50 protein-coding genes, 1 tRNA gene and 1 pseudogene (1 of these 52 running past the window's edge) are annotated in these 56,384 nt (G+C 69.0%); 19 read left to right on the top strand and 33 right to left on the bottom strand.

Annotated elements, in window-relative coordinates:
* Positions 1–787 carry the 5' portion of a LysR family transcriptional regulator gene (locus ACILRB_RS04105; RefSeq protein ID WP_395665023.1) on the bottom strand. Its footprint begins 107 nt before the window's first position, so only the first 787 of its 894 coding nucleotides appear in the window; the start codon lies at positions 785–787; its stop codon lies off the left edge, out of view.
* Between the two features lie 109 nt (positions 788–896).
* Between ACILRB_RS04105 and ACILRB_RS04100 the strand changes: the two genes are divergently transcribed.
* A complete protein-coding gene (locus ACILRB_RS04100) occupies positions 897–2,051 on the top strand; it encodes a TDT family transporter (protein ID WP_395665022.1) in 1,155 nt (384 codons plus the stop codon).
* 246 nt (positions 2,052–2,297) lie between these two features.
* A complete protein-coding gene (locus tag ACILRB_RS04095; RefSeq protein ID WP_395665021.1) occupies positions 2,298–2,930 on the top strand; it encodes a DsbA family protein in 633 nt (210 codons plus the stop codon).
* A gap of 33 nt (positions 2,931–2,963) precedes the next feature.
* Here the strand turns inward: ACILRB_RS04095 and ACILRB_RS04090 are convergent, their stop codons facing one another.
* The 8 genes from ACILRB_RS04090 to ACILRB_RS04055 all read right to left on the bottom strand — a co-directional run bounded on the left by ACILRB_RS04090 (position 2,964) and on the right by ACILRB_RS04055 (position 11,920).
* On the bottom strand, positions 2,964–4,097 hold the full coding sequence (locus tag ACILRB_RS04090) for a cupin domain-containing protein (RefSeq protein WP_395665020.1): 1,134 nt from the start codon (positions 4,095–4,097) through the stop codon (positions 2,964–2,966).
* A gap of 38 nt (positions 4,098–4,135) precedes the next feature.
* Positions 4,136–4,876: a YoaK family protein gene (locus ACILRB_RS04085; RefSeq protein ID WP_395665019.1), complete on the bottom strand. Its 741-nt coding sequence runs from the start codon at positions 4,874–4,876 to the stop codon at positions 4,136–4,138.
* A gap of 201 nt (positions 4,877–5,077) precedes the next feature.
* Positions 5,078–6,427, bottom strand: a complete 1,350-nt coding sequence (clcA, locus tag ACILRB_RS04080) for a H(+)/Cl(-) exchange transporter ClcA (RefSeq protein WP_395665018.1) — start codon at positions 6,425–6,427, stop codon at positions 5,078–5,080.
* A gap of 137 nt (positions 6,428–6,564) precedes the next feature.
* Positions 6,565–6,768 (bottom strand): hypothetical protein, encoded by a 204-nt coding sequence (locus ACILRB_RS04075; protein WP_395665017.1) that lies wholly within the window; start codon positions 6,766–6,768, stop codon positions 6,565–6,567.
* 434 nt (positions 6,769–7,202) lie between these two features.
* Positions 7,203–7,793, bottom strand: a complete 591-nt coding sequence (locus ACILRB_RS04070) for a transglycosylase SLT domain-containing protein (RefSeq protein WP_395665016.1) — start codon at positions 7,791–7,793, stop codon at positions 7,203–7,205.
* Positions 7,741–9,567, bottom strand: a complete 1,827-nt coding sequence (locus ACILRB_RS04065) for a flagellar hook-length control protein FliK (RefSeq protein ID WP_395665015.1) — start codon at positions 9,565–9,567, stop codon at positions 7,741–7,743. The genes ACILRB_RS04070 and ACILRB_RS04065 overlap by 53 nt, the downstream gene beginning before the upstream one ends.
* A complete protein-coding gene (locus tag ACILRB_RS04060) occupies positions 9,564–10,745 on the bottom strand; it encodes a hypothetical protein (protein WP_395665014.1) in 1,182 nt (393 codons plus the stop codon). Before ACILRB_RS04060 ends, ACILRB_RS04065 begins: the two co-directional genes overlap by 4 nt.
* The gene (locus ACILRB_RS04055; RefSeq protein WP_395665013.1) at positions 10,742–11,920 is read right to left on the bottom strand and encodes a MotB family protein; all 1,179 of its coding nucleotides are present in this window, start codon (positions 11,918–11,920) and stop codon (positions 10,742–10,744) included. Before ACILRB_RS04055 ends, ACILRB_RS04060 begins: the two co-directional genes overlap by 4 nt.
* A gap of 66 nt (positions 11,921–11,986) precedes the next feature.
* On the opposite strand from ACILRB_RS04055, the gene ACILRB_RS04050 reads away from it, so the two are divergent.
* A complete protein-coding gene (locus ACILRB_RS04050; protein WP_395665012.1) occupies positions 11,987–12,292 on the top strand; it encodes a hypothetical protein in 306 nt (101 codons plus the stop codon).
* A 257-nt stretch (positions 12,293–12,549) separates the two neighbouring features.
* Here the strand turns inward: ACILRB_RS04050 and fliF are convergent, their stop codons facing one another.
* From fliF to ACILRB_RS04035, 3 genes are all read right to left on the bottom strand, one after another.
* Positions 12,550–14,193, bottom strand: a complete 1,644-nt coding sequence (gene fliF, locus ACILRB_RS04045) for a flagellar basal-body MS-ring/collar protein FliF (protein WP_395665011.1) — start codon at positions 14,191–14,193, stop codon at positions 12,550–12,552.
* A 123-nt stretch (positions 14,194–14,316) separates the two neighbouring features.
* Positions 14,317–15,195, bottom strand: coding sequence for a flagellin (locus ACILRB_RS04040; RefSeq protein ID WP_395665010.1), 879 nt, complete (start codon positions 15,193–15,195; stop codon positions 14,317–14,319).
* 207 nt (positions 15,196–15,402) lie between these two features.
* Positions 15,403–17,469: an AI-2E family transporter gene (locus ACILRB_RS04035; protein ID WP_395665009.1), complete on the bottom strand. Its 2,067-nt coding sequence runs from the start codon at positions 17,467–17,469 to the stop codon at positions 15,403–15,405.
* A gap of 282 nt (positions 17,470–17,751) precedes the next feature.
* On the opposite strand from ACILRB_RS04035, the gene ACILRB_RS04030 reads away from it, so the two are divergent.
* Together ACILRB_RS04030 and ACILRB_RS04025 are read left to right on the top strand one after the other, a co-directional pair.
* Positions 17,752–18,765, top strand: coding sequence for a flagellar motor protein MotA (locus ACILRB_RS04030; protein WP_395665096.1), 1,014 nt, complete (start codon positions 17,752–17,754; stop codon positions 18,763–18,765).
* A 31-nt stretch (positions 18,766–18,796) separates the two neighbouring features.
* Positions 18,797–19,801 carry a peptidoglycan -binding protein gene (locus ACILRB_RS04025; protein ID WP_395665008.1) on the top strand — a complete coding sequence of 335 codons (1,005 nt, stop codon included), beginning with the start codon at positions 18,797–18,799 and terminating at the stop codon, positions 19,799–19,801.
* Positions 19,802–19,853: 52 nt separating this feature from the next.
* Here ACILRB_RS04025 and ACILRB_RS04020 read toward each other — a convergent pair whose 3' ends face one another.
* From ACILRB_RS04020 to ACILRB_RS04000, 5 genes are all read right to left on the bottom strand, one after another.
* Complete coding sequence (locus tag ACILRB_RS04020) at positions 19,854–21,158, bottom strand: TAXI family TRAP transporter solute-binding subunit (protein ID WP_395665007.1); 1,305 nt, start codon at positions 21,156–21,158, stop codon at positions 19,854–19,856.
* 428 nt (positions 21,159–21,586) lie between these two features.
* Positions 21,587–21,661: transfer RNA gene (locus ACILRB_RS04015), tRNA-Val, on the bottom strand.
* Positions 21,662–21,901: 240 nt separating this feature from the next.
* Positions 21,902–22,138: a hypothetical protein gene (locus tag ACILRB_RS04010; RefSeq protein WP_395665006.1), complete on the bottom strand. Its 237-nt coding sequence runs from the start codon at positions 22,136–22,138 to the stop codon at positions 21,902–21,904.
* A gap of 164 nt (positions 22,139–22,302) precedes the next feature.
* Entirely contained in the window at positions 22,303–22,707 is a 405-nt protein-coding gene (gene mce, locus ACILRB_RS04005) for a methylmalonyl-CoA epimerase (RefSeq protein ID WP_395665005.1), read from the bottom strand.
* Positions 22,708–22,926: 219 nt separating this feature from the next.
* Entirely contained in the window at positions 22,927–23,586 is a 660-nt protein-coding gene (locus ACILRB_RS04000; RefSeq protein ID WP_395665004.1) for a TetR/AcrR family transcriptional regulator, read from the bottom strand.
* An 85-nt stretch (positions 23,587–23,671) separates the two neighbouring features.
* Between ACILRB_RS04000 and ACILRB_RS03995 the strand changes: the two genes are divergently transcribed.
* The 7 genes and pseudogenes from ACILRB_RS03995 (at position 23,672) to ACILRB_RS03965 (ending at position 28,625) form a co-directional block, all read left to right on the top strand.
* Positions 23,672–24,004 (top strand): carboxymuconolactone decarboxylase family protein, encoded by a 333-nt coding sequence (locus tag ACILRB_RS03995; RefSeq protein ID WP_395665003.1) that lies wholly within the window; start codon positions 23,672–23,674, stop codon positions 24,002–24,004.
* A 143-nt stretch (positions 24,005–24,147) separates the two neighbouring features.
* Positions 24,148–24,462, top strand: coding sequence for a cation:proton antiporter (locus tag ACILRB_RS03990; RefSeq protein WP_395665002.1), 315 nt, complete (start codon positions 24,148–24,150; stop codon positions 24,460–24,462).
* A complete protein-coding gene (locus tag ACILRB_RS03985) occupies positions 24,390–24,992 on the top strand; it encodes a cation:proton antiporter (RefSeq protein ID WP_395665001.1) in 603 nt (200 codons plus the stop codon). The genes ACILRB_RS03990 and ACILRB_RS03985 overlap by 73 nt, the downstream gene beginning before the upstream one ends.
* Positions 24,993–25,101: 109 nt before the next feature.
* The gene (locus tag ACILRB_RS03980) at positions 25,102–25,515 is read left to right on the top strand and encodes a hypothetical protein (protein WP_395665000.1); all 414 of its coding nucleotides are present in this window, start codon (positions 25,102–25,104) and stop codon (positions 25,513–25,515) included.
* A gap of 92 nt (positions 25,516–25,607) precedes the next feature.
* Positions 25,608–25,775 (top strand): hypothetical protein, encoded by a 168-nt coding sequence (locus tag ACILRB_RS03975; protein WP_395664999.1) that lies wholly within the window; start codon positions 25,608–25,610, stop codon positions 25,773–25,775.
* A pseudogene (locus ACILRB_RS03970) lies at positions 25,745–27,528 on the top strand (DUF3141 domain-containing protein). The gene ACILRB_RS03975 and the pseudogene ACILRB_RS03970 overlap by 31 nt, the downstream one beginning before the upstream one ends.
* 614 nt (positions 27,529–28,142) lie before the next feature.
* Positions 28,143–28,625: an efflux RND transporter periplasmic adaptor subunit gene (locus tag ACILRB_RS03965; RefSeq protein WP_395664998.1), complete on the top strand. Its 483-nt coding sequence runs from the start codon at positions 28,143–28,145 to the stop codon at positions 28,623–28,625.
* A gap of 49 nt (positions 28,626–28,674) precedes the next feature.
* Here the strand turns inward: ACILRB_RS03965 and acpA are convergent, their stop codons facing one another.
* A complete protein-coding gene (gene acpA / locus ACILRB_RS03960) occupies positions 28,675–30,225 on the bottom strand; it encodes an acid phosphatase (protein ID WP_395664997.1) in 1,551 nt (516 codons plus the stop codon).
* A 261-nt stretch (positions 30,226–30,486) separates the two neighbouring features.
* Here acpA and ACILRB_RS03955 point away from each other — a divergent pair, with 261 nt between their 5' ends.
* The 7 genes from ACILRB_RS03955 (at position 30,487) to cydC (ending at position 39,058) form a co-directional block, all read left to right on the top strand.
* Positions 30,487–31,782, top strand: a complete 1,296-nt coding sequence (locus ACILRB_RS03955; protein WP_395664996.1) for a cytochrome-c peroxidase — start codon at positions 30,487–30,489, stop codon at positions 31,780–31,782.
* A 120-nt stretch (positions 31,783–31,902) separates the two neighbouring features.
* Positions 31,903–32,385 (top strand): Rrf2 family transcriptional regulator, encoded by a 483-nt coding sequence (locus ACILRB_RS03950; protein WP_395664995.1) that lies wholly within the window; start codon positions 31,903–31,905, stop codon positions 32,383–32,385.
* A gap of 246 nt (positions 32,386–32,631) precedes the next feature.
* A complete protein-coding gene (locus ACILRB_RS03945) occupies positions 32,632–34,209 on the top strand; it encodes a cytochrome ubiquinol oxidase subunit I (RefSeq protein ID WP_395664994.1) in 1,578 nt (525 codons plus the stop codon).
* Between the two features lie 19 nt (positions 34,210–34,228).
* Positions 34,229–35,380, top strand: a complete 1,152-nt coding sequence (gene cydB, locus ACILRB_RS03940) for a cytochrome d ubiquinol oxidase subunit II (protein WP_395664993.1) — start codon at positions 34,229–34,231, stop codon at positions 35,378–35,380.
* Positions 35,381–35,395: 15 nt separating this feature from the next.
* The gene (gene cydX, locus ACILRB_RS03935) at positions 35,396–35,524 is read left to right on the top strand and encodes a cytochrome bd-I oxidase subunit CydX (protein ID WP_395664992.1); all 129 of its coding nucleotides are present in this window, start codon (positions 35,396–35,398) and stop codon (positions 35,522–35,524) included.
* Between the two features lie 10 nt (positions 35,525–35,534).
* The gene (gene cydD, locus ACILRB_RS03930; RefSeq protein WP_395664991.1) at positions 35,535–37,334 is read left to right on the top strand and encodes a thiol reductant ABC exporter subunit CydD; all 1,800 of its coding nucleotides are present in this window, start codon (positions 35,535–35,537) and stop codon (positions 37,332–37,334) included.
* Entirely contained in the window at positions 37,331–39,058 is a 1,728-nt protein-coding gene (cydC, locus tag ACILRB_RS03925) for a thiol reductant ABC exporter subunit CydC (RefSeq protein WP_395664990.1), read from the top strand. Before cydD ends, cydC begins: the two co-directional genes overlap by 4 nt.
* Before the next feature lie 419 nt (positions 39,059–39,477).
* Here the strand turns inward: cydC and ACILRB_RS03920 are convergent, their stop codons facing one another.
* The 15 genes from ACILRB_RS03920 to nuoB all read right to left on the bottom strand — a co-directional run.
* Positions 39,478–41,148, bottom strand: coding sequence for a ribonuclease J (locus tag ACILRB_RS03920; RefSeq protein WP_395664989.1), 1,671 nt, complete (start codon positions 41,146–41,148; stop codon positions 39,478–39,480).
* A gap of 42 nt (positions 41,149–41,190) precedes the next feature.
* Positions 41,191–41,940: a biotin--[acetyl-CoA-carboxylase] ligase gene (locus ACILRB_RS03915; protein WP_395665095.1), complete on the bottom strand. Its 750-nt coding sequence runs from the start codon at positions 41,938–41,940 to the stop codon at positions 41,191–41,193.
* 159 nt (positions 41,941–42,099) lie between these two features.
* Entirely contained in the window at positions 42,100–43,533 is a 1,434-nt protein-coding gene (gene nuoN, locus ACILRB_RS03910) for an NADH-quinone oxidoreductase subunit NuoN (RefSeq protein WP_395664988.1), read from the bottom strand.
* A 24-nt stretch (positions 43,534–43,557) separates the two neighbouring features.
* Entirely contained in the window at positions 43,558–45,105 is a 1,548-nt protein-coding gene (locus tag ACILRB_RS03905) for an NADH-quinone oxidoreductase subunit M (protein ID WP_395664987.1), read from the bottom strand.
* Positions 45,105–47,189, bottom strand: coding sequence for an NADH-quinone oxidoreductase subunit L (gene nuoL / locus ACILRB_RS03900; protein WP_395664986.1), 2,085 nt, complete (start codon positions 47,187–47,189; stop codon positions 45,105–45,107). The genes ACILRB_RS03905 and nuoL overlap by 1 nt, the downstream gene beginning before the upstream one ends.
* A gap of 4 nt (positions 47,190–47,193) precedes the next feature.
* Positions 47,194–47,502: an NADH-quinone oxidoreductase subunit NuoK gene (gene nuoK / locus ACILRB_RS03895; protein WP_395664985.1), complete on the bottom strand. Its 309-nt coding sequence runs from the start codon at positions 47,500–47,502 to the stop codon at positions 47,194–47,196.
* Between the two features lie 43 nt (positions 47,503–47,545).
* On the bottom strand, positions 47,546–48,151 hold the full coding sequence (locus ACILRB_RS03890) for an NADH-quinone oxidoreductase subunit J (protein ID WP_395664984.1): 606 nt from the start codon (positions 48,149–48,151) through the stop codon (positions 47,546–47,548).
* Between the two features lie 59 nt (positions 48,152–48,210).
* On the bottom strand, positions 48,211–48,699 hold the full coding sequence (gene nuoI / locus ACILRB_RS03885) for an NADH-quinone oxidoreductase subunit NuoI (protein ID WP_395664983.1): 489 nt from the start codon (positions 48,697–48,699) through the stop codon (positions 48,211–48,213).
* A 56-nt stretch (positions 48,700–48,755) separates the two neighbouring features.
* Positions 48,756–49,784, bottom strand: a complete 1,029-nt coding sequence (gene nuoH / locus ACILRB_RS03880) for an NADH-quinone oxidoreductase subunit NuoH (RefSeq protein WP_395664982.1) — start codon at positions 49,782–49,784, stop codon at positions 48,756–48,758.
* A gap of 4 nt (positions 49,785–49,788) precedes the next feature.
* Positions 49,789–51,852, bottom strand: coding sequence for an NADH-quinone oxidoreductase subunit NuoG (gene nuoG, locus ACILRB_RS03875; RefSeq protein ID WP_395664981.1), 2,064 nt, complete (start codon positions 51,850–51,852; stop codon positions 49,789–49,791).
* Between the two features lie 60 nt (positions 51,853–51,912).
* Positions 51,913–53,223, bottom strand: coding sequence for an NADH-quinone oxidoreductase subunit NuoF (gene nuoF / locus ACILRB_RS03870; RefSeq protein WP_395664980.1), 1,311 nt, complete (start codon positions 53,221–53,223; stop codon positions 51,913–51,915).
* A gap of 11 nt (positions 53,224–53,234) precedes the next feature.
* Positions 53,235–54,083: an NADH-quinone oxidoreductase subunit NuoE gene (gene nuoE, locus ACILRB_RS03865; RefSeq protein WP_395664979.1), complete on the bottom strand. Its 849-nt coding sequence runs from the start codon at positions 54,081–54,083 to the stop codon at positions 53,235–53,237.
* 70 nt (positions 54,084–54,153) lie between these two features.
* Positions 54,154–55,338: an NADH-quinone oxidoreductase subunit D gene (locus tag ACILRB_RS03860; protein WP_395664978.1), complete on the bottom strand. Its 1,185-nt coding sequence runs from the start codon at positions 55,336–55,338 to the stop codon at positions 54,154–54,156.
* A 41-nt stretch (positions 55,339–55,379) separates the two neighbouring features.
* Entirely contained in the window at positions 55,380–55,994 is a 615-nt protein-coding gene (locus ACILRB_RS03855; RefSeq protein WP_395664977.1) for an NADH-quinone oxidoreductase subunit C, read from the bottom strand.
* Between the two features lie 57 nt (positions 55,995–56,051).
* Positions 56,052–56,384 (bottom strand): NADH-quinone oxidoreductase subunit NuoB (gene nuoB, locus ACILRB_RS03850; protein WP_395664976.1); only part of this gene is annotated, 333 nt, incomplete at its 5' end.

Below are 56,384 nucleotides of genomic sequence, written 5' to 3'. Positions count from 1 at the left end.
GCAGCGGCGCGAGGCGCAACAGGCCAGCCTCAAGGCTCGGCGCGACGACCGAGGCCGAAAGCGCGCTGACGCCGAAACCCGCCTCGACCGCCGCCCGCGCCGCTTCGTTCGACGGCATTTCGATGGCGACGTCAAGCGACGCCGCGGCGATCCCGAGCCTTTTGAGCGCCGCCTCAAAAGCCGAGCGCGTGCCCGAGCCGCGCTCGCGCATGACCCATTTCTGGCCGGCGAGATCGCCCGGCGAGAGACTGTCGCGGCCGGCCCATTCATGCTGCGGCGGCGCGACCAGCACGAGCCGGTCCTTCGCCACCGGACGAAGCTCGACGCCCGCGCTCTCGATCATTCCCTCGATGAAGCCGATGTCGGCCTCTCCGGCCTCGACCGCCGCGGCCGCCTGCGCGCTGTTGCCGACCGTCATCCTGATCTCGACGTCGGGATAGGCGCGATGAAACGCCGCGAGATGGCGCGGCAGCCAGTAGCTGGCGATGGTCTGGCTGGCCACGACCCTGAACGTCCCCCGCCGCAATCCGCCGATCTCGGCCAGCGCGCGCTCGGCCGCCGCGGCGCGCGCGAGCACGGCGCGCGCTTCGTCGAGAAAGAGCCGTCCCGCCGGCGTCAGCTCGATGCGCCGGCCGACGCGCTCGAACAGCGCCGTCGCATAGCGCCGCTCGAGCGCCGCGATCGCCGCGCTCGCCGCCGACTGGGTGAGGTTCAGCGCCCGCGCGGCCTGCGTCATGTGCTGGCGTTCGGCGACCGCGACGAAGATCCTGAGCTGTTCGAGCGTCATGGCGGGCCATTCAATCAATTCAAACGATCATAATAAGCATAATAATCAATTATATTGTTTGATTGATCCGCGCCATATCAGTCTGCGACGCCACAGAGGAGACGCAGCCATGCTTCACGACAGCTTCACGCGGCGCGCCGGCGACGGGCTTCCAGCCTGGCTCGCCGTCCGCATCCGCCATTTCACGCCGAACTGGTTCGCGGCGACGATGGGCACGGGCGTCCTCGCCCTCGCCCTGCGCCAGCTGCCGTTCGAGGCGCCCGGCGCGCGCGAGGCGGCGCTGGCGCTGTTCTTCCTGAACATCGCGCTGTTCGGCCTGTTCACGCTGCTCTACGGGCTGCGCTGGCTCCTGTTCTTTCATGAGGCGCGGCAAATTTTCCTGCATCCCGTCGCCTCGATGTTCTTCGGGACCATTCCGATGGGGCTCGCGACCCTCGTCAACGGGCTCGTCGTGTTCGGCGTCCCGCTGTGGGGCGAGGCGGCGCTTTCGGCCGCGCGCGGCCTGTGGCTCGCCGACGTCGCGCTCTCCGTCGCCTGCGGCCTTGGCGTTCCGTTCCTGATGTTCACGCGCCAGCCGCATGAGCTTGAGAAGATGACGGCTGTCTGGCTGCTGCCGATCGTCGCGGCGGAGGTCGCCGCCGCGAGCGGCGCGCTGCTCGCCGCCCAGGGCGGGCCCGACGCCTTCCCGCTCGTCGTCGCGGGCTATGCGCTCTGGGCCTTCTCGGTCCCGCTCGCCATGAGCTTTCTCGTGATCCTGCTGCTGCGTCTGATCCTGCACAAGCTGCCCGAGCGCGAGATGGCGGCGACCGGCTTTCTCGCGCTCGGGCCGATCGGCACCGGCGCGCTCGGCCTGCTGCTGCTCGGCGCCGCCGCCCCGCGCGCCTTCGCCCAGGCCGGGCTCGCCGGCGCGGGCGACGTCGCCTTCGGGCTTGGCGTGGTCGGCGGCGCGGTCCTCTGGGGCTACGGCCTGTGGTGGCTCGCGCTCGCGCTGATGAAGACCGCCGTCTATCTGCGCCGCGGCCTGCCGTTCAACATGGGCTGGTGGGGCTACACCTTCCCGCTCGGCGTCTACGCCCTGGCCACGCTCTCGCTCGGCCGCACGACGGGCCTTGGCGCGCTCACGGGTTTCGGCGGCCTGCTCGTCGTCTGCCTCGCCGCGATGTGGCTCGTCGTCGCCGCCCGCACCCTCGCCGGCGCATGGCGCGGCTCGCTGTTCGTCTCGCCCTGCCTCCTCGCCATGCGGAGCGGGCGCGCCCCGGCGTGACGCCGGCGCGGGGCTCCGGCGGGCCGCCGGCCGCTCGACAGCCGCGGCGAACGCCGTCATGATGGCGCGGCGCCGGCCTGCGGGCCGCGGCTCCGTCCTGAACCCGCGGCGCTTTTCACGCGGCCTCCGTTTCGCCCGGCCGCCCAGTCGCCTGGCTCTGGGCCACGAAAGCGTCGGCCGGCGTGCCGAAGCCTTTCGCGGCCGCCGCCGTGGCGGGCCCGACTCCTGATCCTGTGAGGCCTGATCTTGAAACGCAGAGATTTTCTCGCCCTGTCGGCGGGCGCGGCCCTTGCCTGCGCGCTCGCCTCGCAAGCGGGGCGCGCCGCGGCGCAGGGCGTCGACGTCGACGCCATCCTGCACGATCCCGACGCGCCCACCGGCGGGAACCCGCAAGGCGACGTGACCATCGTCGCGTTCTTCGACTACAATTGCCCCTACTGCAAGAAATCAGCCCCGGACCTTCAGCGCGCCGTGAAGGAGGACGGCAGGACGCGCCTCGTCTACAAGGACTGGCCGATTCTCACGACCGCCTCCTTCTATGGCGCGCAGCTCGCGCTCGCGGCCAAATATCAGGGCAAATATGAAACGGCCCACCACGCGCTGATGGGCATTTCCGGCCGGCGCGTGTCGGAGGAGTCGATGCGCGACGCGGTCAAGCGTTCCGGCGTCGACATGGCCCGCCTGCAGGCCGACCTCGACGCCCATGGCGCGGAGATCGGCGCGCTGCTCAAGCGCAATCTGGCGCAGGCGGATTCGCTCGGGCTCGAAGGCACGCCGGTCTATCTCGTCGGCCCGTTCAAGACCTCGACGCTCGATTATGACGGCTTCAAACAGGCGCTCGCCGAGGCGCGCCGGCGCCAGGCCGACGCCCGGCGGTGAGCGCGCGCGGGCCGGCCGAGCCCGCGCCAGAATTCAGCCCTTGACGACCGGGCTGTAGCTCTGGCGCAGCGCCTTCATCAGCGTGTCGCCGACGTCGAGATGGCCCTGGACGAGGCCCGGAGGGGTGAGCGCCATCCACTGGTTCAGCGACACGTCCTTGTATTCGCCCTTGCTGAAGACGTTGATGACCTTGGTCGCCCCGCCGCTGGTGTTCTCGATGTAGTGGGGAAGCGTCTTCGGCACATAGCCGACGTCGCCCGCGACGAAATCGAAGGTGCGGGCGTTGTTGACCGCGTCGAACACCGTCATGCGCGCGCTGCCGCTGATGTAATATTGCAGTTCGTCGGCGTCCGGATGCCAGTGGATTTCGCGCATGCCGCCGGGCTCGAGGTCGATGATCAGCGCCGCCATGTTGGTGACCGCGAAGCTCTTCGAGTCGATGATGTTGGTCGCGCCTCCGGGAAATGTGTTGGGCGCCTTCTTCGAGGCCCTGAACACATATTTGTCGGTCATCGTCGCCGCGCCGAGTTGCTTGCGAACGTCCTCGATCGGCCCCGGGACCGGCAGGCGGAAGATGTATTTTTCGGACGCCGGCAGCCCATCGAAGGCGCTTTCCGGCACGCCGAAATTCTTGGCGAGCACGCTGCGCGGCGTGTGCGCCATCAGCTCGGTGATCAACAGCGTCTGGTTCTCGGAGAAATTGCCGTCGTTGAAGACGAGCACGAATTCCGTGCCCTCCTCGAGGCCCTGGATCGCATGCGGAAAGCCCGCCGGCGCGAGCCACAGATCGCCGGGCTCGAGGTCCTCGACGAGCGTCTGGCGCTTTTCATCGACGAGATAGAAGCGCACGCGGCCGGCGAGCACATAGGCCCATTCGGCCTCCTTGTGCCAATGCAGTTCGCGAGTCACCCCGGGTCCGAGCCGCATGTCGACGATGGCGAGCTCCTTCAGCGACGGATTTTCGCGGATCGTCACCTCGCGCGCCCAGCCGCCGTCCTCGAGGCGGTTGTGCGCCATGGCGAAGGGGAATTTCAGATTGGGGATGCCGCCCTTGTCCGTCGCGGGCGGAATAAGCACGTCCGGATTTTGCGCCTCGACCGCCGGGTTGCGCGGTCCGGCGATGTCAGCGCCAAGATGGCCGACAATGGGCTGCGGCAGATCGTTCATTGGACGGTCCTTCGGATTCGGAGACGTTTCGATGGAGTTCAACCGATCAGGCCGCCCTGGGTCGGATCAGCCGTCTTGGGATTTCTCAGCGCCATCGCGGTGAGGATGAGCGCGAGCGCCGCCGAAATAAAGAGCGACGCATGGTTGAGAACATTGAGATCGACATAGAAGCCGAGGCCGCCGCCGGCCGCGAAGCCGAGCAGCACGGAAAAGAAGACGCCAGCCCACATCAGATTGGGCTCGCTGTTGATCCCGTTCTTCTTGAACAGGCCCTGAACCAGGAAATTGAACGCCATCTGCACCACGAAAGTCACGGCGACGTTGCCGTAGAGCATGCCGTGATTCTTGTGGAAGGCGTTGCCCTGCGCGCCGGCGACGAAGCTCACGGCGTAGGCGACGACATGCGGGTCGATCACGCCGAGCCTGGAGGCGACGCCGAGGCCGGCGAGCGCGACGCATTCGAAGCCGAGCACCACTGGCGTGAACACGCGGCCGCCGCGCAGCATGGTCGTCATCAACATGCCGCACAGGCCGGAGCCCAAGCCGAAGGCGAGGACCGAGCCGAGGGAGAAGACGAAGGCCGGCCAGTCGCCCTGGACGAGGCGATAGCCGCTCTGCACGACGTTGCCCGACTGGACCGTCGCGAAAGTTTGCGCATGGGCGAGCGTCCATGCGTTCAGGAGCCCGGCCATGAATGCAAGGATGAACCCGACGGTCCGGTCCTCCATCAGCGGAAACCGAATTTTCTCCGGGTGCTCCTGGATGACTATTGTAGTCATGGGACCCTCCTTGCGACCGATTTCGCCGGCCTTGACGGCATCGGATGGCGGTCGATTCGGCCACAGACCTCGACGCGCTATCTTGGCCGACTGATGGTCACCTTCAACTCAACTTTGTTTAACCGGACGAACAAGCGTGTCGCGCCGCGCCCGTCTTGCCGGCGGCGGCCCGCGCGGCGGCGTCGGAAGGCTCGACAGGCTTCATGCGAGGCCCTTCGGCGCGGCGCGGTCGGCCGGCCGCTTCACTCCCGCTTCCGCGAGCGTGCGCTCGAGCAACTGGGCGTAGAGCGGCCGGCCGCCGCTCCACTGGGCGACGAGATTGGCGGCGACGCAGGTGGCCATCAGCGGCATGGCGAGCGCATAGGAGCCGGTGAGCTCCATCGTCAGCGCGACGCCGACGATCGGCGCGCGCACGGACGCCGTGAACAGGCCGCCCATGGCGGCGATGGCGAAGGCCGTGGAGACGATTGCGGCGTCAGGCGCGGCCAGCCGCGCCATGCCGGCGAAGGCGAGGCCGACGCAGGCCGCAAGCGCGAGGATCGGCGCGAAGACGCCGCCCGGAACCCCGCTCGAATAGCTGCCGACGAGGGACAGGAAGCGCAGCGCCGCGACGACGAGCAGCGCGCCGACGCCAAGATCCATCGGCGCGATCTCGAGAATCACGCTTTCGCCGCCGGTCACGGCCCAGGGGAGCAGGATGAACAGCGCGCCGACGGCGAGCCCGACCGCCGCCGTGTAGAGATAGGGCGCGCGCCGCTGGCAGCGCGCGCCGAGCGCCGTCGCCCACATGATGCTGGCGTTCAGACCGGCTCCCACGACGCCGAGGACGGCGCCGAGGGCGAAAAAGAGGGGAAGCTGGCCGAGCGGCGCCTGCGCGGCGGACAGCGGCAGGTCTGGCCCTGTCCCGCCGATCAGCTGCGTGACGAAGGTCGAGGCGAGGGCCGCGACGATGACGCCCATGTAGGTGCGAAACGTGTAGGGAAATTCGTCATGGGTTTCTTCGATGATGAAGAGAACCGCGGCCACCGGCGCGTTGAAGGCGCAGGCGAGCCCCGCCGCCGCGCCCGCAGCCAGGAGGCCGCGGCGCTCAAGCTCGGTCCCGCCGAAGATCTCCGCCGACGCCGCGGAGATCGAGGCGCCGATATGGATCGTCGGCCCCTCGCGGCCAAGCGCGAGGCCCGAGCCGATCGCCACGACCCCGCCGACGAATTTGGTCGGCAGGACGCGCCGCCAGCGCACTTCGCGAAGGCCCTCCATCGCGCCTTCGATTTCCTGAACGCCGCTGCCGGCCGCCTCGGGCGCGACGCGGCGCACGAGAAAGGCCGACAGCACGGCGCAGACGAGGGTGACGCCCGCCGCCGCGCCGACCAGCGCCCAGCCTTCGACGACTTCGCCGAGCCAGCGCGGCCAGACGATCAGCCTGTCGATGAGAAGATGGAATATCGAACCGACAAGGCCCGTGCAGGCGCCGGCGAGGGCCGCGAGGGTCGCAAACCGCAGTTCGCCCGGCGCGTCTCCGGGAAATCCTCCGGCGAGTTGATCTGCGTCCATAAGCCTCGTGCCGGATCAGGCGCCGCAGCGCGGCCAGACATGCCGGACAGGTCTCGCGCAAGCCCGTCAGCGTGGCGTCAGGCGCCTCGCCGCCGGCTCCGCCCGAGCGGCCGGAGCCCAGACGTTCTCAGACGCTTTCAGGCGCTCTTGGCCAGAAGGTCGGCTTCGACGCCATCGAGCGCCTTGCGAATTTCGGCCAGAATCAGCCGGTCCGCAGCCCCCTGATCGACGTCCGGCACATCCCAGTCAAAGATGGCGCGATATTTTTCCACAAGCGCCTTGACGTCGCCGCCAAGCTGCTTGCGGCGGCGATCCATTTCCACCTGCTCAATTTCGGCCATGGCTTTGTCCTCGATTAAGTCGGCCCGATGTTAGCGGGCCGAAGCGCCAAGACCAAGCCCGATGCGCGCGGCGAGGCCGTGTCCGCCGCGCCGCGCAGGAGCTGGAGGCCGCGGGCGCCGCGCGCGGACGCAAAAACATTGACCCACGCCCCGGCCGCGCGGCGCCGGCGAAAGCGCCGTCTGCGAACCTCAGGTCGAGCGGCCGGTCGAACATCGCGAGGGCGGCGGTCCCGACCCGGGCCGCGGCCGGCGCGGCCGCCCCTTCCCGTTTTGCGCGAACGCGCGCGAATTTAAACGCCGGGGATGCGAAGTCGGCGCCTTCGACGTCGCCCTCCAGATTCAGTTCCGCGCGGCAGAGCGCGACGCCCGCCGTCGCCCGGCGCTTCACATGACGCAGGCAATCCATGCGCCGCGCAAAGCCGCGCGCCCGCGCCTCATTGCGAAGCTCCACAAAAGCTTTTCGCGTTGGCCGTCCATGCGCCAAAGCCGCTGCGGACCAGATTGGAGATGACCCGACACACATAGGTCTTCTGCGCGACGACGTTGCCGGGGCCGGCGTGATATCGCGCCGCCGCCAGCGTCCAGTCGCCTTCCCTGTCCTTGAGCGCGCGCAGAAAACGCGCGGCGTAGTCGACGTTCCGTCGAGGATCGAACATCATCGCCACGGATTCAAATTTGTCGCCATGAAAATGATGATTGATCTGCATGCAGCCGACGTCGATCAGCTTCGCGCCGTTTTGTCGCGCGGCTTCAAAACGCGTCATGGCCTCCGCGACGGTGGCGGACGAAACCGACGCGCCTTCTATATTCAGGGCGTAGGGGCCAAGCTCGCCGCCGCGCCCTGTCTCGGTCAGGCCGACGGCGTAGAGAATCGCCAGCGGCACGTTGTGCCGGCGCGCCGCGCGCTCCATTTCGCGCTCGCACAGGCCGCCTTCATGCGCCTGTGAAACAGAGACGGAGCCAAGCGTGAGACTACAGATAAAGACCGTCAGCGCGGCCCGATTCGAATGAAGGCTTCTCCACATCGTCATTGCCGTTCCGGCTTTGGCCCTGCGAAAAATGATCGCGCCGCTCGAAGGCGTTCGAGCCGCCCGAAGACGCAAAGGCGGCGCCCCGCTCCTGCGGCGCGGCGACAGGGCTCGCCGGGCCGGCGCCGAGAACGTTCGCCGCGCCGGCGCCGTCGTCCACGCCATGCTTGACGTCGAGATGGCCGATCGCATAGCCCGCGGCCCGCAATCTGTGCGCAAGACGGGCTTCATCGTCTCGGATGAGGTTCGCCGCCTCAGGCTGCGTCGCGTCGATTTGCACGTCGAGCCGTTCTCCCGACAGGCGAAGGCGGATCGTCACGCGGCCGAGATTTTCCGGCTCCAGTTGCAAATCAAGGCTTCGGATCGCCGTGTAGACGCCGGCGCCTTTCGCGTTCGCCAGATCGGGCGCCGGCGCATCCACGGCGTTCGGGGACGCCGCGCCCGACATGTCGTGAACGCCCGCGACGATGGCGTCGCCAAGTTGAATGATCGGCGGATAATGTACGCCGGTCGGCGGCAGATGCGTCTGGCGATCGAGGATCGTCAGGTTGAGGCGGTTGGCCCCGTCGGCGTTCGCACCCTCGGCCGTCGTTGCGGCGAGGCTTGCGAACGGCGCCTTCGCAGGCGTGAAGCTTGCGCCGCCGCGCGCCGCGACGGCAAAATTCGCCAGTTGGGGGATAGGTTTCGGACCCGCGCCGTCTCGCACGGACGCGCCGTCCTGTCCCGGCCGCAGAAATGAACCGGGAGGCGCGGCGGCGAGAACGGCGTTCGGGAGAGCGGCGTCCGCCCTCGCTGCGCCCGTTGCGCCGTCGACCGCGCCGACCCTCGTGCTTGCGCCGTCACGATAGGCCGCATTCGCGCCGGGCGCGAACGGGGGCACGGCCGGCCAGGGGACGTCCGCATCGCCAGATCTGGCCCCGCGTAAAAAATTTTGCGTCTTGGCCGCCGCGCCATTCGCCTTCGACGCGCTGGCGTCGTCAGCGGGCGGAGTCGCGCGAGACGCGTCTCGTCGCCGGCTATTCGCAATGTCGACGTCGCGAGGAGCGCCGGCGATCGACGGCGCAGGCGCGCCACACCATCGTTCCGGCGGCGCCGACGTAGCCCTCACCATGTCGGCCGCGTTCGTCGTGGTCAGGTCCTGCGGATCTGCCGCCAGCGACCATATCGGCCGCGGCGAAGCGCCTGCGTCATCGCCGACGGTCCCGTTTGACGGACCGGCGTCGCTCAGCGGGCCCGTCGACCGGCGCGGAGATCGCCGACAAGCTTCGCCTTCCGGCTCATCGCCCCGTCTCCCGATCGGCGCCAAATCCTGCGCGTCTGCGGCCGGCTCATGCGCATGTGGCGTGTTCGCGCCGACCTGTTCGGGGGCGCTTTCGGCGTCGTCGCAAAATTGCGCCAGGAGGCCGTCGCCAAAACGGCCTGCGACGTCGCCTCCCGCATTGGCGCGCCGGCCCTCGGGCGCATTTGCGTCTCCGTCGCCTCCCGATTTGCCGACATCCCGTTCGTGTGCGGCGTCTGTCGTCATAAGCCGCCCGTCAAGCGTCCGCTTCAAGCTGGCCGCCTCGGCGAGGCCTCCTCGCCGCTCGGGCGCCGTCTCGCCGCCCGCGGCGTCCGGGGCCTGTTGAGCTTTCGACCGCAACCTGCCCAGGACCTCGCCAAAGGCTTGCTGCGAGTCGAAGTCCGTAGATTTGCCCAAACGCCGCTCTGGCGCCGCGGAGGCGAGCGACGCCTGTTGCGTTGACGCGTTCACGGGCGATCCGAGCGTCGTCACTTTATGCTCCTTCGCAGAAGATCGTCTGTTTGCGCCAACGCAAGCTCGGCCCGCCGATCGAGCGGCGTCGCTTCGGCGTTCGATCCGGCTTGCGCCTTCGCCTGCAATTCGGCGTCGGAAATCGGCGGATCGGAAACCAACTGTCCGGCGATCCTGACGACGGCGCTCTTGAGAACACGATCCTTGTTTGGCAGCGCCGCATCGTCGCTTCGCGACAAATCGTCCATTCCGCGCTCGACGTCGCCGGAAAGTATTTTCGCCGCTCCCACGTAAAGGCTGGCGCGCGACGCCGCTGCGGCCGACTGGGCCGCCAGAGCCTTTTCGGCCGCTGAGCGCGCCGTGTCGAGCCTGCCCAGATAAAGCGCGTACTGGGCCATGCTTAAATAGAGCTCGACGCGATAGGGGCCTTCGATTTCGAGCAACAGCTGCGAAAGCCGCCGTTTCTGCTCCGGCTCTTCGCTCAGGCCAAAACGGCCGATCGACTCTCCAAATCGCCGGCGAAACTCCTCCGCGTAGAACGATTTGCCAAAACGGCGGAAATATCTGCTCGACGTCGTGACGAAGCGGTTGAAGTCAAGCGTCTCATACGCGAGCAACACAGATCGGCGCAAGGCCGCCTCCTCAACCAGGCTTCCTGGCGCATATACGCCCGCCTTGTCGAGAAGAACGGCCGCGGCTTTCGGATCCTCCTTCGCGATCAGAGCAGCCTGCGCGAGCGAGAGCAGGCCGGCTACGGCCGCCGAGGTTTGACCTGCGTCGATGGGGCCAAGAAGCGCCTTCGCCTTGTCCTGACGTCCTTCAGCATAGGCGAGCGCGCCCTCCGCCAGAGACGCGCTTTCCGCCGGAATGACGCCCGCCTGAACAATCGAGCGCAACACGCGCGGCTGACCGCCGCTCAGCGTATAGGCGACCACAGCCTGAACATTCCAGGGGCGCCTCCACACATTGACGTCAAAGGCCCGAAATTTCCGCGCCAGCTCCTCGCTCAGCTCGACGACACGCGCTTTCGCCGCCGCATCGCCGGTCGTGAGCCGGTCTTGCGCGTCCATCAGCGCATGGGCCAGCGCAGCCGGACGACCGCCGTCTTCATGGGGCGCCTCCGGACGCTCCTGTCCACAGGCCACATGCGCCGACAACAGCGACAGGATCACGGCGAGCGCTTTCCGACACATCGTCATTTCTCCTTTCGCAGCAGAATTTCAATCCGTCGATTGACCGGAGCGAAAGGATCGTTCGGCGCTTTCAGATGTCGATCCGCATAGCTTTCAATTCGTTCAAGGCGCTTTTCGTCGAGCCCTCCACGCGCGAGCATGTAGGCCGCCATCTGCGCTCGCGCGGCGGACAGACGCCAGTTGTCATAATCCGCCGACCGGAACGGACGCCCGTCCGTGTGGCCGCGAACGACAATCTTGCCCGGACGGGCCTTGAGCATCTCGCCGATCACGCCCATGATCTTGACAGTTTCAGGCTCGGGCCTCGCCGAACCTACCCGAAACATCGCAAAATCAGGATCATCGGTCAGACTGATGAGGACGCCTTCCGGCGTCGAAGCCACCTCGACGCCCGGACCGTGGCCAGGCGTCTGCGCTCTGATCTTTTTGTCGACGTCGGCTTTCATTTGCTCGGCCTCACGCTCATATGTCGCCGTCCGATCGTTCGCGTCCGTCTTGGCGGGAACGGCGCCCGGCCGTGCGACATGCGCGCTTCGCGTTTCGGATTTTGGCGCCGCTTGCGCCGCTTCTCCACCGACCGCATTGACGCCGTCCGTCGACCGGGGCGCGTTACGACGATCTGGCGCGTCATGCGCGTCGAGCGATTTCGCCACACGGGGAACGGTGGTGAATGGATCCGAAAAGACGTCCGAAGCGTCGGCTGAGCCGGCGTCAGAACGTTCGTTGTCGTCGCCCGCCGCGCGCGGCGTCCCTTCTTTCCCGCTTGCGGCGATTTCGGCGAGCGCCGAATAGGGATCCTTGAACATCGCCGCGTCCGTCGGTGTGCGCGATTTCGCGTCCGACCGCTCGGCGGCGGCGGTCTCCACCGGCTCGTGGTCGCCGTCGCCGTTCGTCTTCGGCTCGGCATGGCTGGCGCCTGCGCCAAGCTCGGTCTTTTTCGGATCACGAAATCCCTTCTTGAGCGTCGTGACGTCGACCAGCTTCACAGGGTTGAAATACTGCGCGACGGCCTGTTTGGTCTTGTCGCTGGTCGAGCTGATGAGCCAAAGCACGAGAAACAGCGCCATCATCGCCGTCATGAAATCCGCGAATGCGATCTTCCACGCGCCGCCATGATGTTCGTCGTCATGCGATCCGTGCCGTTTGATGACGACGATTTCGTGCTGTTCGGTCTCGGCCACGGTCTACTCCGACGCACGTTTGAATGAGTCCCGCCAGGCGGACAGCCGCGTTTCGATCTCGGTCTTATGCGCGACGACGCGCACGCCGGGCTCTCCGTCGTCGATGAATTCGACCGGCGTCGCAATCATGTCGAGACGGCTTCGCGCCGATCGGAGAAGGTCGGCGCTGCCGTGAACGGCGAGTCGCGGCGCGCCGCCTCGGACAATCGCCCTGACGGTCGACGCCAGTTCGTCGAATGCGCGTTCACGCGCCGTCGCCTCAAGAAACGCCTGCATGAAATTCGACAGGCATTCGGCGACGCTTTCTTCGAGCAGAAGAAATCCCGCCCGCAAGTCCTCGGCCAGACGCGACCCTTCTTCCTGCGCCCATGAGTCTCGCGCAAGGGCGCGCGCGCTCAACGCGTCCTGACGCTCCTCCTGCAGCCTGCGTTCATAGACGCGCGCCGCTTCGTTCGCGCCCTCCGCCCGCGCGTCTGACAGCGCGGCCTCAAACGCCGCGTCCTCCGGCGCCGCCGGATCCGCGTCGCGCGCCGGGTTTGCGTCGATTTCGGCGTCCCGAGCCGGCGCGACGGCGGGCGTCGGCGTCATGGCGCCAAATCTCGCAAGAACATGGGCGACGGGACGCGGCTTCACGCATACTCTCCCTGGCGTAGCCACTGCTTGAGAATCGCCGCCGCCTGCTCTTCGTTGAAGTCGACGATCTGTTCGAGCCGCTTCTGCGACGAGCGCCGCGGCGCGTTCGTCAGATCCTCGATCAGATTGACTTCAGGCTCGGGCGCCCACTCGCCGAGCTGGAGGCCGGGGTCGCCCATGGCGTCGGGCACCGAGAAATTCTCGAGGGCTTCGAGCTCGGCGATCTCCTTGGGGGCGGACTGGGCGACGATGGCGCGGGCCGCAGGCCTCAGGCCGAACCAGATCAGGAGCAGCGCGACGATCAGGATCGTCGCCGCATTCAGCACATTGCCCGACTGCCGCACGAGCATTTCGGCGATCGACGGCGGCGGCTGCGGCTCAAGGTTTCGGTCAGCGTCGATGAAGTCGACCGCCGTGATCTTGACCACGTCGCCGCGCGCCATGTTGGCCCCGGCGGCCGACGCGATGAGCTGGCGCAATTCGTCGAGCTGGCGCTCCTGCGCCTCCGCCGCAGGCGCTCCGCCGCCGGGCGCGGCCAGGGCCGCCTTGTTGATGAGCACGGCCACGGAAATGTTCTCGACGGCGTATCCTCCGCTTACGGTGTTGACCGTCTTCGACGACACTTCGTAATTGGTCAGCTCCTCGCTCTTTTTCGTTTCCTCGCTCGAACGCTTGCCGTCGTCGGCCTTCACCTGCTCCTGCGGAAGATTGCGCTCGACCGTCGTCGGCGACTGGCTGACGCTGTTCTGAGTCGTCTGATTCTGGCGCGTGACCTTGACCGAGCGTTCTACGCGCGAATCCGGATTGTAGATCGTCTCATTGGTCTGTCTTTTGTCCGTGTTGAGCCGCGCGGCGACGCTGACCTGAAAATTGCGCAATCCGAGATAGGGCGTCAGCGTCTTTCTGATGTTGCCGAGGATCTCCTGCGAGACCGTGCGCTCAAGCGTGAACATGCCGCCGGGCGCGGCGTCGGCGAGATCGGACCCCGAGGCCAGCAGCACGCCTTCGGTGTTGAGGACCGTGACCTGCTCCATCGGCATGCCCGGCACGGCGGAGGCCACGAGATGGCGGATCGACTTCGCCGCGCTCACGTCGTCCGCCATTTCGGTGCGGATCACCACAGACGCGGACGGCGGCTCCCGCGAGCGGCGGAAGGAGCCTTCGTCGGGCATCACGACATGCACGCGCGCCGCCTTGACGCCGCGCATCAGCTGAATGGTGCGGGCGAGTTCGCCTTCGAGCGCGCGCACGCGCGTCACTTCCTGCATGAAGGTCGTGAGGCCGAGCGAGCCCAGCTTGTCGAACAGTTCGTTGCCGGCGTTCATGCTGTTTGGCAGGCCTTTTTCGGCCAGCAGCATCCGCGCGCGCGCGGTCTCGCCATAGCGCACGAAGATCGTGTTCCCCTCGGCGTTCACGTCGAAGCCGACGCCGGCCTCCTTCAACGCCGCGCCGATGCGGGCGACGTCCTGCCTGTCGAGGCCGGAATAGAGCGTCTCCAGCGACGGCCGGCTGAGAAAATAGCCGGCGAGCCCGGTCATCGCGAAGAGCGTCACGCCGATCATCGCGAGGGCTATGAGGCGACGCGATCCAAGCTTGAGCAGGTTTGCCCATATCTGCTCGATCTGCTTCTGACGAACCATGTAGTTTCTCAAACGACGGAAGAGACGCGCAGAGGCTACCGGCTCAAGCTTGTCCGAAGATTGCAAAACAAAACGGGCCGCGCCCCTATGGAGCGCGGCCCGCGACCCGCCGTCCGGCGGCGGTTACTGGAAGAGCTTCAGGATCAGCTGCGAGTTGGAGTTCGAGATGCTCAGGGCCTGAATGCCGAGCTGCTGCTGCACCTGGAGCGCCGCGAGCTTGGTCGCGGCTTCGTTCATGTTGGCGTCGACGAGCGAGCCGACGCCGGTCGTCAGTGAATCGCTGAGATTCGAGATGTAGGTCTGCTGCGTCGAAATGTTCGTCGACGTCGCGCCGAGCTGGCTCGCCGCGGTGGTCATCGAGCTGATCGCCGCTTCCACGTCCTTCAGCATGTTGGAGATGTCGCCCGCCGTCGCCGTGGTGACGTCGAGCGTGAGGATCGACGCCGACGCGTAATTGGCGCCCGTCGAGCCGAGGATGCCGGAGGTCGCGCCGGTGGTCGCGTCAAACAGCGCCGTCTGGCTGGTGTCGAGGCTGAGGAAGCTGACGCCGTTCGACGTGTCATAGGAGGCGACGAGATTGACGTTTCCGCCGCTCGTTTCGAGGAAGTTCAGCCCGTTAAACACGGCGGAGCTTCCGATGCTGACGAGCGACGCCTGCTGAAAGGCGATGTCGGTCTGGATCTTGCCCAGATCGGCGTCGGCGGCGGAGGCCGTGACGAGCGCCTTCTTGATGTTGTCGACCACGGAAATCGAGCTGTTCAGCGCGTTGGTCATGGTCGAGACGAGCGCCGAGCTTTCGCCGAGCGCGTCGGAGACGGAGCCGAGCGCCCCGACGTTCGACTTCATCTTGGTGGCGATCGACCAGTAGGCGGCGTTGTCGGCGGCCGTGCTGATGCGCAGACCGGTCGAGATCTGATTTTCGGTTTTTGACAGCGACTCCTGCGTCTGGGTCAGGGCGGCGAGCGCCGTCATGGCGGCGGTGTTGGTCAGAAGGCTCGACATGGAATGTCCCTTGGCGTTCAGATGATGGGGGACATACCGGATTTGCGCCGGTACGACAGGGCGGCATGATGCCTTTAGACGCGCAGCGCGGTCCAACCTGGCGTGACGTCAGCAATAGCGGCCCAAACTTGCGCGAGGCTTAAGTCGCTCCCGTAAAATCGAACCAATCCGGCGCGACGGGCGCCCGCGGCGAAGTCTCCGCCCGCCTCAGGCCGCCGCAGGCCCTGCGTCCGGCGCCGCCGCGGGGTCTGCGCCCTGCGTCGCGACGGACGGCGGCGGCGTCGGAACGGCCTGCGGCGCGGGGATCGCCCGCGACAGCACGGCGCGCCGCTGCGCCTCGACGAAATGGCGCGTCGCGTCGTCGATCCGCGCGACGCAGAGGTCGGCTCGCGTCTGGGCGCCGAAATCGGCGGCCTGCGCCTCGTCGGCGCGCCACAGGCCGACGACGATGCAGGCGTCCGGCAGGCGGCGGCGCAGGCGCCTGACGGCGTAGCGCGCCTGCGCCGCGCCGGCCTCCGCGCCGACATAGGACAGGCAGATCATCTGCGCGCCGGCTCCGGCGAGATTGAGAACGCCGCCGACGCGCAGAAGGTCGGCCGGCTCGACTTTGGCGGCGACGCCATGCTTTTCGAGAATCTGCGCGAGCAGGATCGCCGCGGCTTCGTCGAGCGCGTCGCGGCCGGCGACGCACAGGACCGGCTTGCGCGGCGGCGCGGCCGGCGGCGCGTCGTCCGGCGCCTTCGCCCCGGCCGCGGCGCGTTCGGCGGCGAGCGTGTCCCGCTCGCCGCGCAGGTCGGCGACGGGCTCGCGGTCGGCCGCAGGGCGCGCGCGCCCCTCGGGCTCCTCGTCCTCGTGGTCGGAGAGATTCTCGGCGATTTCGCGGACCGTCTCCTTCATCTGTTTCTGGCGCTGCTCGGTCAGCACGCCGCGCCTTGCGTCGGCTTCGGCGAGCGCGAGGCCGCTCAGCGCGACCTCGTCATAATAGGCGACGAGCGGCCCGGTTTTGAGAAAGACCTCCGCCTGGTCGGCGATCTCGGAGGCGTCGTCGACGAGCAGGCGCTGGTAGAAATGCTCGACCGGGGTCAGCGCCGGCGCGTCGCCGAGAATGACGTCAAGGAAGCTCAACTGCTCGACATGGCGGCCGAGCACCACGAGGCAGACGGTGAGCGGAGTCGCGAGCAGAAGCCCGACGGGGCCCCAGAGCCAGGTCCAGAAAGTCGCCGCGGCGACCACGGCGATGGGCGAGAGGCCGGTGTTGCGGCCATAAAGCAGCGGCTCGATGAAATGGCCGACCGCCGCCTCGATCACGACGAACATCGCCGCCGTCTTCAGCGCCATGCCCCAGCCGGGATCGACCGCCGCCGCGAGCGCGACCGGCAGAGCCGCCGTCACCACCGCGCCGACATAGGGCACAAAGCGCATGAGAAAGCCGACGAGCCCGAACAGGATCGCCCCCGGCACGCCGATCAGGTAAAGGCCCGCCGCGACGACGACGCCGAAGCTCGCGTTGAGCAGGAACTGGGCGAGGAAATAGCGGCTGAGGCGCGAGGCCGCGTCGTTCATCGCGACCGAAGTGCGCTGCAGGTCGCGCGCGCCGGCGAGGCGGATGAAGCGGTTGCGCAGGTCCTCGCGCTGCAGGAGGATGAAGATCACGAAGATGGCGACGATGGCCATGGTTTCGAGCGGCGAAAGCGCCGTCCCGAGCACCGTCTGCAGCATGGCGAGCGGCGTCGGCTCGGCCTCGTGCACCACGACCGGAACGGGCTCGGGCTCCCCGGCGGGCGCGATGCGCGCGCTCTCGCCGCGCGCCGGCCCCTGCGCCGGCTCCTCGCCGGAGGGGCCGCGGCCGAGCCGCCCGATGTCCTTCAGGATCGCCGCCCCCTTCTCGAGCGCCGAATTGGCGGCGACGAGCTCGCGCAGCGCGCTCGCCTTGGTCTTGATGGTCTCCTCATATTGCGGCAGGCTCGTCGCGAGGTCGGCCACCTGCCGCGTCATGGCGGCGCTGACCATGAAGGTCAGGGCGAGCGCGGCGAGCACGACGGCCAGCACGGCGACGACGCGGTTGAAGCCGAGGCGGCGCAGCGCGCGCACCGGAATGGAGAGCACGAAGCTGAGAAGGACGGCGATGGCCACCGGCACCAGCACGCCGCGCGCGGCGTAGAGCGCGACGACGCAGAGCGTGGCGATGACGGCCGTGGTCAGGGTTTCGATAGAGCGGCCCGGATCGCGTTCCTCAGGCGGACGTCGTTGAGGAGCATCGAACACGTCGCTCATGAAGCGTCTCCAGACGGGCCTTGCCGCAACGCCCGCTTGCGGTCAAAGTTCCGGCAAGGCCTGGCCGTTGAAACAGCCGTTGAAACAGGGTCTGGCCCGTGAAACCGGCGCCCGTCGCGGCCGCCCCGCCGGCTGGACCGCCACGGAGGAGAATCCCATGAAGTTCCGCGCAGTTCGCGCCCCGCTGCGCCAGCGCGCGCCATGGCCGCCGGGAAGCGCGAGGCCGTCGGGAAGCGCGAGGCCGTCGGGAAGCGCGAGGCCGTCGGGAGCGGGGGCTGGCCGATGAGCGCCGCGCCGGGGGGCCGGCTGACGCCGCCGACGGTCTATCTCACGCGCATGGTCGTGTTCCTGCTTCTCGCGGGTTTTTGCGCGGCGGCGCTGCATCGCCAGATCGCCACGGCCTTCATGGCCAATCCGGGCCTCAACGGGCTGATTCTCGGCGTGCTCGCGCTCGGCGTGCTGCTCGGCCTGCGGCAGGTCGCGCGCCTGTTCCGCGAAACGCGCTGGGCCAACGCCCTGCTCGCCGGCGGCGCCCGCAAGGCGAAGCCGCCCGTGCTGCTCGCCCCGCTGGCGCATCTGTTCCGCGCGCGGCCGCAGGCGCAGCACGGGCCGGGCGCGCTGCCGCTGCGCGCCGTGCTCGACATGATCGGCGCGCGGCTCGACGAATCGCGCGACACGGCGCGCTATCTGACCGGCCTGCTCGTCTTTCTCGGCCTGCTCGGCACCTTCTGGGGCCTGCTCGAAACCGTCGGCTCGATCAGCGGCGTCATCGCCTCGATGCAGGGCGGCGGCGACGCGGCCTCGATGTTCGAGGACCTCAAGAGCGGCCTCGCCGCGCCCATCGCCGGCATGAGCATCTCCTTCACCTCGTCGCTGTTCGGCCTCGCGGGATCGCTCATTCTCGGCTTTCTCGACCTTCAGGCCGGACAGGCGCAGAATCGCTTCTACGCCGAGCTTGAGGACAATCTGGCGGCGAACGCGCCCGCGCCCGAGGCGTCGCCGCGCTTCGACGGCCTGCCGCCGGACCTCACCGCCGCGCTGACGACGCTCGCCGCGGCGGCCGATCCCGCGCAGTCGAAAGCCTCCTCGCTCGCGCTCGCCAATCTCGCGGACGGGGTGCAGTCGCTGGCCCAGCACATGCGCGCCGAACAGCAGATCATCCGCGACTGGGTCGAGGCCCAGGCCGACCGCAACGTCGCCCTCGCGCAGACGCTCGACCGGCTCGCCGACGGGCTGCAAACGGGCGCCTCTCAGCAAGGCGCCTCCCAGCCGACCTCCCTGAAGGAGCGCGGATGACGCCCCTCGCCCCCGCGCGGATCCTCGCCTGATGCCCGCCCGTCCCCGCGCGCGGCCGCGCCACGTCGATTACTGGCCGGGCTTCGTCGACGCCTTGTCGACCATGCTGCTCGTCTTCATCTTTCTCCTGTCGATGTTCATGCTGGCGCAGTTCTTTCTGGCGCGCGAGGCGACCGACAAGGACAAGGCGCTGCTGCGCCTCAACCGCCAGATCGAGGAGCTGAGCTCCCTGCTCGCGCTCGAGCGCGTCGGCAAGGGCGAGGCCGAGGAACGGGCCACGCTGCTGTCGTCCAATCTCGCCGCCGCCGAAAAGGACCGGGCGCGGCTGCAGGGCGCGATCGACGAAAAGGCCTCGGCCGAGGGCGCGGGCGGCGCGGCGCTCAAGGCCGAAAAGGACATCTCGGCGCAGGCGCTGGCGAAGGTCGACGTGCTGAACCAGCAGATCGCCGCCCTGCGCCGCCAGCTTGCGGCGCTCGAGGACGCGCTCTCGGCCTCCGAGAAATCGGGCGCCGAGTCGCAGGAGAAGATCGCCGAGCTCGGGTCGAGGCTCAACGTCGCGCTCGCCCAGAAGGTGCAGGAGCTCGCGCGCTACCGCTCCGACTTCTTCGGGCGGCTGCGCCAGATCCTCGGCGAGCGCCCCGGCGTCGCGGTCGTCGGCGACCGCTTCGTGCTGCAGTCCGAGGTTCTGTTCCAGTCGGGCCAGGCGACGGTCGATGCGGCCGGCAAGGCCGAGCTCGACAAGCTCGCGGCGGCGGTCGTCGCGCTTGAGGGCGAGATTCCGCCGGACATCCCCTGGGTGCTGCGCATCGACGGCCACACCGACAGGCGGCCGATCCAGTCCGGCGCTTTTCCGTCGAACTGGGCGCTTTCGGCCGCGCGCGCCATCGCCGTCGCGCAATATCTGGTCTCGAAAGGCGTGTCGCCGCAGCGCCTCGCGGCGACCGGGTTCGGCGAGTTCCAGCCGATCGACCCCGGCGACGGCGAAGAAGCGAACCGCCGCAACCGGCGCATCGAGCTGAAGATCACGGAGCGATGACGGCGGCGAGGCGCAGGCGCGCGGCGCCGCGCGGCGCCGGCGGCCCAAACCGCTATCCGGTCGGCCCGGCGGAGAGTTCGCGGCGGCGTTCGGCGATCATGCGGCCGAGATAATCGACCACGAGCGCGATCGGCGCCGTCTTCGTCTCCTCGATCGCGCCGACGACGACGTCGCGCGTGAAACGCTCGACCGCCGCGTCGATCTGCGCGCGGATGTCGTCGAGCTCCTCGACGGTTTTCGCGGCCTTGATCACCGAAATGACCGCCGGCGCCCTGGAAAGCAGGCTTTCGGTCGCCTCGCCCTCGCGCCTGAAGCCGAGAAAGCGCAGCGCCGCCATGGCGGCCGAGGCGAGGCCGCCGACGAGCAGCGGGCCGTAATAGAGCCAGTCGCCATATTGCTCCATGAGCGAGCTTTCCTCGCCGTCGTAATAGGCCCGCGCGCCGGGATGGATCGGAAAGGCCGCGTCCCTGTCGACGCTCGCGGCCTTGACCAGATTGGCGACGCCGGACTCGGCGGCGATGGCCTGGCGGCGCTCGAACAGGCTGCGGGCCAGAAGGGCGACGGTCCTGTCGGCGACCGCGCGATCCGCCACGAGATAGGTCGGCGCGCGCAGGGTGGCGACCTCCTCGGGCGGCAGCAGCGGCGACCCGCCGAACAGGCCGGCCGGAATTTCTCCCGATTCATAGGCGGGCGACGCCTCGACGATCGCGTCATTGTCGTCGATCGGCGTGAAGGCGAGCGTCTTGCCCAGCGCCCGGCGCGTCGCGGCCCATCCGTCCGCGATACGGCCGCCGCGAATCGCCGAAGCCACGAACAGCAGCGCGTCCACTTTCTTCTCGCGCAGGGCGGCCGCGATCTGCGCCGGGACCGGCGCAAGCGCGACGGCGGCGACCTCGATGCGATAATGGCGACGCAGCGCGTCGACCAGCGCGTCATTGGCCGAGGGCGGCCCGACGACGCCGAGCGTCTTGCCCTTGAGCCTGGCGAAGGCGTCGATTTTGGCGCTCGCCGGGGCGGCGATCACCACCGGATCGCTGTGCAGGAGCGCGACCGCGCGAAGCCGGTCCGTCGCGCCGACGTCCGCGCGCATGACGGCGAGCGCGGCCGCGCCGCTCTCCAGCCTGCGCAGCGCGTCGCCGGGGCCGGCGACGGGCAGAACCCTGAGTCGCACGGGCGCGTCCGCGGCGGCGAGCGCCCGCGCCCAGGCGTCGACGAAATCGGCGTCGTCGCCGTTGGGCGGGCCGACGGCGATCGTCAGGACGCTGGGCCGCGAGACGACGCGCCAGGCGGCCGCTCCGAGCCCAAGCGCCAGCGCGACCGCGGCGAGCGCGAACAATCGTCGCCGGACATGACTCACACTCCGCTCCTCCCACGCCGCCGCCCGGCCGGCGCGCGAGCCTCATGCAGGTTTCGCGGACGCTCGTTCCCTACCGGACGCGCAAAAGCGGACGCGCGGCATGGCGTCCCGGCCCGCGACCCCCTCGCCTCCCGCCCGCCTGCGGCGGCGGCACGCGACGACGACTCATAAAGCGACGATGGTTTATGGCGACGCCCCGGACGGGCGCGCAGGGCCGGACCGGCAAAATTGCGCTGGACAAGGCCCGGCGCCGCGACGGGCGGGGCGCCCCGCATCGTCCGCGCCGGGACGCGCCCGCGCCGCCAAGCTCCCGAGTTCGCCCTGTTCGCGCCGGGAGAGGTCTGGATCTTGCCGGGAGCCGTTCGCATGCGCCGGCCGGATTTCCGAAACATCAGATTTCTGAAGAAAACGGCGGACTCTGAAGACAATGGTGGGCGCGACAGGGATTGAACCTGTGACCCCTCCCGTGTGAAGGGAGTGCTCTCCCGCTGAGCTACGCGCCCGGAGCCTTGCGCCTTGGCGCGGCCCGGCGGCGCTCCCGCGCCGCCGCCTCTTTATGGAGAGCCGGCCGGCGAAGTCAAGCGCGCCGCCCGCTTTCGCCCGGACTGTCCTCTTTCGCCCCGACGGTCCTCTTTCGCCCGGACCGTGGAGCTTTCGCCCGGACCGTGAACGTGAAGACGCGGAAGAAGACGCGCCGCCCGACGGCGGGCGGCCGAGGCGCAGGGCCTGCGCCGGCCCGACGATCAGGCGCGCAGATCGGCGCCCGAAACGCCGACGTCGATGTCCTGCATCCGGGCGACCTCGCGCTTGACGCGGGTCCAGAAGCGCGGCGGACGCGCGCCGTCAAGGCAGCGGCCCACGGCGCGGTCACGCGCTTCGTAATAGGCGCGATCTTCGTAAAGGCCGATCAAACGCTCGGCCTCAAGCCGAACGGCGTCGGGAGGGCCGGCCTGAAACACGCGCGTCGAGAGCCTGAACATCCGCTTTCAATCTTTCCGTGCGCAACCTGTGTTTGATTAGCACGGGAAAGACACAACTGGCAAGGGATTATTGTTCTCTTTCTGTTCAGGACCGCGCGCCAGGCTGTCGCGCGGGCCGGAACGCGCCGCGCGGCCACAGCAGTCCGGAACGGGGGAAGCCGCCGTCAGGCCTGCTCGAGCTCGATCAGCGCGCCCGAAAAATCATTGGGATGCAGGAACAGCACGGGCTTGCCATGGGCGCCGGTCTTCGGCTCGCCGGCGCCGAGCACGCGCGCCCCCGCGGCCTTCAGCCGGTCGCGCGCCGCCAGAATGTCGTCGACCTCATAGCACAAATGATGAATCGCGCCTTTCGGGTTGCGCGCGACGAAATCGGCGATGGGCGAGGCCTCGCCGAGCGGTTCGAGCAGCTCGACCTTGGCGTTCGGGAGAGTGACGAAGACCACCGTCACGCCATGCTCGGGCAGCGGCTGCGGCGCGCTGACCTCGGCGCCGAGCGCGTCGCGATATTTCGCGGTCGCCGGCCCGAGCTCCGGCACGGCGATGGCGACATGGTTCAAACGTCCGATCATGCCATGCTCCCTCCTTGCAAACGGGCTTCGAGCTTTAGTGAACGAGCGCGGGCCCATCAGGGCCAGCGGACCGGCGGCGTCAATCCCTATCACATCACGCCGGGCGCCGCGACGCTCGCGCTCGCGGAGCCGCCGAAGGAGAGCCTGGCCGTCGAAGGCGTCGGCGCCGCGCAGGGCGGCCGTTCCGAGATGAAACGCCCGCCGACCGGAGGCGAAGCCCTATGGCGCAATTTCGCGCTCGACGGCCGCGAGCGCGCCTTCGAAGCTGCGCGCGCCGGAGGCGCCTCCATTGCGCGGAAAACCGTGCGCGTCAAAAAGGCGCTCCATCATCAGCGCGCCTTCGAGCAGGCAGATGATGGCGCGGGCGAGCGGCTCGGCCGCGGCGCCCGGGCGCGCCGTGCCGTCAGCCCGGCCTTGCTCGATCACGCGGGCCAGCCAGACGACGTGTTTTTCAAAGAAGGCCGCGACCGCCGCGCGCATCTCGAGCGACAGAACGTCGGGGCTCGCCGCGAGCACGGCGCACAGGCAGCCGAGATTGTCTTCAAGCCCCTTGAGATAGAGCCCGGCGTAGGCGCGGACGCGGCGCGCGGCGTCCGGCGTTTCGCGCGCGATCGCCTCCATGGCGGCGTCGTAGCGGGCGTCATAGCGCGCGACGAGCGCGAGGCCGAGATCGGCTTTCGTCGGAAAATGATAATGGATGCTCGCCGTGCGCACGCCGACCGCCGCGGCGAGGTCGGCGTAGCTGAAGCCGTTGAAGCCGCGGGAACGCGCCAGCGCCTCGCCGCAGGCGAGCAGGCGCTCGCGGGTCTCGCCCGCCGCCGCGTCGGGGCGGCGCGCGGCGGGCGCGGCGGGCGCGGCGGGCGGCGTCGGCTTTTTCATGGCCCGTACTTCAAGCGGCGCCTTGCGGCCGTTTCAACTACCTACTACTAGATAGTCATTCATGTCAGGGAAGGAAACGTCCGCCATGCTGAACTGGGCCGCCTACCGCGACCAGCTGATGGGAACGCTCGCGACCATCGGCGAGATCAATCCCGCGATCCTCAAGGGCAACCAGATCCTGTCCGAAGCCGCCCCCGCCGGGCCAGGCCTCGGCCCGAAGATGCGCGAGCTCATCGCGCTGGCCGTGGCGGTGACGACCCGCTGCGACGGCTGCATCGCCTTCCACGCCGACCTCGCGCGCAAGGCCGGCGCCACAAAGGCGGAGCTGGCCGAGGCGCTCGGCGTCGCCATCGCCCTCAACGAAGGCGCGGCGCTCGTCTATTCGGCCCGCGCCATGAACGCCTTCGAGTCGCCCTGAGCGCAGGCCAGGCGCCGACGCGCCTCGGCGCAACTGGCGGCAAGTCGCGGCAAGATCCGGCGAGACGGCCGAAGCGCCATGTGCGAGGCTCGCCCTTCGCGCCCCCGCCTTCCGCGGCGCGGCGACAGGGTCAGGGCCGGGGCTTGGAGACGACGACCATCATTCTCGTTCTGCTGCTCGCGGTCGTCGCGAGCAGCATGATCGAGCGCGCCTCGCCCGCGCCCGCTCCCGCCCCCTTCATCCAGATCGCGCTCGGCGCGCTGATCGCGGCGAGCTTCGACTTCAGCGTCGAGGTCGACCCGAAGCTCTTCCTTCTCCTGTTCATTGCGCCGCTGCTGTTTCTCGACGGCTGGCGCATCCCGAGGGAAGGCCTTTTTCGCGACAAATGGACTGCGCCCTCGCCTTCGGCCTCGTGCTGTTCACGGTGCTGGGCGCCGGGCTGTTCATCCACTGGCTGATCCCGGCCATGCCGCCGGCGATCGCCTTCGCGCTCGCCGCCGTGCTCTCGCCGACCGACGCGGTCGCCGTCTCGGCGATCGCCGCGCGAACCCCCATCCCGAAGCGCCTCATGCAAATTCTCGAGGGCGAGTCGCTGCTCAACGACGCCTCGGGCCTCGTCTGTCTGCGCTTCGCCGTCGCCGCCGCGCTGACGGGAGCCTTTTCGATCCCCGACGCCGTCGCGACGTTCATGTGGCTCGCGGCCGGAGGGGCGCTCGTTGGCGTCGGCGTGACCTTTCTCGCCAACGCCGCCAAGGACCGGATCGCGCGCCGCTTCGGCGAGGAGACCGGGACGCAGATCCTGATCAGCCTGCTCATTCCCTTCGGCGCTTATCTCGCCGCCGAGCATGTGCAGGCGTCGGGCGTGCTCGCCGCGGTCTGCGCCGGCGTCGCCATGGGCCATGAGGAGCGCACCGGCCGCGCGCTGCGGTCACGCGCGTGCATCGCGCGGCGGTGTGGGACGCGGCCCAGTTCGCCGGCAATGGCGTGATCTTCGTGCTGCTCGGCCAGCAGCTTCCGGCGATCCTCGCCGGCGCCGGGCGGGCGGCGGGGGCGGCGGGACGCGCCCTTCGCGGCGTTCCGATTTCCAGGATCATATGATGGGACGGCGGACGTTCGACCTCAACCTGCTGCGCGTGTTCGAGGCGGCGCTGCGGCGAAAAAGCGTCGTCGGCGCGAGCCGCGACGGGCTGGAGCGGCTCGACGCCGCGATGACCGCACGCTCGTTCGCGCCGGCCGGGGCGCTGCGCCGCCGCATCGAGCTCGCCGCCGAACGCGACGAGCATGAGCTGCTCGTTCTTCGTTTTCCCTCGGAAATGTGCAAGGATCACGGGCGCTCGATCAATCTTCCTGAAGAGGACTCGCCGGAGTCGCTCGTCGGCGCGCCGCGGCGGCTCTACGAGGTCTGGAAGCGGAAGTTTCAGGATCTCGGCTATGGGCTCAAGGCGCTGATCATCGACTGGCCGCATGGCCTTCCCGACGACGTCGGCCTGTTCCTGAAGTGGCGATCCTGACGTGGCGATCCTGATTTGGCGATCCTGATTTGGCGATCCTGATTTGGCGCGCATGAACGGGCGATGAGGCGACACCAAAAAGGGAGGACGCCATGAGCGGCGAGAACGGGCGGGACGCCGCCGGCGCAGTCCACGCGGCGCTGAAGCAGGGAACGGCCTTCGCCTCGGCCTTCGCCCCGTCGGCGACTATTGGCTCGACGCCGCGCAGCGCTCGATCCTGTTTCTCGACGTGCTGCGCCGGCGCGGCGACACCTATCTGAAGCGCGCCGACGCGCTCGCCCCCAACGTCCTCGACTTCAAGGCGAGCCTCGTCGCCGACGGGCGCCAGCTGCCGCGCCCGGTCAATTACGTGCTGGCCGCGATCACGCCGCCGCAAGGCGTCGCGATCGACCCGAAAAAGCGCCCCTTCATCGTGTTCGATCCGCGCGCCGGCCATGGCCCGGGCATCGGCGGCATGAAGGCGCAGAGCGAGATCGGCCAGGCGCTCGCCGCCGGACACCCCTGTTATTTCGTCGGCTTCCTGCCGAAGCCCGAGCCCGGCCAGACCATTGAGGACGTTTGCGCGGCGGAGGCGCATTTCATCCGCATGGTCGGCGCGCTGCACCCGCAAGCGCCCGGCAAGCCCTGCCTCATCGGCAATTGTCAGGCCGGCTGGCAGATCGCCATGACTGCGGCGGTCGATCCCGAACCGGTCGGCGCCCTCGTGCTCGCCGGCGCGCCGCTCTCCTACTGGCAGGGCGTGCACGGGACGCGGCCGCTGCGCTATCTCGGCGGCATGCTCGGCGGCACATGGCTCACCGCGCTCGCCGGCGATCTCGGCGCCGGGATCTTCGACGGCGCCGCGCTGGTCGAGAATTTCGAGCGCATGAACCCCGCCAACACCTATTGGAAGAAGCCTTACAACGTCTATTCGAAGATCGACGCCGAGGCCGAGCGTTTTCTCGATTTCGAGACCTGGTGGGGCAATCCGGTGCTGCTCAACGCCGGCGAGATGCAGTGGATCGCCGACAACCTGTTCGTCGGCGACCGGCTGACTTCGGGCGAGCTGCGCGCGTCGAACGGCGTCGCGGTCGACCTGCGCAACATCCGCGCGCCGATCGTGGCGTTCTGCTCATGGGGCGACGACATCACCCCGCCGCAACAGGCGCTCGGCTGGATCACCGACCTTACGCCAGCGACGACGAGCTTCAGGCCGGCGGGCAGACCATCGTCTACGCGCTGCATGAATCGATCGGCCATCTCGGCATCTTCGTCTCCGGCCAGGTGGCGACGAAGGAGCATGACAAATTCATCAACTGCATGGAGGCGTTCGAGCTTCTGCCGCCCGGCCTCTTCCAGGCGACGATCGTCGAGCTCGCCGCGGACGCGCCCAACCGCGATCTCGTCGTCGGGCGCTACCTGTTGCGTTTCGAGCCGCGCCGCCTCGACGACATCCGCGCGCTCGGCGGCAATGACGCCGCCGACGAGCGGCGCTTTTCCGCCGTCGCCCGCGTGTCGGAGATCAACAAGGCGCTCTACCACGCCTTTCTCGCGCCCACGGCGCGCGCCTTCAGCAACGCGGCGACGGCGGAGTTGCTGCGCAGGACCGACCGCAACAGGCTGCGCTTTTCGCTGTTTTCGTCGCAGAACCCGTTCATGGCGCAGGTCGGCCCGCTCGCCGAAGCGGTCCGCGCCCATCGCGCGCCGGTTCCGCCCGACAATTTCTGGCTCGCCGGCGAGACCCTTTTCTCGGAGGCGATCGAGAGCGCGCTGACGGAAACCGTCTTTTTATCCGTCTATGGCGCGCCCCTGCTGCAGGCGCTGGTCGGGCTCGACCCGACCGAGGACCGGCCGCGCCGGACGGCGGCGCGCGATCTCGCCCGGGCGGCCGCAATGAGCCGGCAGCGCGCGGAGGCGGCCGAAGGGCTCGACCAGGGCGGGCTGCTCGAAGCCGGTTTCCGCGCTGATTTACGTCTGCCGCGGCCAGCGCGCGATCGACGAGCGCGCCTATGCCGAACTCATGAAGCTGCGTGACGAGCGCCGCCCGCAGACGCCCGTCGCCGCGCTGAAGGACATGCTGCGCCGCCAGACGCTGATCCTGCGCCTTGACGAAGAGCGGGCGATGGCGGCGCTGCCGAAGCTGCCGCCGCCGTCCGCGCCGCGGCGCTCGACGCGATCCGCAAGGTCGCGCGCGCGGGCGGCGAGCTCGACGGCGAGGCCGAGCTGCGCCTCGCCCGCGTCGAGGCGCTGTTTGGCGCGCCGGAGGCGCTCGCCGCGCCCGTCCCCAGGGCGGCGGAGCTGGCCCGGCCGTGACGCGAAGCGGCGACCCCGCGCCCGTGACGGCGGCGCAGGGATGAAAGCGTGAAACGCGACGGCGCGCAGGATTTCGCCGGGCAAGAGGCGCAGGGAGCGGCGCCGCCCGCCGGCGGGCGGGCGCGATCATCGTCGCGCTCGCGGTCACGGCGATCGTCGGGCTTTCGCCGTGGTTCCCGACCCGGCCGCAGCCGCTGCTGGCGCAGGCCGAGGCGGACGCCACGCGCATCGAGGTCGGCACGCGCGCCGAGGACCTCGCCGCGCGCAAGGCGGCGGTCGCCGCGGCGGAGGCCTCGGCGCGGCTCGCGCAGCAGACCTATGGCCGCACGCGGCAATTGACCGAGAAGAATTTCGCGACGCTCCAGAAGCTCGACGAAACCACCGCCTCGCTCGACGTCGCCAGGCGCTCGCTGGATCAGGCGAAGCTCGCCGACATCGAGGCCGCCCTGGCCAAGACGCGGCTCACGGCGCCGGTCGGCGGCACGGTGGCTGCGCAGGCGGCCGCGCCCGGCGAGATCCTGACGCCGGGCAAGCCGGTCCTGACCCTCGCCGTCGAAGGCGGGCGCTGGTTCAGCTTCACGATCCGCGAGGACCGTCTGCCGGGCCTCGCCGTCGGCCTGCCGGCGACGATCGTCGGCGGAGACGGCAAGGCCATCCCGGCGCGGACGGTCGCGCTGCGCCCGCTCGGCGAATTCGCCACATGGCGCGCCGCCCGCGCGGTCGGCGACCATGACCTCAACAGCTTCCGCCTGCGGATCGACCCCGAACGTCCGGTCGAGGGGCTCGAACCCGGCATGACGGTCTGGCTGCGGCCGTGACCGGGCGCGCGCCGGACGCCGGCGGCCGCTTCAGCGGGCGCGGCGCCGTTCAGCGCCCGAGATCGAGCGCGGCCGAGAGGTCGCCGAGCGGCGGCTCGCCATGGGCGCGAAGCGCGGCGTCGCGCGCGGCGAGGCCCGGCAGGGTCGGCAGATCCCAGCGCGCGGAGATGAAGCGCAGGATCGAGGTCGTGTCATAAAGCGTATGGTCGACGAAGCCGCGGCGCGCATAGGGCGAGACGATCAGCGCCGGAATGCGCGAGCCGGGGCCGAAACGGTCGGCCTTCGGCGGAGCCGCATGGTCCCAGAAGCCGCCGTTCTCGTCATAGGTGACGACGACCAGCATATGCGGCCATTGCGGGCTTTTTTCGAGCCGCGCGACGATTTCGGCGATATGCTGATCCCCCGAAAGCAGATCCGTGTAGCCGGGATGCTCGTTGAGATTGCCCTGCGGCTTGTAGAAGGCGACGGCGGGCAGCCTGCCGGCGTCGACGTCGGCGAGGAAGGCGGCGCCGTCGAGCCCGCCGTCGCGCAGATGCGCTGCGCGCGCCGCCGTTCCCGGGGCCATGGCGACAAAATAGTTGAACGGCTGGTGGTGGAACTGGAAATTCGGCGCCGGCTCGCCGTTTTCGCCTTCGAGCGCCGCGCCCCAGGCGCCGGCGTACCAGGCCCAGTCGATCCCCTTCTGGGAGAGCAGGTCGCCGATGGTCGTCTGCGTCTGCGGCGGCAGGACGGCGGCCTTGGCGCGGTCGGCATGGGCGGGGTCGCCGCCCGCCGCCGGCCCGACCGCGCTCGGCTGGTAGGGCGGCTGCATGGTGTTGACCGCATAAAAATCGGGCGTGAGGTTGCCGTCGCGGACGAATTTCGGCGGCCCGTCGAGGGCCGAGGCCGGCGAATTGGCGGCGAGCTTGAGCCGCGTTCCGTCGCCCTCGACGACCGAGATCAGATCCTTCGCCGGGCTTTCGTCGGCGTCGGGATAAAAGGGCGCGCAGGCGCAGACGAGCTCGAAATGATTGAGGAAGGAGCCGCCGAAGCCGCCCTGAAAGAAATGGTCGGCGAGCACATAGCGGCGGGCGACGTCCCACAGCGGCAGTTTCGAGCCGTCGTAATAGCCCATGGCGAGGCCGCCGGCGTCGGAATAGGCGGCGAAGGCGTCGTTGCGGCCGCCGTCGATCTGCATCTGGTTCTGGTAGAAGCGGTGCCAGAGGTCGCGCGTCGGCGTCGAAAGGGACAGGGCGAAGCCCGCCGGGTCGTCGAGGGCGAAAGGCGCGTTGGGCAGATGGGCCGATTGCGCCTGCGTGACGACCGGGCTCGCCCCGCGCGCGGTGAGGCCGCCCCAGCTTGGCGGCAGCTCGGACAGCGGCGCGCCGTCGCGGTCGATCTGGCGCGTCGTTTGCGGCGGGGCGGCGGCAAGGCCGTCGGCGCCCGGAAAGGCGCCGTAAAGATTGTCGAAGCTGCGGTTCTCCGCATAGATCACGACGAGGGTCTCGATCTGCTCGAACCCGGGCGGGGCCGCCGCGGCCGGGGCGAGGCCGCCCGCCGAAAGCAGCGCCGCGCAGGCCGCCCCGCGCAGGATGGGTTTTGTCCGCTCGATCAAAAACATGAGCGCTCTCTTCAGTCAGGCCGGCGCAGGTTTTTCCGCGCGCCGCAGGGTCAGACGGTTCGCGCCGCGCCGGAAAGCGGGCCGGTTCCGGCGCGACTCTTCGCCCTTCGCCATGTCGGTTCGATGACGGCCCCGGCGCGCCGCGTCATGGCGACGTCTTCAGGCGGGTTTAAAAGCGCGGCGCGCCCGCGCCAACCCGGGCGCCTTCGCCCCGAACCGGCCTTGCAACGGAATTTTTGACGCGCCCGTGAAGACGTTTCCATGACCAGACTCGCGCGCCGCGCCGTCGCCGGGCTTTTCTGCGCGGCGCTCGCCGTCACGCCCGCCGCCCCGCGCGCCGAAGCGCCCGCCCCCACGCTCGACGCGCCCGCCTATCCCCGCGCGCTGCATCCCGGGCCGATGAGCCGGGCGGCGGCCCGCGCCCGCGCCGCGGACCTGACCGCGCTCGGGCGCGAACTGTTCTTCGACCCCGGCCTGTCCGCCTCCGGCGCCATGGCCTGCGCGACCTGCCACGACCCCGCGCGCGGCTTCGGCCCGCCGGGCGCGGGGCCGGTCGCCTCCGGCGGGCCTTCGCTCGACCGGGCGGGGACGCGGGCCGTCCCCGCGCTGCGCTATTTACAGGCGACGCCGGCCTTCACGGCGCATTATTTCGAATCCGACGAAGAGGGCGACGAAAGCGTCGACGGCGGCCCGACCGGCGGGCTGACCTGGGACGGAAGGGTCGACCGCGCCCGCGACCAGGCGAAGATCCCGCTGCTTTCGCCCGACGAGATGGCCAACGCCTCGCCGGCCGCCGTCGCCGCAAGGCTCGCGGCCGCGCCCTATGCGGCGAGCTTCCGGCGCGTGTTTGGCGAAAGCGTCTTCGAGCGCGAGGATGACGCCTTCGACGGCGCGCTCGACGCGCTCGACGCGTTCCAGCAGAGCCCGTCCGCGTTCTACCCCTATTCGAGCCGCTACGACGCCTTTCTCGCCGGCAGGGCGCAGCTCGGCGAGCAGGAATTGCGCGGCCTGAAGCTGTTCTCCGACGCGGCCAAGGGCGACTGCGCCCGCTGCCATCCGGCGCGCCCGTCAAAAGACGGCGCGCCGCCGCAGTTCACCGATTATGCGCATGTGGCGCTCGGCGTGCCGCGCAACCGCGCGCTGCCGGCCAACGCCGATCCGGCGCATTTCGACCTTGGCCTGTGCGGGCCGCTGCGCGCGGATCTCGCCGACCATCCCGGCGATTGCGGCCGTTTCCGCACGCCGAGCCTGCGCAATGTCGCGCTGCGCCAGAGCTTCTTCCACAATGGCGCGATCCACGACCTGCGCGCGGCCGTCGCCTTCTATGCGACGCGCGACACGGACCCCGGCCGCTGGTATCCGCGCGCGCCGGGCGGCGGCGTCGAGACTTTCGACGACCTGCCGGAGCGCTATCGCGCCAATCTCGAAAAAGACACGCCCTTCGGCGGCGCGCCGGGCGGCCGGGCGCCGCTCGACGACGCCGAGATCGACGCGATCGTCGCCTTTCTGAAGACCCTCACCGACGCCGACCTCGCGCCGCGCCCCGAGTCGCCTTGAGCCGGGCCGGCCGCGCCGCGTCAAAACGCCCCGCCGATTGTTTTGGCGCGCGATTTGTTGCAAATCTCGGCCGGCGCGCTCATCTGGAGCGGACGGGCGAGCGTCCTGGCGGCAGGATCGATGAGGCTGACGAGCTACTCCAATTACTGCCTGCGCGTGCTCATGGTCGCGGCGGCCCGGGCCCCGGAACTGACGGCGATCAACGACGTCGCCCTCGGCTTCGGCGTCTCCAGGGCGCATCTCGTCAAATGCGCGCATCAGCTCGGGACATGGGGCTATCTCGAGACCATGCGCGGCAACAAGGGCGGCTTCCGCCTCGCCCGTCCGGCGGGCCAGATCACCGTCGGCGAAATCCTGCGCAGGACCGAGGACGGATTCGCCGTGGTCGAATGTTTCGACCCGCAAACCAACACCTGTCCGCTCATCGACAGATGCGTGCTCGCCAGGGCGCTGCGCCGCGCCACCGCCGCCTTTCTCGAGGCGCTCGATGAGGTCACGGTGGCCGATCTCGTCGTCAACGGCGACGAGATTCTCGGCGTCCTCGACATGCGCCCGAGCGAGCCCTCGGCCTGCCGCGCAAGGCCGGCCGCCGCCCGAGCCTGACGCGCCCGATGCGGCGAAACGCCGCCGCAGGCTGCGCCGGCGCCCGCAGGCGCGCAGGCAGCGCCTTTCAGAACAACCCCTTACGCGATCAGGCCGGCGCCGTCAGGCGACCATCCGGCCGCGCCCGCGACGCCCGCGACGTCTATCTTATATAGAAAATAGAAGTTTGATCGGCTATCAAGGCCGCGCTGAAACCGCGCGAGGCGGCGATGCGCGCCGCGCGCCGCCAATAGGATGGCGACCGTCATGATCGATCAGACGTTTGTGGAGTTGTCGCGATGGCAGTTCGCGGCGACGGCTCTTTATCACTTTCTTTTCGTGCCCCTGACGCTCGGCCTGTCATGGCTGCTCGTCATCATGGAGTCGGTCTATGTGATGACCGGCAAGGTCATCTACAGGGACATGACCAAATTCTGGGGCAAGCTGTTTGGAATCAACTTCGCCCTCGGCGTCGCCACCGGCCTCACCATGGAGTTCCAGTTCGGCACCAACTGGTCCTACTACTCGCATTACGTCGGCGACATTTTCGGCGCGCCGCTGGCGATCGAGGGCCTGATGGCCTTCTTCCTCGAATCGACCTTCATCGGCCTGTTCTTCCTCGGCTGGGACCGGCTCACGAAGCGCCAGCATCTCGCCGTCACCTTCCTGATGGCGCTCGGCTCCAATCTTTCGGCGATGTGGATTCTCGTCGCCAACGGCTGGATGCAGAACCCGGTCGGCTCGGTGTTCCGGCCTGAAACCATGCGCATGGAGATGCAGAGCTTCGCCGAGGTGTTCCTCAACCCCGTGGCGCAGGTGAAATTCGTCCACGCCGTCGCCGCCGGCTATGTCACCGGCTCGATGTTCGTGCTCGGCATTTCCGCCTGGTACATCCTCAAGGGCCGCGACCTGCCGTTCGCGCGGCGCTCCTTCGCGGTCGCGGTCGGCTTCGGCCTCGCCTCCTCGCTGTCGGTCATCGTGCTCGGCGACGCGAGCGGCTATGAGCTTGGCGACGTGCAGAAGGTCAAGCTCGCGGCGATCGAGGCGGAATGGCATACGCAGGCGCCGCCGGCCTCCTTCACGCTGTTCGGCCTCCCGAACCAGGAGACGAGGACGACCGATTTCAAGATCGAGATCCCCTGGGCGCTGGGCCTCATCGCGACCCATTCGCTCGACACGCCGGTGCTTGGCCTGCTCGATCTGCGCGACCAGCACGAAACGCGCATCCGCTCCGGGCTTCTCGCCTATGACGCCCTGCAGAAGATCCGCCGCGGCGACGCGAGCCCCGAAACGCGCAGCCAGTTCGACGCCCATGCGAAAGACCTTGGCTACGGCCTCCTCCTGAAGCAGTTCGTCGAGGATCCGGCGAGAGCCGGCGAGGCCGACATCAGGGCCGCCGCGGATTCGACCATCCCGACCGTCTGGCCGCTGTTCTTCGCCTTCCGCGCCATGGTCGGCCTCGGCTTCGCCATGCTGTTCATCTTCGCCGCCGGATTCTGGCTCAACGCCCGCCGCCGGCTCGAGCAGAACCGCTGGCTCCTGTGGCTCGCCGTCGCCGCCATCCCGGCGCCCTGGATCGCGAGCGAGGCCGGCTGGTTCGTCGCGGAGTTCGGCCGCCAGCCCTGGGCCATCGGCGAGGTGCTGCCGACCTTCCTCGGCACGTCGAGCCTGACCCGTTCGGACCTCATCTTCTCCCTCAGCGGCTTCATCGGCTTCTACACGCTGCTGCTCGTCATCGAAGTGTTCCTGATGACGAAATTCGTTCGGCTCGGACCGAGCTCGCTCGGCGTCGGTCGGTATCATTTCGAAAGAAAGACCAGCCCCGCCGCGGCGCCGGCCGAATAGACGCCGAAAGGACCAAATCATGCTCGACTATGAGACGCTGAAGCTCGTCTGGTGGGTTCTCGTCGGCGCGCTGCTGATCGGCTTCGCCATCACCGACGGCATGGACATGGGCGTCGGCAGCCTGTTGCCCTTCGTCGCCCGCACAGACACGGAGCGGCGCATCGCGATCAACACCATCGGCCCGCACTGGGACGGCAACCAGGTGTGGTTCATCACCGCCGGCGGCGCCCTGTTCGCCGCCTGGCCGCTGGTCTACGCCTCGGCCTTCTCCGGCTTCTACATGGCGATGCTGCTGGTGCTCTTCGCCCTGTTCTTCCGGCCCGTCGGCTTCGACTACCGCTCGAAGATCGAAAGCCCCGTCTGGCGCAATGTGTGGGATTACGGCCTGTTCGCCGGCGGCGTCGTTCCCGCGCTCGTGTTCGGCGTCGCCTGCGGCAATCTTTTGCAGGGCGTGCCCTTCTATCTCGACGAGCTCCTGCGCTCGCACTACCAGGGCTCGCTGCTTGGCGCCTTCGTGCCGCTGCTCAATCCCTTCGCCCTGCTCGCCGGGCTGATCAGCGTCGGCATGCTCACGACCCATGGCGCGATCTGGCTGCAGATGCGCGCCGGCGATCCGGTCGACGCGCGCGCCCGCGCGATCGTCATGAAGCTCGCCCCCGCGGTCGCCGTGGCCTTCGCGCTCGCCGGGATCTGGATGTGGTTCGGCGTCGAGGGCTACCGCGTGATTTCCGAGCCGCCGCGCGACGCGCTGCCCAATCCGCTCGCCAAGGAGGTCGCGCGCGAGGCGCACGCCTGGTTCGACGTCTACCGCCGCATGCCGATCGCCGCGCTCGTTCCGCTCATCGGCCTCGCCGGCCCGCTCGCGGCGGCGCATTTCGCGAGGCTGCGCCGGCCGGCCCTCGCCTTCGTCGCGAGCGCGCTCGGCATGGCCGGGATCATCGGCTCGATGGGCGTCTCGATGTTTCCCTTCGTGATGCCTTCGAGCGTCGATCCGCGCTCGAGCCTGACGATCTGGGACGCCGCCTCGAGCCATCTCACGCTCAACGTCATGTTCTGGGCCGTCGCGCTCTTCCTGCCGCTCGTGCTCGCCTACACCGTGTGGTGCTATGCGCGCATGTGGGGCAGGGTCACGGCCGCGACGATCGACTCCCATTCCCATTCCGCCTACTGAAGAAAGGCGCGCGCGATGTGGTATTTCACCTGGATTCTCGGCGTCGGCGCCGCGCTCGCGGCCGGGATCATCAACGTCATGTGGTATGAGTTCCACGAGGCGCCCGACGCCTCGCCGGCGCCGGACGGCGGGGCCGGCGCGTGAGCGAACCGGCATGAGCGACCTTGCGGCGGCGGGAGGTCCTGAGGCGGCCGCAAACGCGGCGGCGCTGCTGCGCTCCACGCGTCCGGCGGCGGGCGGCGCGCTGCGGGCCGCGCTCGCCTTCAGCGTCGCGCATGCGCTGCTCGCGGTCGCCGCCGCCTGGCTCCTCGCCGGCGTCCTCGACGCGGTCGCCTTCCACGGCGCCGGCCTGCCAGGCGTCGCCGCGGCGATCGCCGCGCTGCTCGGCGTCCATGCGTTGCGCGCCGGCGCGGCCTTTTTCGCGGCGCAGGCGGGCGCCCGCGCCGGGGCGCGCGTGCGCCGGAATCTGTTCGCGCGCCTGCTCGCCCATGTCTCGGCGCTCGGCCCGGCGCGGCTGTCGGGCGCGGCGACGGGCGATCTCGTGACCACCCTTTCCGACGCCGTCGCGGCGACCGAGCCCTACTGGCGGCGCTGGGCCCCGGCCATGGCGACGGCCGCCGTCGCGCCGCTGGCGATCCTCATCGTCGTCGCGCCCTTCGACTGGATCTCCGCCCTCGCGCTTTTCGCCACGGCGCCGCTCATTCCGCTGTTCATGACGCTGATCGGCCGCAGCGCCGAACAGGCGAACCAGCGCCAGTGGGCGACGCTCGCGCGGCTCGGCGGGCGGCTTTTCGACGCCATCGAGGGGCTCGCCGACCTCAAGCTCATCGGCGCCGCGAAGCGCGAGACGGAGGTCATCGCGCGCATGTCGCAGGACTACCGGCGCGACGCCATGTCGGTGCTGCGCCTCGCTTTCCTGTCCTCGCTGGCGCTCGAATTTTTCGCCGCCATGTCGATCGCCCTGGTGGCGGCGCTGGTCGGCTTCCGCCTGATGTGGGGCGAGATCGATTACCGCGCCGGCCTGTTCGCGCTGCTGCTCGCGCCCGAGTTTTTCGCGCCGTTGCGGGCGATGGGCGCGCAGCGCCACGCGCGCATGGAGGCCGTCGCGGCGGCCGAACGCATCCTCGACCTTCTCGCGCGGCCCGCTCCCGCCGCCGCCGGCGGACGCCGCCTCGCGCCGGGCGCGGCCGTCGCCCTGCGTCTTGAGAACGCGCATGTGGTCCATGCCGACGGACGGCGCGGCCTCGACGGCGTCACGCTCGAAATCGCGCGCGGCGAGCATGTCGCCCTCGTCGGCCCGAGCGGCGCCGGAAAATCCACGCTGTTCGCGCTCCTGCTCGGCTTTCTCGAGCCGAGCGAGGGCGCGGTTTTCATCGACGGGGCGCCCCTCGCCGGACTCGACCTTTCCGCCTGGCGCGGCCTTATCGCCCATGTGCCGCAACGCGCCGACCTGTTCGACGGCACGCTCGACGAAAATGTCGCGATGGGGCGCGCGCCGGCCGAAGGCGCGCTCGACGCCGCGATCGACGCCGCGCTCAGGGCGGCGCGCGCGGAAACGTTCGTCGCGCGCCTGCCGCAGGGCCGCAGGACCCTGCTCGGCGAGCGCGGCCGAAGGCTGTCCGGCGGGCAGGCGCAGCGCGTCGCGCTGGCGCGCGCCTTCTTCCGCCCGGCGCCGCTCGTCCTGCTCGACGAGCCGACCGCCCATCTCGATCCGGCGACGGCGCGGCTCGTCGACGCGGCGACGCTTGAGCTCATCGCCGGGCGCACGGCGATCGTCATCGCGCACCGGCTCGAGACCGCGCGCCGCGCCGACCGGATCATCGTGCTCGACGCCGGCCGCATCGTCGAGGACGGGCCGCATGACGCGCTCGTCGCCGCCGGCGGGCTTTACGCAAGGCTCACCGCCGCGGCGCGCGAGGCGGCCGGCGAGGTCGGCGGGAGGCGGGCGGCGTGAACGCTCTCTGGCGGCTCCTGAAGCTTTACCGGCCCTATGCCGGCTGGCTCGCGCTCTCGATCGGCGCCTCGCTCGTGGCGACGCTCGCCAACATCGGCCTGATGGCGACCTCGGGCTGGTTCGTCACGGCCATGGCGCTGGCCGGGGCGGCGGGCGGGCTCATGAATTATTTCATGCCCTCGGCGCTGATCCGGGCCTTCGCCCTGCTGCGCATCGGCGGGCGCTATCTCGACCGGGTGATCGGCCATGAGGCGACCCTGCGCCTTCTGGCGACGACCCGCGTCTTTCTGTTCGCGCGGCTCGCCCCGCTCGCCCCCGGCGCGCTCGCCGACCTTCGCGCCGGCGACCTCTTCGCCGGACTGAAGGGCGACGTCGACCGGCTCGAGCTCGTGTTCCTGCGGCTCGTCGCCCCGCTCGCGACGGCGGCGCTTTCTTCGGCGGCGGTCGTCGCCGCGCTCGCCGCCTTCACCGACCTTCGCCTCGCCGGCGCGGTCGGCGCGGCGCTTTTCGCCGGCGGCTTCATCCTGCCGGCCGCGGCCGCCCATGCCGGGCGCGCGGCGAGCCGCGGCGCGGCGGAGAAAGCGGGCGACTTGCGCGCGTCGCTCGCCGGCGATCTCGGCGGGCTCGGCGCGCTGCTCCTCACCGGCGCCGCCAAGACCCGTTTCGCGGCGCTCGAAGAAACCCATGACGCGCTTCTGGCGCAGGAGGCGCGGCTTGCGCAGCTTTCCGGCCTCGCCGACGCCGGACTCGCGCTCGCCGGCGGATTCGCGCTCTGCGCGGCGCTCGTCGTCGGCGTTCCGCTCGTTTCGGGCGGCGCCCTTGGCGCGCCCTTTCTCGCCATGGCCGCGCTGCTGTCGCTCGCCGCCTTCGAGGCCTTCGCCGGCGCGCCCGCCGCCTTCGCCGCTCTGCCCGGCGCGCTCGCCTCGGCGCGGCGGATCTTCGCGCTCGCCGACCGCCGCCCGCCCGTCGCCGATCCGGCGCGCCCGCGCGAGGCGCCCAAAACCTTCGACCTCTCTTTTGAAGGCGTCGGCCTCGCCTATCCGGACGCGCTCGAGCCGGCGCTGGAAAACATAGACCTCAAGATTCCTGAAGGCGCGCGCGTCGCCGTCGTCGGGACGAGCGGCGCCGGCAAGTCGAGCCTCGTCGACCTTCTGGCGCGCGTGCGCGATCCGAGCCAGGGCCGCATCCGTCTTGGCGGCGCGCCGATCGACGAACTGCCGCAGGAGCGCCTTCGGGCGCTCGTCGCCGTGGCGCCGCAGGCCCCGCATGTGTTCACGGCGACCATCGCCGAAAATCTGCGCCTCGCCCGGCCGGACGCGACCGAGGCCGAATTGCGCGAAGCGGCGGAGGCGGCGCAGTTTCTCGAAACGGTGGAGACGAGCCCGCAGGGATTCGACACCTTCGTCGGGGTCGGCGGCGCGCGTCTTTCGGGCGGGCAGGCGCGCCGGCTCGCGATCGCCCGCGCGCTGCTCCTCAAAAGCCCGGTCCTCGTGCTCGACGAGCCGGGCGAGGGTCTTGACGCCGAAACCGAGCGCGCGCTTTTCGACGCGCTGCTGGCGCGGCCGGGCGTCACGCTCATCGTGCTCACGCATCGCGACGCCGCGCTCGCACGCATGGACGAGATCGTCGTGCTTGAGGCCGGCCGCATCGTCGAGCGCGGCGGCTTCGAGGCGCTCGCGACGCGCGAGGGCGCCTTCCGCAGGCTGTTCGACCGGATCGGGTGACGCGCGCGGCCCGGGCGCCGCGGGACGGAAAATCTTCGGGCGCGTCCGCCGCGAAGGCCGGCCCTTCATTAAGCCCGGGGCGCGGACATGGACGGCGGCCCCGACACGGTCCCGCGCCCGCAACGCAGAGCGCCGGACCGGGGGCGTCGCCTGACATTCGCGCGCCGTGACGATCCGCTCCCGGCTCGCCGTGCTCGGCGCAAGCCCCTGAAGAGCACGACCGGATCGCGGGCCAGCGTCGCCCTGCGTCGTCCCGATCTTGGGATCGGCGCCGAAAAACGGCAGGGTCCGCCGCGATGCGCGTCAGCGGACCGGGATCGGCGGGCGCTGTGCGCGTCGTCGCGCCGCGTCGAGACGCAGGCCTCGGGATGGGAAAGGACTGATCGCGGCGCCCGTCCGCCGCCCGAAGGTCGGCAGGCTCACACCTCGACGACGAGCACATGCACGGACGGCCTCTTGCCCCAGACCGAGGCGACCGCGGCCCGCACCGCCTTCTCGATCGCCGTCGAGACGACGTCGGCGTCGCGCCGTTTCTGCCGCGGCAGGTGATCGAAGGTCTGGAACAGGGCTTCGTCGATCGTCGCGTCCATGGCCGCGCCGTCGCGCGTCCGCGCCGGCACGCCCGCGGTCATCACGTCCGGCACGCCGGCGAGGTCGCCCTTGGCCGTAACCGCGAGCGCGATGGTGATGACGCCCGAGGCGGCGAGCTTCTGGCGCACGCGCAGCGCCTCGTCGCCGAGGGGCACGAAGATGTCGCCGTCCTTGAGCATCCGCCCGGACGCGACCTCGCCGGTCACCCCGGGCTGGCCCGGGGCGAGCGTCACGAGATCGCCGTTGCGCGCCGCGACCACATGCGGCACGCCCTGCGCGCGCGCGAAGGCCGCGTGCTCCGACAGATGCAGCTCCTCGCCATGGGCCGGCACCGCGATCTGCGGCCGCGTCCAGGCGTAGAGCTCGGAGACCTCGCCGCGGCGCGGATGGCCGGAGGCGTGGACCAGCGCGACGCGGTCGGTGACGACCTCGACGCCGGCGCGCACGAGCAGATTGACGAGGCGCCCGACCTCGCGCTCATTGCCGGGAATGGTGCGCGACGAAAAGATGGTCATGTCTCCGGCGTTGAGCGAGACGACCGGATGCGCGCCCTCGGCGATGCGCGCGATCGCGGCGCGCGGCTCGCCCTGGCTGCCGGTGGCGATGAGCACGGTCCTTTCACGCGGCAGATCGGAAAAGGCGTCGAGGCCGCGGAAGGGCGGCAGGCCGTCGAGATAACCGCGCTCCCGCGCGACGGCGACGACGCGCTCCATGGCGCGGCCGGCGAGAATGGCCTCGCGGCCGGCGGCGGCGGCGGCCTCGGCGACGGCGCGGATGCGCGCGACGTTGGAGGCGAAGGTCGTGACCACGACGCGGCCGCGTGCGCCGGCGATGATCTTGCGCAGATGGCGCGCGACCTCGCCCTCGGAGGGGCTGACGCCCTCGCGCAGGATGTTGGTCGAATCGCAGACGAGCGCCAGAACGCCCTCGTCGCCAAGCGCCGAAAGCCGCTTCTGGTCGGTCGGGCGGCCAAGGCCCGGCTCGGCGTCGATCTTCCAGTCGCCCGAATGCAGCACGAGGCCCGCCGGGGTGCGGATGGCGAGCGCGCAGCTTTCGGGGATCGAATGGGCCATGGCGACCATTTCGACCGAAAAAGGCCCGGCCTCGAAACGCTCGCCCTGCTCGACGACATGGATCGGCGCTTCGGGCGCGCCCTGATCGGCGAAGCGCTTGGCGCGCAGAAGGTCGGCGGCGAAGCCCGTCGCATGAACGGGACAGCCGAATTTCGGCCAGAGGTCGGCGACCGCGCCGATATGGTCCTCATGCGCATGGGTGATGACGAGCGCGACGAGATCGCGCCTGATCTTCTCGACGAAAGAGACGTCCGGCACGACGATTTCAACGCCGGCGTGCTCGGGGCCGGCGAAAGCGACGCCGCAATCGACCATCAGCCATTTCATCGCGCCCTTCGGCCCGTAGCCGTAAAGCGCGAGGTTCATTCCAATTTCGCCCAAACCCCCAAGCGGAGCGAAGACGAGTTCGTCAGGCGCCGCGTTCATTAAACAGGCCATCCTTCTTGATGATGCGCACGCGCCGGGCCGTCAGGCCGGCCGCGCCAGAAACACGTCGCCGGCGTCGACGCTGACGTCGCCGGCGGCCCCAAGGTCGAGGACGAGCCGGCCGCTTTCGTCGATCGTGCGATAGACGCCTTCGACGTCGCCGCCGCGCCGCGCGATGCGGATATGTTCGCCAAGCCCCGCCGCGCGCGCGAGCCATTCGCGCCGGACGAGCGCGAAGCCGCCGGCCTGGGCCCAGACGCCGAGCCAATGCGCCGTCTCGGCCGCGAGCGCGCGCAACGCCTCGCCGGCGTCGATCGGGCGGCCGGCGGCGGCGGAGAGGTCGCCCGCGGGATAAAGCGCTTCGGAAGGGTGGGACCGGCAGTTGACGCCGAAGCCCGCGACGCAGGCGAGGCGTTTCCCGCCTTCGGCCTCAAGCGTCGCGCTTTCGAGCAGCACGCCGCCGATCTTGGCGCCGTCGCAGAGCATGTCGTTTGGCCATTTGAGCGCGATCTTCGCCGCGCCGCCGACGAGCGCCTGGAGCGCGCAGGCGGCCGCAAGGCTCGCGACGAAGCCAAGCTCCGGCGCGCGCGCGAGCGGCGCGGGGTCGATCAGCAGCAGGCTCGCATGAAGATTGCCGGGCTCGGAGACCCAGGCGCGGCCGTTGCGGCCGCGGCCGGCGCTCTGGCTCTGCGCCACGACCCAGAGGCGGCCGGGATCGCCGGCGCGCGCGGCGGCGAGCGCCTCGTCGTTGGTCGAGGCGAGGCTCGCGTGGGCGGCGAGCCTGAAGCCCAGCTCTTCGAGCGCGGTCGCAAGATCGGACAGGACGCCTCACCCCTTTTCGCGTCGGCACGGCGGCGTCACGGACTCCGGAGTCGAGGCTGCGCGGCGAGGTCCGGCGCGAATCGATCCGCCGGGTCTCGCGGCGCCGCGTCCGCCCCCTAACCGCCCTCTCTAGAAGAGAGATCTGGCCGCGCTGGCCGTCACGGCGACGAAGGGGCTTGGATACACGAACAAGAACAGCACGAACAGGGTCGAAATGGCAAGCACGGCCGAAAGCGCGGGCGAGGTCCGGTCGAACGCAGGGGCCGGCTCGTCGAAATACATGATCTTGACGATGCGCAGGTAATAATAGGCGCCGACCGCGCTGGTCAGCACGCCGATCACCGCGAGCGCGTAGAGATGCGCCTGGATCGCCGCGTTGAACACGTACCATTTGGCGAAGAAGCCGGCGAGCGGCGGGACGCCGGCGAGCGAGAACATCAGCATGGCGAAGCCGAAGGCCATGCCGGGACGCGTCTTGGCGAGGCCGGCGAGATCGCCGATGCGCTCGACCGGGCGCCCCTCGACGCGCATCGCCAGAATGACGGCGAAGGCCCCGAGCGTCATGACGAGATAGATCGCCATATAGGCGATGACCCCGAACACGCCGTCCTGCGTGCCGGCGGCGAGGCCGACCAGGGCGAAGCCGACATGGCCGATCGCCGAATAGGCCATCAGGCGCTTGACGTTCTCCTGGCCGATGGCGGCGAAGGAGCCGAGGGCCATCGACAGGATCGAGATGAAGACGATGATCTGACGCCACTGCGCGCCGGCGTCGGGGAAGGCCGCGACGAGCACGCGCACGGTGATCGCCACGGCGGCCATCTTGACCGCCGAGGCGAAGAAGGCGGTCACCGGCGTCGGCGCGCCCTCATAGACGTCGGGCGTCCACATGTGGAACGGCACGGCCGACATCTTGAAGGCGAGGCCGGTCATTAGGAAGACGAGGCCGAACACGACCCCGAGCGAGGCGTGGCCCCGCGTCGCCGCGGCGATGTCGGCGAAGGACACCGAGCCCGAAAAGCCGTAGATCAGCGAGGCGCCGTAAAGGAGCATGCCGGACGAAAGCGCGCCCAGCACGAAATATTTGAGCCCCGCTTCGGAGGCGCGCTGGTCCTCGCGCCAGAAGGCCGCGAGCACGTAGAGCGCGAGCGACATCAGTTCGAGGCCAAGATACATGGCGATGAGGTTCTGCGCCGAGATCAGGACCATCATGCCGAGCGTGGCGAGCAGCACGAGGATCGGGAACTCGAACTTGTCGATCCCCGCGCGGCGCAGGAAGTCCTGCCCCATGATCAGGGCGACGAGCGAGCCGACGAGGGCCAGCGCCTTCATGAAGCGGCCGAAGGCGTCGTCGATCATGGCCCCGTCGAAGACGACGGCGTCGCCCTTGAAGCCGAGCACGATGACGAGCAGGGCCGCGCCGAGGAGGCCGACGGCGATCTCGGTGACCGGACCGTCGGACGGCTTGCCGCGGATCGCGCCGTAAAGGACGAGCGCGAGGACGCCGGTCGCGAGAACGATTTCCGGCAGGGCGTGGGCGAGGGAGACGGACAGGGGGGTCATGGCGGCGCCTTGGGGAAGCGGGGCTTAGTTCGCGCGGGCGATGGGGCCGTTCTCCTGCGCGGCGAAGGCCGCCGGCGGGAGGTCGGGCTTGGCGGCGAGGCGCGAATCATAGGTCTTGATGAGCGCCGCGATCGAGGCCTGCGACGCGTCGAGGATCGGCTGCGGCTGGAAGCCGTAGTAGATCGTCAGCACGACGAGCGGCGCGAAGATCGCCTTCTCGCGCCAGTCGAGGTCGGCGATGGCGCGCAGCGCCGGCTTGGTCAGCGCGCCGAACACGACCTTGCGGTAGAGCGTCAGCGCATAGGCGGCGGAGAGAATGACGCCGGTGGCCGCGAAGGCCGCGATCCAGCTGTTGACGCGGAAGCCGCCGAGCATGGTCAAAAACTCGCCGACGAAGCCCGAGGTGCCGGGCAGGCCGACATTGGCCATGGTGAAGATCATGAACACTACGGCGTAGACCGGCATGCGCGCGGCGAGGCCGCCATAGGCCGCGATCTCGCGGGTGTGCATGCGGTCGTAGACGACGCCGACGCACAGGAACAGCGCGCCCGAGACGAAGCCATGCGAGATCATCTGGAACATGGCGCCCTGCACGCCCTGTTCGGTCATGGTGAACAGGCCCATGGTGACGAAGCCCATATGCGCCACCGAGGAATAGGCGATGAGCTTCTTCATGTCCTCCTGCACCAGCGCGACGAGCGAGGTGTAGACGATGGCGATGATCGACAGGGCGTAGATCAGCGGCGCGAAATAGGCCGAGGCGTCGGGAAACATCGGCAGCGAGAAGCGGATGAAGCCGTAGCCGCCCATCTTGAGCAGGATGCCGGCGAGGATCACCGATCCCGCCGTCGGCGCCTCGACATGGGCGTCGGGCAGCCAGGTGTGCACCGGCCACATCGGCATCTTGACCGCGAGCGAGGCGAAGAAGGCGAGGAACAGCCAGGTCTGCATCGACGCCGGGAAATGCGTCGCGAGCAGCTTCGTGATGTCGGTCGAGCCGGCGTAGCCGTACATCGCCATGATGGCGAGCAGCATCAGCAGCGAACCGGCGAGCGTGTAGAGGAAGAACTTGAACGCGGCGTAGACGCGCCGCTTGCCGCCCCATACGCCGATGATGAGGAACATCGGAATGAGGCCGCCCTCGAAGAACAGGTAGAACAGCACGACGTCGAGCGCGCAGAACACGCCGATCATCAGCGTTTCGAGCACGAGGAAGGCGATCATGTACTCCTTGACCCGGTAGGTGATCGAGGTCCAGGAGGCGGCGATGCAGAACGGCGTCAGGAACGCCGTCAGCAGCACGAAGGGCATCGAGATGCCGTCGACGCCGAGCTTGTAGACGAGGCCGGAGCCGAACCAGGCTTTCTCCTCGACGAGCTGGAAGCCGGGGAGCGCGCGGTCGAAGTGAGCCCAGGCGTAGAGCGACAGCAGGAAGACGACGATGGTGGTGGCGAAGGCCGCCCAGCGCGCATTCCTCAGCGTCGCCTCGTCCTCGCCGCGCAGGCAGAGGATAAAGGCGACGCCGACGAGCGGCAGGAAGACGACGCAGGAGAGAATGCCGAAGCCGAACATCAGCGGACGCTCCCGACAAGATACCAGCTGATGAGCGCGGCGAGGCCGATCATCATCGCGAAGGCGTAGTGATAGACATAGCCGCTTTGCAGCTTGACGACGCGGCCGGTGGCGTCGACGACCCGCGCCGCCACGCCGTCAGGCCCGAGGCGGTCGATGATCCCGACGTCGCCCTTCTTCCAGAACAGCCGGCCGAAACCATACGCCGGGCGCACGAACAGATAGTCGTAGAGCTCGTCGAAGTACCATTTGTTGAGCAGGAAGCGATAGAGCCCCGGCATGGCGTCGGCGAGCCGGCGCGGCGTCGACGGCGCGATCACATACATGAACAGCGCGACGACGAAGCCCGCGGCCATCATGACCGTTGGAACGATCGGCACGTAATGCGGGATCTCGTGCATCTCGTGCAGGATGTGGTTGTGCGGCCCGAGGAACAGCGCGCCCTTCCAGAAGGCGTCATAGCGCTCGCCGATGAAATAGGGCGCGAAGATCGCGCCGGCGAACAGCGCGCCGACCGCGAGGACCGCGAGCGGGAGCAGCATCACGGCCGGCGCCTCATGCGGGTTCAGCGGCCCGTGATGCGCATGGTCGTCATGCGCGTCGTGGTCGTCCTGCGCGTGCGCGTCCCGCCCATGACCGTCGTGAGCGTGCGGGTCATGGGCGTGCGGATCATGGGCGTGCGGGTCATGGACCGCCGCCGCGCCGACCGAATGGGCCGGCGCATGGTCGTCCGCCCATTGCGCCTTGCCGAAGAAGGTCATGAACACGAGGCGCCAGGAATAGAACGAAGTGAGCGCCGCCGCGATCACGGTCATGATGAAGCCGTAATAGGCGAAGCCCCGGTGCGAGGCGTAGGCGGCTTCGATCACCGCGTCCTTCGAGAAATAGCCGGCGGTGTAGGGAAAGCCGGTGAGCGCCAGCGTGCCGACGGTCATCATCGCGAAGGTGAAGGGAATTTTCCGCCACAGCCCGCCCATGCGGCGCATGTCCTGCTCATGGTGCATGGCGACGATGACCGCGCCCGCGCCCAGAAACAGCAGCGCTTTGAAGAAGGCGTGGGTGAACAGATGGAACACGCCGGCCGAATAGGCCCCGACGCCGAGCGCGACGAACATGTAGCCGAGCTGCGAGCAGGTCGAATAGGCGATGACGCGCTTGATGTCGTTCTGGACGAGGCCGACGGTCGCCGCGAAGAAGGCGGTGGTCGCGCCGACGAGGATGACGACGTTGAGGGCGGCCGGCGCCTGCTCGAACAGCGGCGAGAGGCGCGCGACCATGAACACGCCGGCGGTGACCATGGTGGCGGCGTGGATCAGCGCCGACACCGGCGTCGGGCCCTCCATGGCGTCGGGCAGCCAGGTGTGCAGCAGGAACTGCGCCGACTTGCCCATGGCGCCCATGAACAGCAGCAGGCAGGCGACCGTCATGGCGTCGAAATAGCCGCCGAAGACATAGATCTCCTTGCCTTCGAGGCCGGGCGCGGCGGCGAAGATCTGGTCGAAGGCGATCGAGCCCGTGAGCCCGAACACCATGAAGATGCCGAGCAGGAAGCCGAAGTCGCCGACGCGGTTGACGACGAAGGCCTTGATCGCGGCGGCGCAGGCCGAGGGCTTCTGGTACCAGAAGCCGATCAGGAGATAGGACGCGAGGCCGACGCCCTCCCAGCCGAAGAACATCTGCAGCAGATTGTCGGCGGTCACCAGCGACAGCATGGCGAAGGTGAACAGCGACAGATAGGCGAAGAAGCGCGGCCGCGACGGATCCTCGTGCATGTAGCCGATGGAATAGAGATGCACGAGCGACGAGACCGAGGTCACGACGACGAGCATCACCGCGGTCAGCGTGTCGACGCGGATCGCCCATTGCGCGACGAGCGTGCCCGAGGTGATCCAGTTGGCGAGCGGCTGGACGAGCAGCGGCTGCGGGCCGAGCGCGAAGCGGAAGAAGACGAGCCACGAGAGGGCCGCCGAGACGAAGAGCAGGCTCGTGGTGACGACCTCGCAGGCCCTCGCGCCGAGATAGCGCCCGAAGGGCCCGGCGATGAGGAATCCGGCGAGCGGAAGGAAAAGGATCGCCGCGTACATCGGCTCAGCCCTTCATCATGTTGATGTCTTCGACCGCGATCGAGCCGCGGTTGCGGTAGTAGGCGACGAGGATGGCGAGGCCGATCGCGGCCTCCGCGGCCGCGACCGTCAGGATGAACAGCGAGAAGATCTGCCCCGTGAGGTCGCCGAGGAAGCTCGAAAAGGCGACGAGATTGACGTTGACCGAGAGCAGGATGAGCTCGACCGACATCAGGACGACGATGATGTTCTTGCGGTTGAGAATGATGCCCGCGACGCCGATGGTGAAGATGATCGCCGCCGTGATGAGGAAATGCGCGAGCGATACGGTCATGGGCGCGTCCTGGGGTGGGAAGGGAGCGGGGCGGAGCGGCGGGTCATACGCCCTCGCGGAAGGGCTTCTTGCGCAGCTCGACGGCGTCGGCCGGCGTGCGCGCGTTCTGGCGCGCGACGTCCTGGCGCTTGACCCCCGGCTTGTGATGCAGGGTGAGGATGATGGCGCCGATCATGGCGGTGAGCAGCACCATGCTCGCGCCGATGAAGAGATAGGCGTATTGGGTGTAGAGCACGCGGCCGATGGCCAGCGTGTTGCTCATGGCCGGCGGCGCGGGCGTCTCGACCGCGCCGAGCGCGGCCGCGTCGATGCGCCAGCCTCCGACCACCACGGCGAGTTCGAGCAGCACGATCGCGCCGATCGTCCCGCCGAGCGGCAGGTAGCGCATGAACCCCTGCTTCAACTCGGCGAAATCGACGTCGAGCATCATCACCACGAACAGGAACAGCACCGCCACCGCGCCGACATAGACGATGACGAGCAGCATCGCCAGGAACTCGGCCCCGAGCAGCAGGAACAGGCCCGCCGCGTTGAAGAAGGCGAGGATCAGCCACAGCACCGAATGCACCGGGTTGCGCGCGGTGATGACCATGAACGCCGAGGCGATCAGGACGGCGGAAAAGAAATAGAAGAACAGCGCCGCGATCATGGCTTGGTCCTCATGCGCGCCAGAGTCTTCGTCAGGGGCTCGGTCATCGCTTGGCCCTCTTACCGGTAGGGCGCGTCGAGCGCGATGTTGCGCGCGATCTCGCGCTCCCAGCGCGCGCCGTTTTCGAGCAGGCGGTTCTTGTCATAGAAAAGCTCTTCGCGCGTCTCGACCGAGAATTCGGCGTTCGGCCCCTCGACGATGGCGTCGACCGGGCAGGCCTCCTGGCAGAAGCCGCAATAGATGCATTTGACCATGTCGATGTCGTAGCGGGTGGTGCGCCGCGTGCCGTCGTTGCGGCGCGGCCCCGCCTCGATGGTGATCGCCTGCGCCGGGCAGATCGCCTCGCACAGCTTGCAGGCGATGCAGCGCTCCTCGCCGTTGGGATAGCGGCGCAGCGCATGCTCGCCGCGGTAGCGCGGCGACTGCGGATTCTTCTCGTGCGGATAGTTCAGCGTCGGCTTCGGCTTGAAGAAATAGCGCATCGACAGGAAGAAAGCGCCGACGAACTCCGTCAGGAACAGAGCCTTGGCCGCCTGGTCGAGTTTCATGTCACGCCCTTTCGCACCCGTCGACGCGGCCCGCGCCCGGTCGATTGCAATGAATGTCAGCTGGCGAGGGAGGCGCCCCAGCCGGTCAGCTGAAGCACGGCGGCGACGAGGATCACCATGACGAGCGAGATCGGCAAGAACACCTTCCAGCCGAGCCGCATGAGCTGGTCATAGCGGTAGCGCGGCACGAAGGCCTTGACCATCGCGAACATGAAGAAGACCGCGCAGACCTTCAGCACGAACCAGATCACGCCCGGGACCCAGGTGAAAGGCGCGAAGGGAATGGGCGAAAGCCAGCCGCCGAGGAACAGGATGGTGGTCAGCGCGCACATGGTGATGATCGCCACATATTCGGCGAGCATGAACAGCATGTAGGGCGTCGAGGAATATTCGACCATGAAGCCCGCGACAAGCTCCGATTCGGCCTCGGCGAGGTCGAACGGCGGGCGGTTCGTCTCGGCCAGCGCCGAGACGAAGAAGATGACGAACATTGGAAACAGCGGCAGCCAGTACCAGCCGAGCAGGCCCCAGCCATTGTCCTGCGCGCGCACGATGTCGGTCAGGTTCAGCGAGCCGACGCAGAGCAGCACGGTGATGATGACGAAGCCGATCGAGACCTCATAGGAGATCATCTGGGCGGCCGCGCGCAGCGCCGACAGGAACGGATATTTCGAGTTCGACGCCCAGCCGCCCATGATCACGCCATAGACGCCGAGCGAGGAGACGGCGAGGATGTAGAGGATGCCGACGTTGATGTCGGCGACCGCCCAGCCCTCCGTGACCGGAATCACCGCCCACGCCGAGAGCGACAGCAGGCCCATGACGAAGGGCGCGAGCAGGAACACGCCCTTGTTCGACCCGTCCGGGACGACAGGCTCCTTGAACACGAACTTCAGCATGTCCGCGAAGCTCTGGAAGAGCCCCCACGGGCCGACGACGTTCGGGCCGCGCCGCAGCTGCACCGCCGCCCACACCTTGCGGTCGGCGTAGAGGATATAGGCGATGAAGATCAGCAGGACGACAAGCAGGACGACGCTTTTCAGCGCCGTCAGCAGGAGGGGAACAAGCCAGCCGGTCTGGTCCATAGCGCTACTCCGCCGCCTGGCGCGCGAGATCGAGGCGAAGCGCGGAGCATTCCGCCATCACCGCGGAGGCCCGCGCGATCGGATTGGTGAGATAGAAATCGGCGATCGCCGGCGCGAAGGGCGCCTGGCCCGGCGCGCCGCCCGCGCCCGCGAGCCGTTCGAGATCGGCGGCCGGCGCGGGCGCCAGAGCGTCGAGCGCCGCGAAATGCGGATGCAGCGCGTAGAGCCGGCTGCGCAGGCCCTTGAGCGAATCGAACGGCAGCCGGCGGCCGAGAGGCTCGGAGAGGGCGCGCAGGATGGCCCAGTCCTCGCGCGCCTCTCCGGGCGGGAAATTGGCGCGGTCGGCGAGCTGGACGCGGCCTTCGGTGTTGACGTAGAGGCCCGATTTCTCGGTGAAGGCGGCGCCCGGAAGGATGACGTCGGCGCGGGCCGCGCCGCGGTCGCCATGCGAGCCCTGATAGACCACAAAAGCGCCGGGCGCGATGTCGATCTCGTCGGCGCCGAGATTGTAGATCACGTCGAGCGCGCCGGGCTCGGCCATGGAAAGCGCGTCGAGCCCGCCCGGGCCCGGCACGAAGCCGAGGTCGAGGCCGCCGACGCGGGCCGCGGCCGTATGCAGCACGCCGAAGCCGTTCCAGCCGTCCTTGACGACGCCGAGCGACAGCGCCGCGCGCGCCGCGACCGACAGGATCGCGAAGCCGTCGGGACGCGCCAGCGCCCCCTGCCCCACGAGCAGCAGCGGCCGCTCCATCTTGGCTTTCGTGTGCTCGGCGAAGCCCGCGAGCGTCTCGGGGCCGGCGCCGAGATAGGCGTAGTCATAGGTGAGGTCGGCCTTCTCGCCGATCACGCCGATCTTGAAGCCGCCGCGCAGCCAGCGCTTGCGGATGCGGGCGTTGAGCACCGGCGATTCGAGGCGCGGGTTGGAGCCGACGATCATCAGCCCGTCGGCCTCGTCGATCCCGGCGACGGTCGGATTGAAGACATAGCTCGCGCGGCCGAAGGCGGGATCGAGCTTCGTTCCGTCCTGCCGGCAGTCGAGCGAGACGGCGCCGAGCGCGCCGATCAGCGTCTTCAGCGCGAACATCTCCTCGACCGCGACGAGGTCGCCGGCGAGCGCGCCGAGACGATGCGGCGGGACCGACTTGATCTTCTGCGCGATGAGGGCGAAGGCCTCGCGCCAGCTCGCCGGCCGCAGCCTGCCGTTCTCGCGCACATAGGGCGTGTCGAGGCGCCGGGCCTTGAGCCCGTCGACGCTCTGGCGCGCCTTGTCGGAGATCCACTCCTCGTTCACCGCGTCATTGGCGCGCGGCAGGATGCGCATCGCCTCGCGCCCGCGCGTGTCGACGCGGATCGCCGCGCCAAGCGCGTCCGAGACGTCGATCGACTCGGTCTTCACCAGCTCCCAGGCGCGCGCCTTGAAGGAATAGGGTTTTGGCAGCAGCGCGCCGACGGGGCAGAGATCCGCGACGTTGCCCTGCAGCTCGGAGCGCATCGCCGTTTCGAGATAGGTGGTGATCTCCATGTCCTCGCCGCGGCCGATCGCGCCCATGTCGGCGGTGCCGGCGACTTCGGCGGTGAAGCGGACGCAGCGCGTGCAATGGATGCAGCGGTTCATCGAGGTGCGGACCAGCGGCCCGATATATTTGTCTTCGACCGCGCGCTTGTTCTCGGCGTAGCGCGAATTGGCGAAGCCGAAGGCCATCGCCTGGTCCTGCAGGTCGCATTCGCCGCCCTGGTCGCAGATCGGGCAGTCGAGCGGATGGTTGATGAGCAGGAACTCCATCACGCCTTCGCGGGCCTTCTTGACCATGGGCGAATTGGTCAGGACCACCGGCGGCTCGCCGTTGGGGCCGGGCCGCAGGTCGCGCACCGCCACGGCGCAGGAGGCCGACGGCTTCGGCGGGCCGCCCTTCACCTCGACGAGGCACATGCGGCAGTTGCCGGCGACCGAGAGCCGCTCGTGGAAGCAGAAGCGCGGAATCTCGGCGCCCGCCTGCTCGCAGGCCTGCAGCAGCGTATATTCCGGCGGGACGTCGATTTCGACGTCGTCGACGATCAGCTTGGTCATGCGCTGTCCCTGGGGCGGCGGCGCCGCGCGGCGGTCGGAAGTCTTGCGGTCATCTGTCGCCTATTCGGCGGCGGCGGTGAAGCCGGCGACCGGCTCCGAATGCGGGTTGGCGGCGTATTGGTCGATGCGCTTCTCGATCTCCGGCCGGAAATGCCGGATGAGGCCCTGCACCGGCCAGGCGGCGGCGTCGCCGAGCGCGCAGATGGTGTGGCCCTCGATCTGCGTCGTGACCTCGAGCAGCATGTCGATCTCGCGCTTCTGGGCGCGCCCTTCGGCCATGCGCGAAACGACGCGCCAGAGCCATCCCGTGCCCTCGCGGCAGGGCGTGCACTGGCCGCAGCTCTCGTGCTTGTAGAAATGGCTGAGGCGGGCGATGGCGCGGATGATGTCGGTGGATTTATCCATGACGATCACCGCCGCCGTGCCGAGGCCCGACTTCAGGTCGCGCAGCGTGTCGAAATCCATCGCCGCGTCGATGATCTGGTGCGCCGGCACGCAAGGAACCGACGAGCCGCCGGGGATCACCGCGAGCAGATTGTCGGAGCCGCCGCGCACGCCGCCGCAATGTTTGTCGATGAGCTCGCGGAAGGGGATCGACATCGCCTCCTCCACGTTGCACGGCTTGTTGACGTGGCCCGAGATGCAGAACAGCTTGGTGCCGGCGTTGTTCTTGGCCCCGAAGCTCGAGAACCAGGCCGCGCCGCGGCGCAGGATGGTCGGCGCGACGGCGATCGATTCGACGTTGTTGACGGTGGTCGGGCAGCCATAGAGGCCCATGTTGGCCGGGAACGGCGGCTTCAGCCGCGGCATGCCCTTCTTGCCCTCGAGCGATTCGAGCAGCGCCGTCTCCTCGCCGCAGATATAGGCGCCCGCGCCGCGGTGGACGTAGATGTCGAACGGCCAGCCGTGGATGTTGTCCTTGCCGACGAGATTCGCCTCATAGGCTTCGGCGATCGCCTGTTCGAGCCGGTCGGCCTCAAGAATATATTCGCCGCGCACATAGATGTAGCAGGCGTGCGCCTCCATCGCGAAGCAGGCGATGAAGCAGCCCTCGACCAGAAGGTGCGGATCATTGCGCATGATCTCGCGGTCCTTGCAGGTGCCGGGCTCGGATTCGTCGGCGTTGACCACGAGATAGGACGGCCGCGCCGGATCGGCCTTGGGCATGAAGGACCATTTGAGGCCCGTGGGGAAGCCCGCGCCGCCGCGCCCGCGCAGCCCCGAGGCCTTCATCTCGGAGAGGATCCAGTCCTTGCCCTTCTCGATCAGGCCTTTCGTGTCGTCCCAGGCGCCGCGGGCCATGGCGCCCCGAAGGCCGCGGTCGCCGAAGCCGTAGAGATTGGTGAAGATGCGGTCCTTGTCCTCGAGCATCGCGGTCGTCCTCAGGCTTTGGCGTCGCTCGGCGGCTCGGCCGCGGGCTTTTCGGGCGGGTCTATGTCGGTGCGCGCCTGCGTCTCTTCGGCGGGGGTCTCGGGCATCGCCACATGCTCGGCGTGCTCCTGCGCGAGCTTTTCCGCCTCGCCGAAAAAGGCCGCGCCGTCGGCCTGCGGCGCGGGAGGCGTCTCATGCTCGACAGCCTGCGCCGCCGCTTCGGTCGTCGCCTGCGACTGTGGGCCGCTGACGCCGTCGACGCCATAGAGCGAGGTCAGCGCCGAGAGGCCGCCGGTCGGCTCCGACGAGACGCGCCCGGTCTGCGAGCCGATCGTGACGGGGCGCCCGGCGGCGAGGTCGTCGAGCAGCCTGCCGAAATTCTCGGGCGTCAGGTCTTCATAGTAATCGTCGTTGATCTGGACCATCGGCGCGTTGCAGCAGGCGCCAAGGCATTCGACCTCGATCCAGGAGAATTTGCCGTCGGCCGTCACCTTGCCCGATTCGCCGACGCGCTCCCTGAGCACGGCCTTGATCGCGTCCGAGCCGCGCAGCAGGCAGGGGGTGGTGCCGCAGAGCTGGACGAAATGCTCGCCGACGGGGGCGAGGTTGAACATGGTGTAGAAGGTCGCGACCTCGAGCACGCGGATATAGGGCATGCCGAGCTTGCGCGCGACCTCCTCGATCGCCGCGCGCGGCAGCCAGTAGTCGTGCTGCGCCTGCGCGCGCCACAACAGCGAGATCACCGCCGAGGCCTGCCGGCCTTCGGGATATTTGGCGATGATTCCTTCGGCCCACGTCTCGTTCTCGGGCGTGAAGGCGAAGCTCTCGGGCTGGACTTCGGCTAATCTGCGGACGGACATCAGCGGCGCTCGACGGTCTCGCCGGAACGGCCGGCGGTCGTGACGACAAATACGGGGAAGAAAGGCGCGCTCATCGGTCGACCTCGCCGAAGACGATGTCGATCGAGCCGAGGATCGCGCTGACGTCGGCCAGCATGGATTTGCGGCACAAAAAATCCATGGCGGCGAGATGGGCGAAGCCCGGCGCGCGGATCTTGCAGCGGTACGGCTTGTTGGTGCCGTCCGAGACGAGGAAGACGCCGAACTCGCCCTTGGGGGCCTCGACCGCGGCGTAGACCTCGCCGGCCGGCACGTGAAAACCCTCGGTGTAGAGCTTGAAATGATGGATCAGCGCCTCCATCGAGCGCTTCATTTCGCCCCGCGTCGGCGGCGTGACCTTGCCGCGCGAAAGCACGGGCCCCTGGCCGTCCGGCGCGCGCAGCTTGGCGACGCACTGCTTCATGATGGAGACCGACTGGCGCATCTCCTCCATGCGGATGACCTGACGGTCGTAATTGTCGCCGTTGCGCCCGACCGGGATGTCGAACTCCATCTCCTCGTAGCACTCATAGGGCTGCGCCTTGCGCAGGTCCCAGGGCGCGCCCGAGCCGCGCACCATCACGCCCGAAAAGCCCCAGCGCCAGCAGTCTTCGAGGCTCACGACGCCGATGTCGACGTTGCGCTGCTTGAAGATGCGGTTGTCGATGAACAGGGCGGTGAGGTCGTCGCAGGTTTTCAGGAACGGGTCGCACCAGGCCTCGATGTCGTCGATCAGCGCCGGCGGGATGTCCTGGTGCACGCCGCCGGGGCGGAAATAATTGGCGTGGAGCCGCGCCCCCGAGGCGCGCTCATAAAACACCATCAGCTTTTCGCGCTCCTCAAAACCCCACAGCGGCGGGGTGAGCGCGCCGACGTCCATCGCCTGGGTGGTGACGTTGAGGAGATGCGACAGGATGCGGCCGATCTCGCAGAACAGCACGCGCAGAAGCTGGGCGCGGCGCGGAACCTCGACGCCGGCGAGCCGCTCGATGGCGAGACAGAAGGCGTGCTCCTGATTCATCGGCGCGACGTAATCGAGCCGGTCGAAATAGGGCACGTTCTGCAGATAGGTGCGCGCCTCCATCAGCTTTTCAGTGCCGCGATGCAGCAGGCCGATATGCGGATCGACGCGCTCGACGATCTCGCCGTCGAGCTCAAGCACCAGCCGCAACACGCCATGCGCGGCCGGGTGCTGCGGGCCGAAATTGATCGTGAAATTGCGGACCTGATCGTTCATGGATCTTCACGCGATAAGGCGTTGCGGAGGCGCGGCCGGGTTCAGGCGGGGTTGCGCCGGACTTTCTCGTCGCCCGGCAGCACATAGTCGCCGGAGCCCTCCCAGGGCGACAGGAAGTCGAAGCTGCGATAGTCCTGGACGAGCTGCACCGGCTCGTAGAGCACGCGCTTCTCCTCGTCGTCGTAGCGCACCTCGACATAGCCGGTCATGGGGAAGTCCTTGCGCAGCGGATGGCCGTCGAAGCCATAGTCGGTCAGGATGCGGCGCAGGTCGGGGTGGTCAGAGAAGAACACGCCGTACATGTCATAGGCTTCGCGCTCGAACCAGATCGCCGCCGGATAGAGGCCGGACAGCGAGGGGACGGGCGTCGCCTCGTCGGTCGCGACCTTCACGCGGATGCGGCGGTTATGCCTCGGCGAGAGCAGATGCGTCACCACGTCGAAGCGCTGTTCGCGGGCCGGATAGTCGACGGCGGTCAGGTCGATGAAGGAGACGAACAGGCAGGACGGATCGTCGCGCAGATATTCGACGGTCTCGGCGAGGCAGTCGGCGCGCACGCTGAGCGTCAGCTCGCCGAAGGCGACCTCCGCCGCCTCGACCCAGCCGCGCAGCGCGGCCAGGAGCTCGTCGGCGAACTGTTTCAGATCCTCGTCCATCAAGCCTCCGCCTGAATTGTTCGCCTGCGCCGGACCGCCCGCGCGGGCGGCGACGCGCTAGCGCTCGATCGTGCCCGCGCGGCGGATTTTGCGCTGAAGCAGCAGCACGCCGTAGAGCAGCGCCTCGGCCGACGGCGGGCAGCCCGGAACATAGACGTCGACCGGCACGATGCGGTCGCAGCCGCGCACCACCGAATAGGAGTAGTGATAATAGCCGCCGCCATTGGCGCAGGAGCCCATCGAGATCACGTAGCGCGGCTCCGGCATCTGGTCGTAGACCTTGCGCAGGGCGGGCGCCATCTTGTTGGTGAGCGTGCCGGCGACGATCATCACGTCGGACTGGCGCGGCGAGCCGCGCGGCGCGAAGCCGAACCGCTCGACGTCGTAGCG

The sequence above is a fragment of the Methylocella sp. genome (assembly GCF_044226135.1).
Taxonomy (GTDB): Bacteria; Pseudomonadota; Alphaproteobacteria; order Rhizobiales; family Beijerinckiaceae; genus Methylocapsa.
The sequence above is the reverse complement of the archived record's forward strand: the minus strand, read 5'-3'. Positions and strand labels throughout refer to the sequence as shown.

Bases quoted from the DNA above. Each gene is read 5' to 3' on its own strand.
- ACILRB_RS04010 (WP_395665006.1), bottom strand. From the start codon at position 22,138: ATGTTCAGGCTCTCGACGCGCGTGTTTCAGGCCGGCCCTCCCGACGCC.
- ACILRB_RS03980 (WP_395665000.1), top strand. From the start codon at position 25,102: ATGGGACGGCGGACGTTCGACCTCAACCTGCTGCGCGTGTTCGAGGCG.
- nuoE (WP_395664979.1), bottom strand. From the start codon at position 54,083: ATGTCCGTCCGCAGATTAGCCGAAGTCCAGCCCGAGAGCTTCGCCTTC.
- ACILRB_RS04035 (WP_395665009.1), bottom strand. From the start codon at position 17,469: ATGAGCGACGTGTTCGATGCTCCTCAACGACGTCCGCCTGAGGAACGC.
- nuoI (WP_395664983.1), bottom strand. From the start codon at position 48,699: ATGAAACTCGACCAGGCGGCCAAGGCTCTGTTCCTGACGGAGTTCGTC.
- cydX (WP_395664992.1), top strand. From the start codon at position 35,396: ATGTGGTATTTCACCTGGATTCTCGGCGTCGGCGCCGCGCTCGCGGCC.
- fliF (WP_395665011.1), bottom strand. From the start codon at position 14,193: ATGGTTCGTCAGAAGCAGATCGAGCAGATATGGGCAAACCTGCTCAAG.
- ACILRB_RS04085 (WP_395665019.1), bottom strand. From the start codon at position 4,876: ATGACTACAATAGTCATCCAGGAGCACCCGGAGAAAATTCGGTTTCCG.
- ACILRB_RS03920 (WP_395664989.1), bottom strand. From the start codon at position 41,148: ATGAACGCGGCGCCTGACGAACTCGTCTTCGCTCCGCTTGGGGGTTTG.
- acpA (WP_395664997.1), bottom strand. From the start codon at position 30,225: ATGTTTTTGATCGAGCGGACAAAACCCATCCTGCGCGGGGCGGCCTGC.
- ACILRB_RS04075 (WP_395665017.1), bottom strand. From the start codon at position 6,768: ATGGCCGAAATTGAGCAGGTGGAAATGGATCGCCGCCGCAAGCAGCTT.
- ACILRB_RS04070 (WP_395665016.1), bottom strand. From the start codon at position 7,793: ATGTGGAGAAGCCTTCATTCGAATCGGGCCGCGCTGACGGTCTTTATC.
- nuoH (WP_395664982.1), bottom strand. From the start codon at position 49,784: ATGGACCAGACCGGCTGGCTTGTTCCCCTCCTGCTGACGGCGCTGAAA.
- ACILRB_RS03905 (WP_395664987.1), bottom strand. From the start codon at position 45,105: ATGTTCGGCTTCGGCATTCTCTCCTGCGTCGTCTTCCTGCCGCTCGTC.
- ACILRB_RS03955 (WP_395664996.1), top strand. From the start codon at position 30,487: ATGACCAGACTCGCGCGCCGCGCCGTCGCCGGGCTTTTCTGCGCGGCG.
- nuoF (WP_395664980.1), bottom strand. From the start codon at position 53,223: ATGCTCGAGGACAAGGACCGCATCTTCACCAATCTCTACGGCTTCGGC.
- clcA (WP_395665018.1), bottom strand. From the start codon at position 6,427: ATGGACGCAGATCAACTCGCCGGAGGATTTCCCGGAGACGCGCCGGGC.
- ACILRB_RS03860 (WP_395664978.1), bottom strand. From the start codon at position 55,338: ATGAACGATCAGGTCCGCAATTTCACGATCAATTTCGGCCCGCAGCAC.
- ACILRB_RS03890 (WP_395664984.1), bottom strand. From the start codon at position 48,151: ATGATCGCGGCGCTGTTCTTCTATTTCTTTTCCGCCGTCCTGATCGCC.
- ACILRB_RS04060 (WP_395665014.1), bottom strand. From the start codon at position 10,745: ATGACGATGTGTCGGAAAGCGCTCGCCGTGATCCTGTCGCTGTTGTCG.
- ACILRB_RS03855 (WP_395664977.1), bottom strand. From the start codon at position 55,994: ATGGACGAGGATCTGAAACAGTTCGCCGACGAGCTCCTGGCCGCGCTG.
- ACILRB_RS04030 (WP_395665096.1), top strand. From the start codon at position 17,752: ATGAGCGCCGCGCCGGGGGGCCGGCTGACGCCGCCGACGGTCTATCTC.
- cydD (WP_395664991.1), top strand. From the start codon at position 35,535: ATGAGCGACCTTGCGGCGGCGGGAGGTCCTGAGGCGGCCGCAAACGCG.
- ACILRB_RS04040 (WP_395665010.1), bottom strand. From the start codon at position 15,195: ATGTCGAGCCTTCTGACCAACACCGCCGCCATGACGGCGCTCGCCGCC.
- nuoK (WP_395664985.1), bottom strand. From the start codon at position 47,502: ATGACCGTATCGCTCGCGCATTTCCTCATCACGGCGGCGATCATCTTC.
- nuoG (WP_395664981.1), bottom strand. From the start codon at position 51,852: ATGACCAAGCTGATCGTCGACGACGTCGAAATCGACGTCCCGCCGGAA.
- ACILRB_RS03945 (WP_395664994.1), top strand. From the start codon at position 32,632: ATGATCGATCAGACGTTTGTGGAGTTGTCGCGATGGCAGTTCGCGGCG.
- nuoN (WP_395664988.1), bottom strand. From the start codon at position 43,533: ATGACCCCCCTGTCCGTCTCCCTCGCCCACGCCCTGCCGGAAATCGTT.
- mce (WP_395665005.1), bottom strand. From the start codon at position 22,707: ATGATCGGACGTTTGAACCATGTCGCCATCGCCGTGCCGGAGCTCGGG.
- ACILRB_RS03950 (WP_395664995.1), top strand. From the start codon at position 31,903: ATGAGGCTGACGAGCTACTCCAATTACTGCCTGCGCGTGCTCATGGTC.
- ACILRB_RS03995 (WP_395665003.1), top strand. From the start codon at position 23,672: ATGCTGAACTGGGCCGCCTACCGCGACCAGCTGATGGGAACGCTCGCG.
- nuoL (WP_395664986.1), bottom strand. From the start codon at position 47,189: ATGTACGCGGCGATCCTTTTCCTTCCGCTCGCCGGATTCCTCATCGCC.
- ACILRB_RS04050 (WP_395665012.1), top strand. From the start codon at position 11,987: ATGCGCGACGACGCGCACGCCGGGCTCTCCGTCGTCGATGAATTCGAC.
- ACILRB_RS03985 (WP_395665001.1), top strand. From the start codon at position 24,390: ATGGACTGCGCCCTCGCCTTCGGCCTCGTGCTGTTCACGGTGCTGGGC.
- ACILRB_RS03975 (WP_395664999.1), top strand. From the start codon at position 25,608: ATGAGCGGCGAGAACGGGCGGGACGCCGCCGGCGCAGTCCACGCGGCG.
- ACILRB_RS04100 (WP_395665022.1), top strand. From the start codon at position 897: ATGCTTCACGACAGCTTCACGCGGCGCGCCGGCGACGGGCTTCCAGCC.
- cydB (WP_395664993.1), top strand. From the start codon at position 34,229: ATGCTCGACTATGAGACGCTGAAGCTCGTCTGGTGGGTTCTCGTCGGC.
- ACILRB_RS04025 (WP_395665008.1), top strand. From the start codon at position 18,797: ATGCCCGCCCGTCCCCGCGCGCGGCCGCGCCACGTCGATTACTGGCCG.
- ACILRB_RS04000 (WP_395665004.1), bottom strand. From the start codon at position 23,586: ATGAAAAAGCCGACGCCGCCCGCCGCGCCCGCCGCGCCCGCCGCGCGC.
- ACILRB_RS04090 (WP_395665020.1), bottom strand. From the start codon at position 4,097: ATGAACGATCTGCCGCAGCCCATTGTCGGCCATCTTGGCGCTGACATC.